Consider the following 53,626-nt stretch of genomic DNA (forward strand, 5'->3'; position numbering starts at 1 on the left):
CCCCGCCCTGGTCGACCGCTACATGGACGGCCAGCTGCTGCTCGACCCGCTGATCTCGGGCCGGCGCCCACTCGCGGAGGCGGCGGAGGCCTTCGACGACCTCGAGGCCGGCTCCGTGCTCCGCACCCTCCTCATCCCCTAGCCCCCGAACCCGAAACGACTCACTGGAGAGCCATGTCAACCACAGAAACCCGGGCGAGCAGCCCGACCGACGCCGGGCTCCGGCGCGGCGTCATGAGCGGGCCCGAGCTCGCGGCCCAGGCGATCGCCAACATCGCGCCCAGCGCCGTCATCGCCTTCACCGCGATGTCGATCTTCGTCGGCGCCGGCAACGGGACGATCTACTCGTTCATCCTCGCCACCATCGTCATCCTCTGCGTCGGCTACTGCGTCGTCGTGTTCGCCCGCAAGCACGCCTCGGCCGGCTCGCTCTACACGTACGTGGCGAAGGGCCTCGGCCCGACCGGCGCGTACCTCGCGGGCGTCACCCTCGTCATCGGCTGCTGGGGAATCGCCGCCGGCTCGCTCGGCGGTGCGGTGTCGTACTTCAACCAGTTCCTGGTGCTCCTCGGCGTGCCCGCGGGCGGTGTCGGCTGGTACATCGGTCTCGCCATCGTGCTGGGCGGCCTCGCGACGCTCTTCACCATCCGCGGCATCCGGCTGTCGGCGCGCGTCTCGCTGGTGCTGGAGCTGATCTCGGTGACGATCATCACCATCCTGCTGATCGCCGCTCTCGTCTGGGCGGGCCCCGCCGCGTGGGACCCGGCGCAGGTGTTCGCGCAGGGAGCCCCGTTCCAGGGCATCGCCGCCGGAATGGTGCTCGGCATCCTCGGGTTCGTCGGATTCTCGTCGGCGGACGCGCTCGGCCGTGAGGCGAAGAACCCGTACACCGCCATCCCGCGCGCGATCATGTGGAGCGCCGTCGTCGTCGGCGTGCTCTACGTCTTCGCCGCGTACACGCAGATCGCGGTGCTCCACGACGACCTCGCGACGAGTGCCAGCCCGCTGGAAGACATCGCGAAGCTGATCGGGATGCCGACGTGGTTCGGCCCCATCCTCACCTTCGGCGTCGGTGCCTCGTTCTTCGCCGTCGTCGTCGCGCCGCTCAACGTCGTCGGCCGGGTCATCTACGTGATGGGCAAGGAGGGCGTCGTGCCGGAGCGGTTCGGCCGCACCCACGAGCGCCACCTGACCCCGCACCGTGTGCTGCTGGTCGCCGGTCCCGCGGCCATCGTCCTCGACGTCATCCTGCTGGCCGTCGGTGCGAACCCGATGGACATCGTCGTCTGGGTCGACACCTATGGCACCTACGGCTACATGGTCGCGTACGCGCTCGTCGCCATCGCGTGCATCGCCTACACGCGCCGCGCGGGCATCCCGAACACGCTGGTGTGGGTGTGCGCCGTCGTCGCGGTCGCCGCGATGGCCTACGTGTTCTTCGCGAACGTCTGGCCGGTGCCGGCGTTCCCGCTCAACGTCATCCCGTACCTGTTCCTGCTGACGCTGGTCGCCGCGGTGGCCTGGTTCGCGTACCTGCGGAAGCGCCGGCCGCAGGTCATCCAGAACATCGGCAACACGGAGACGGACGCCCTGGAGGGCGTCGGCTGACGATTACAGACGACGCGGGAGGCGCACGGTCACGACTGCGCCTCCCGTGTCCCCATTCGCGGCCTGGACGGTGCCGTGGTGGCGGTTCACCACCTCGGCGACGAGGGCCAGGCCGAGGCCGTAGTGGCGGCCGCGGTCGTCGCCCGGCTGCGCATCCCGCGCGGTCGCGAAACGCTCGAACGCCCGCTCCTCGACGCCGGCAGAGAAACCGGGGCCGTCGTCCTCCACGGTGAGGATGACGCGGTCGCGGGACGTGGAAACGGTCACCCGGACCTCGTCGGCGGCGTGATCCAGGGCGTTGTCCACCAGGGCGACGATCATCCGCCGGAGCGAGACCGGAGCTCCGGTGACCACGGCGTCCGGGTCGCTCTGCACCGCGATGGCGAGGCCGCGCTCGTCGGCCCGCGCCTTCGCCGAACGGACGACCGTCGCGGCCAGGTCGCCGAGGTCGACGCCCTCGCTCTCCGCCGTCTGCCGCGGATCGGCCGCGGTCAAGAGGTCCTGCACGATCTCGGTGAGCGCCCGGCTGTCGTCGACGATCTCATCGAGACCCGAACGCAGCTCTTCGTCCGGTGCGCCAGTCGACTGCGTCGCGACATGGCGACGCAGCAGCTGGGCACGCGTGCTGAGCAGGGTCAGCGGCGTGCGGAGCTCGTGCCCGGCGTCCGCGACGAAACGTCTCTGCAGGGCGAGCGCGTCCGCGAGGGGCCGGATGGACCGACGAGCGAGGACGAGGCCGATGCCGCCCGCGGCGATCGTCGCGATCACACCGGAGACGACCAGCGCGATCACCAGCCTGCTCAGCTCCTCCTGCTGCTCGCCGAGGCCGTACGCGACCTGGACGACCTTTCCGTGCCGCACGTCCGTCACGGTCAGGTAGCGCTGGCCGTCGGTCTCCACCGACCCGGAGACCGGGTTGCCGGTGCGCACCACCTGCTGGATCGCATCCTCGTCCGGGAGCCCCTCCGGCATGTCGGGCGAACTCTGCGTGCCCTGAGGCGTGACCACCGTGACCAGGAGGTCGCGCGGCGCGTCGTGAACCGAGTCGACCATGGAGGCGTCCGAGAGCGCGCGTTTCGCGGCCTCGGCCTGGCCGGCGGCCACGACGCTGTAGACGACGATGCCGAGCGCGACGAAGAGGCCGACGATGATCAGCGCGAACTGGGCCGCGAGCCGGCGGGAGGCGGAGCGGAGCTCGGTGTCGCGCAGCGTGCGGTCGCTCACTGCAGCGACCCCATCCGGTAGCCGACGCCGCGCACGGTCTCGACGAGCGAGCGCCCGAACTTGCGGCGCAGATGGTGCACGTAGGTGTCGACGACCCCCGGGTCGTCGGCGGCCGCGAACACTTCATCCAGCAGAAGCGTGCGGGAGAACACCTGGCCCGGCCGTCGGGCGAGCAGCTCCAGGAGGTCGGACTCGCGCTCCGAGAGCACGGTGCGCGAGCCGTCGTCGAGGATGACGGAGCGGCTGCCGGTGTCGAGCCGGCCGCCGGGGAAGCGGACCATCGGCACTACGGCCGCGGCTCGACGCGTCAGCCCCCGGACCCGGGCGACGAGCTCGTCGATGTCGAAAGGCTTCGCCAGGTAGTCCTCGGCGCCCGCGTTCAGGCCGTCGACGCGGTCGGGGGCCGTTCCGAGTGCGGAGAGCACGAGGATGGGCGTGGTCACGCCGTCGTCGCGGAGGCGGCGGAGCACATCCAGCCCTTCGACGGCGGGGAGTCCGCGGTCGAGCACGATCACGTCGAACCCGGCGGTGAGCCCGAGATGCAGGGCCCGCTGACCGTCGCGCGCGACCTCGACCTCGAAGCCCTCGGACCCGAGGAGCGTAGCGAGCATGCTCGCGAGGCGGCTGTCGTCCTCAGCGACCAGCACACGCGGCTTTCCGCTCACACCCGCAGTATAGGAGCCGGATGCGCCCTCCACCGGCGGGGCGCCTGCCGTCACGACGCGGTCACCGGGCGCGCGAACACGAGGTCGCCCGCGGCGAGGATGCGGCCAGACGCATCCACCGCAAGGACTCCGTGAGCACCGGAGCGCAGCGCGTGATCGACGCCGTCCGGGCCCATCGCGAACACGGTGGTCGCGAGGACATCCGCGATCGTCAGGTCATCGGCCACGACAGTCGCGCTCAGGAGTGCAGCGGCGGGGGATCCGTCGCGGCCGTCCACGATGTGGGCTCCGCGCTCGTAGGCGCCCGAGGTCGCCACAGCCGCATCGGTGACCTCGAGGACGGCGAGCATGGCGGTCGATTCGTACGGTGAGCGCACGCCGACGCTCCACGGTCTCCCCTCTCCCGGGCTGCCCGACACGACCACGTCACCGCCGGCGTTGAGGCAGAAGTCGCGGAGGCCGGCCGCGCGCAGCTCTCGTGCCGCCCGTGCTGCCGCCCACCCTTTCACGACCCCGTCGAGGTCCCATGAGCCGTCGGGCCGGCGGATGCGGAAGGCGCCCCCCGAGTCGCGTGCTGCGGCCTCGCCGATGGCGACGACCTCGCGGAAGTCGTCGCTGAAACGGGCGTGGTGTTCGGGGGAGGCGTTCGCGCGGCTGACCTCGCTGTCCGGTCGGTAGGTGCTGAAGCGGCGGTCCGCCTCTCGCAACGCCCGGAACGCGCGCTCGGCCGCGGGTCGCGCATCCACGTCGTCCCGCACATCGATGGACATCGGGATGCCCATGACCGTCTCGAGGAACCTCATCGCTGGTCGATCGCCGACTGCACCGATTGGATGTAGCCCTCGGACGTGTAGGTCGCACCCGACACGGTGTCGATGTTCGCCGACTGCGATGCGAGCACTTCCTGCTGCAGGATCGGCAGGGCCCGGTCGTTGATCTCGATGTCGCGCCCGTCGCGGTCGGGCGACTGGAGGGTCTTCACGGCCGTGATCGTGTTGCCGGAGAACGTGACCTCGACCTGGACCGCGCCGTACCGGGTCTGGACGGCCGACCCGGTGATCGTGGTCGTCGCCGCCGCCGAGGACGACGAGGATGACGAGGACAACGACCCCGACGAGCCCGACGAGCCCGACGAGTCCGACGGCGTCGGCGTGGACGACGCTGCCGCCCCGCCACTCGTCGTATCGGACGATTCCGACCCCGACCCGGAGCTCGTCGTCCCCGTGCCCGACGCGGTCGAGTGGACGGACGTGGACGCCGCCGTGACCTGGTCTCCGACGCCGTACAGCTTCAGGCCGACGGTCGCGCCCATGACGACGAGGATGACAGTGAAGAGGACGGTCCCCCGCCAGGATCTGCTGTTCATGACATGCTCAGTTCTTCTCGGTGGATGAAACGCTTGGGCATCCGGAGGGCGCGGAGCGAGCGCTCGACGCGCTCGCCCATTCCTTCGGACCCGCAGATGAAGGCCTCCCAGTCGTGGAGGTCGGGGATCAGGCCGCGGAGCGGCTCGACGTCGAGCGGGTCGTAGCCGAGTTCCGCACGTCGTCCCACGAGGGGGATGACGGTGACGCCGGGCAGGGCCTGCAACTCGCCGAGGAGGGCGAGGTGCCGCGGTGAGCGGGCCCGGTAGAGGACGACGGGGCGGGCGCCGCGCCGTACCAGCTCTTCGGCCAGGGCGCGGATGGGGCCGATGCCGGCGCCGCCCGCGACCAGCAGGATGCGCGACCGGCTCGCGCGGTCCGCGGTGAAGCGGCCGAAGGGTCCCTCCGCGAAGACCAGCGAGCCGGGCTTCAGGGCGGGGAGGCGGGTCGAGTGGTCGCCGATGGCCCCGACGGTGATGCGCAGGTAGCCGTCGGCCGGGACCGCCGACACCGAGTACGGATGCGCCGTGCCCAGGTGGCCCCGGCTGAGGAAGCGGAACAGGAGGAAGTTGCCCGCGCGGACGCCCAGCTGGTCGACCCGCGGTCCGGTCAGCCAGACGCTGTTCACGCCCTGGCTCTCGGGCACGACCGCGGCGACGCGCATCCGGCCCTTCCAGGCGTCGAGCGTCGGCAGGAGGAACCGCCACGTCAGCACGGCGGCCGCCGTGCCCAGGTAGAGCGCGATCCAGAGGATCCGGTTGACCGGGTCGGAGACGAAATGGGCGCCACCGCTCAGCTGGTGGAAGAAGGTGAGGAAGATCGAGACGTAGGTCGTGACGTGCAGCCAGTACCAGACCTCGTAGGACAGCTTCGCGCGGATCAGCCGGGCGCTGCTGAGACCGACGACCAGGAAGGCGATCGTCCCGACCAGGGCCGTCAGCATGTCCGGGTAGTTCTGCAGGATGCTGACGAACTCCGTCCACGGCGGGTTCTTGTCGACCAGTTCGCCGCCGAAGATCAGGAACAGCACGTGCGCCACGATGAGGAACAGCACGGATGCGCCGAGCGAGCGGTGCCAGGAGACCAGCCGGTCGAGACCGACGGCCTTCTCGAACCACGGCACCCGGGCGATCAACAGCACCTGCGCACAGACGAGGAACCCGCCGACCATGCCGGCCAGCTCACCGATCGAGGTGAGGGCGTCGGCCGGGGTCGCGGCGAAGCCGGCCGGCACGCTGAGCCACCACATCCCGAGCACCGCGACGACGCCGAGCGCGAGGACGGCACGAACGGTTCTGGCGCCCCGGCGCGGGTCGCCGACAGCGTGGCGGCTGCGGCGCGGCGCCGGCGGTGCCGACACGGGAACGCTCAACGTCTGATCCATGTATTCCACGATGCAGACGCATTCTTTGTGGGTTCTTACGTGGGCTGGGAGCGCCCTATGCGCACTGTATGAGTTGCGGAAGCCCGCAGCAGGTCAGCCGACGGCGAACTCGACCGCCGCGGCGGCATGCAGGGCCGTGGTCGGGAAGGTCGGCACGGCTGAGTCCTCCGGCCGCACCAGCAGCTCGATCTCCGTGCAGCCCAGGATGACGCCCTCCGCGCCGCCGGCGACCAGCGCGGCGATGGCATCGCGGTAGACGGCTCGGGAGGCCTCGGTGACCACACCGAGGACGAGTTCGTCGTAGATGATCGCGTCCAGCACGGCCTGCGTCTCCTCCGGCGGGACGATCACGTCGAGGCCGTGCGACTCCAGGCGTTCCCGGTAGAACGGCTCGCGCATGGTGAAGCGCGTTCCCAGCAGCGCGACCCGGTGGACGCCGACGTCGCTGACGGCCGCCGCCGTGACGTCGGCCAGGTGCAGCAGCGGGATGCCGACAGCCGCCTGCACCCGGTCGGCGACCTTGTGCATCGTGTTCGTGCAGATCACCACGCACGAGGCGCCCGCGCGTTCGAGCCGGACGGCCTCCTCGGCGAGGATGTCTCCCGCGCGCTCCCAGTCGCCGGAGGATTGCAGACGCTCGATCTCGGCGAAGTCGACCGAGATCATCACCAGATCGGCGGAGTGGAGTCCGCCGAGCCGTTCGCGCACGCCCTCGTTGATCGCCTGGTAGTAGAGGGCAGAGCTCTCCCAGCTCATGCCCCCGAGGAGCCCGATGCGCTTCACGGCCTACTCCTTCTCTACTGCCTTGTTGAACCCGGTCACCGGCTGGCTCTCGTCGAACCCGGCGACGGGCCGACGGAAGCCGCGCGTCAGGAACACGAGGTACGCGAAGCCGATCACCGCCCAGATGATGCCGCCGATCAGCGCGTCGGCGTGAAGGTTCACCCAGAGGATGCCCGTGAGCACCGTCCCGATTCCCGGCAGCACGATGAACCGGACGATGTCCTTCGCGGTGCGGCGACGTCCCTTGCGGATCGCGAACCAGGCGATCACCGAGATGTTGACGAAGGTGAACGCGATCAGGGCTCCGAAGTTGATGAAGGCCGAGATCAGCTCCAGCGAGAACGCCATCGCCAGCAGCGAGATCACGCCGACCAGCACGATGTTGAAGATGGGCGTCTGCGTCTTCGGGCTGATGAAGCCGAAGAATCGGCGGGGGAGGACGTTGTTACGTCCCATCACCAGCAGCATCCGGCTGACGGATGCGTGCGACGCGAGCCCCGACGCCAGGGTGGCGCAGAAACCGGCGGAGACGAAGATCGCCTGGAACACCGGACCGCCGACGATGCGTCCGATCTGCGGCAGCGGGTCGTCCGTGAACTCGCCGAACGGCGCGTTGGTCGGGAAGCGGAGCTGGGTGAAGTAGGCGGCGACCAGGAAGATGGCGCCGCCGATGATGACGGTGAAGAGGATGGCGCGCGGCATGATCTTCGGCGTCTTGGCCTCCTCCGCGTACATCGTGACCGCGTCGAAGCCGATGAACGAGAAGCAGACGACCGTGGCCCCGGTCAGGATCGCGCCGAGCGTGACGCCGTCGTGCACGAACGGCTTCACCGAGGCGACCGTGCCGTCACCGGCGCCGCCGGCGAGCTGCACGACGACCATGACGACGAACACGGTCATCACGGCGATCGCGAAGACGAGCAGGATCATGTTGACGTTCGAGGTGCCGCGCATCGTCAGGGCGATGAGGGTGGTGACACCTGCGCAGTAGACGACGACCCAGATCCATCCGGGGACCGCGGGGAACAGCTGCTCCAGGTACAGCCGGATGATGAGGCAGTTCACCATCGGAAGCAGCACGTAGTCGACGAGCGAGGTCCAGCCGACCATGAACCCCAGGTTCGGGTGCATGGACTCGCGCACGTAGGTGTAGGCGGAGCCGGCGCTCGGGATGGCGCCCGCCATCTTGCCGTAGCTGATCGCCGTGAACATCATCACGACGAGCGCGACGAGGTAGGCGGCCGGGACGACGCCGTTCGTCTGCCCGGAGACGATGCCGAACGTGTCGAACACCACGGTCGGCGTCATGTAGCCCAGGCCGAGCCCGACGATGGCCCACAGCCCGAGGCTGCGCCGCAGCGACGCGCCCTTCGAGGTCGTCGTCGGCAGGGTGGTCGTCACGGGCGTCTCCTTCGGTACCGGTTCTGGCGGCGGCGACCACGGCATCGTGATGCGGGCGGGGACGCCGACTGCCCCTCGACGTTAGCCGATTCCGCCGCCCGGCTCGGAATTTCGGGCCCGGTGATGCGATGCTGGCAGGGACGAAGGGAACGAGCAGTGGACGACAACGCGTTCTTCGAGCGTGCGATCCTCGCATCGGCCGCCGGCCCCGGCGACGATGACGCCATCCGGCAGCTGGGCGAGCTGTTCGATGCGGACGAGCTGGCGGCGTGGAAGGCGTCACGCACCGCGGCGACGCGGGTCGCCGTCCCGGTGGGGCACGACGACGAGGGCGACCGCTACTGGGCGGACTGGGGCGACTTCGGCATCCGCGGTACCTCGCCGACCTCGTACGAGGAGGCCATCGCGGATCTCGCCGTGCATGTTCGCTCCTGGGCCGAGGTGCCGGATGACGGTGAGCACGCACTCGGCCGCACCGACGCCGTGCGGGCGCTCGCCGCGGAGGTGGCCGCGCTCGACGACGACGCGCTGGTCACCTACCTGCTCGTCCGGGCATCCTTCGACCGAGGCCGCCTGACGTTCGGCATCGCGGACTTCGTCGAGGAGGACGGCTCCACCACGCAGCGCGCCGTCCCGCTCGACGAGGGCCGCCCGCCGGCCGAGATCGACCTGCCGGTCGACGGGCGCATGAAGACGTACCAGAGCAGCGTCCGCGGCGACCGCGCCGCCTTCTCGCCGGTCGGATCGGGTCCGAGCATCGTGGACACGCTGCGCCAGGAGGACCCGACCGGGGACTTCGATGCCGAGTTCCCCCGACCGGACCTGCGACCGAGGGAGGCAGAACTGTGAAGCCGGATGTGGCGCTCGCCGAACTCACCACCGTCCGCACGCTCGCCGGGCCGCGCATCCGGCTGGTCCCCCTCGGACCCGAGCACTTCGACGATGTCTGGGCCGGCCTCGGCGACGAGGAGAACATGCGCCTGACCGGGACGCGCGCCGAGTTCACGGAGGAGCTCATCCTCGCGCATCTGTCGCGCATCGGCGCCGCCCCGGACCGCGCCGACTGGGCGATCCTCGACGCGGCAACGGGCGGCTTCCTGGGCGAGATCGTGCTCAACGAGCTCGACGAGGACAGCGCCTCCATGAACACGCGCATCGCTCTGGCGCCCGGGCAGCCCGGCCGCGGGTACGGCACGGAGGCGATGACCGTCGTGCTGGACCACGCCTTCGCGGAGATCGGGCTGCACCGCGTCGGACTCGACGTGTACGGGTTCAACCCGCGGGCGCAGCGGTCGTACGAGAAGGCCGGGTTCGTGGTGGAGGGCCGCCAGCGCGACACCCTGTTCTGGGACGGCGAGTGGACCGACTCCATCCTGATGAGCGTGCTTCACACCGACCCGCGACCGACGTTCCGCTGACCGGATCCTGCGTCCGGTCGGGCTCCAGCCCGTTGACAGCGGGTGCGCACGCGGGCACTATCGCGTCCAGGCCAGAAGACCGTCGGCCGGCGAGGGAGGTGCGCGTGGTGACGTGCGAGGTGGAGGCGCGAGAGCTGTCCCACGCCATCGCCGCGCACGAGCTCGAGGTGCACGTCCAGCCGCAGATCGACCTGGCGACGGGGGAGATCGTCGCCGTCGAGGGTCTCAGCCGATGGACGCATCCCACCCGCGGTCCCGTCCCTCCCGCGGAGTTCGTGGCGCTCGCCGAAGCCAGCGGATCCATCCACGAGCTGGGGCTGTTCGCGCTGCGCGAGTGCTGCCGGATCGGCCGTGACTGGCGCGAGCGCGGATACCAGCTCGCCATCGCCGTCAACGTCTCGCCCCTGCAGCTCGAGACCGACCGCTTCTTCGACGAGCTGGAGCGTCAGCTGGCCGAGTCGGGGCTCCCGCCTGCCGACCTCATCGTCGAGGTGACGGAGGCGGAGCGCATCGAGGACTACGCGGTCGTCGCCGGCAGGCTCGACATCGTTCAGCAGTGGGGCGTCACGGTGTCGATCGACGACTTCGGAGCCGGACACTCGTCGATCGAACGGGCCGTCGGCGTGCACGCCCGCGAGCTCAAGCTCGACCGGAGCCTGGTCGCCCGCGGCGACTGGGACGCCGTCGGCGACGCGGTGGCGATGGCCCAGGGCAGCGGCATGCGGGTGGTCGCCGAGGGCATCGAGACCCGCGAGCAGCTGGAGCAGATCCGCACCTCCGGCTGCGACCGTGCGCAGGGCTACTACATCGCGCGTCCGTGTCCTCCCGATGACCTCGGTGACCGGCTCGGTTCATTCGTGCGCTAAATTCAATGTGTCCTCGCCGCGAAGCGGCCCAGCCATCCGAAGGAGAGTGCGGTGCGGCCCATTGCTGCGGACGATCTGCCCTGCGCTCTTGTCGAGGTGGATACGGACGGTCGCATCCAGGACGCCAACGAGCTCTTCGTCACCTGGACCGGCCTCTCGATGACGGAGTTGCGCGGCCGGGCGTTCAGTTCGCTGCGCACACGCATCGCCGGAGTCGGAGGCCGCACCGACGGCCTCGTCCGGCTGGCGCACGTGGACGGGTCGTCGAGAGCCGTGATCGTCGGCCGTCGCGCCTCCGAGAACGGCGAACTGCTGACCCTGGTGGATGCGACCGAGCGTGCCGAGCACGAGCAGGAGATGGTGCGCTCGCGCACCCTCCAGGAACGTACCCGCAACCGACTCGAGCTCATCATCGACTCGTCGATCGCCTTCTCCGCCGCGACGAACGAGCAGTCGCTGGTCGACATCCTCGCCACGACGGTCGCCAAGGCGTACCAGGCGGAGCAGTCCGCGGTGTTCCTGATCGACGAGCTCGGGATGTTCGCGCAGGCGTCCGGCAGCAACCCGCTCCGCTCGGTGGAGCAGACGGGCTCGCTGGTGGAGCAGGCCTCGCAGCTCCGCCGGGTCGTCGCGATCAGCGGTGCGGCGGCCGCGGACGAGTTCGCACCGGTGCTCGGGCAGGCCATGCGCGACGCGGGCGTGCACGCCGTCCTGGTGGCTCCCATCCAGCACGACGACGTGCTCTTCGGGCTGTTCACCGCCTTCTTCCTCCACCCGCGTCAGTTCGACTCCGAGGCGGCTCCGCTGGCCGACGCGCTCGCCGGTCAGGCTGCGCAGGCGATCACCACCCTTCGGCTGCAGCGACAGCTGGAGCACGCCGCCATGCACGACGAGACGACCGGGCTGCCGAACCGGCGACGCCTCGAGACGCAGCTGATCGAGTACCAGCAGTCGAGCTCCACGCTCGTCGCCACCCTGTTCATCGACCTGGACGGGTTCAAGCGGGTGAACGACGCCCTCGGCCACCACACGGGCGATCTGCTGCTCCGGGAAGTGGGACTGCGGCTGCAGGCGGCTGTCCGTCAGGAGGACCTGGTCGCCCGCTACGGCGGCGACGAGTTCGTGGTGGTCTGCGAGGTGCCCGAAGTGGCGGCCGCCGAAGACGTCGCCGACCGCATCCGCCGCTCGATCGAGCAGCCCTTCCACGACATCCCGGAAGGCTTCCCGATCAGCGCGAGCATCGGCATGTCGCTCGCGCGCACGCAGGACCCCGGGTGGAACCCGGACCGGTTGATCCGCGAGGCCGACCACGCGATGTACTCGGCGAAGAACGCGGGAGGCAACCGCGTCGTTGGCGCCTCGCTCGCCTGACCGATTTCGTTAGCGGTCGTCCGAGGCGTCGGCGTCCTCCCGCACCCGACGGGCCTCGTCGATCAGCGCCTCCTCCTTGTCCGCCGACTTCTCACTGAGCCGTGTGTCGCGAGGCGGCAGCTGGATGGTCTCCTCGGCCTCCATCCCGGCCTGCAGCTCGCGCCCCCGTTCGGTCTCGGCGTCGAACTCCGCGCCGAACAGCAACGCGAGGTTCGCGATCCAGACCCACAGCAGGAAGACGATCACCCCGGCGAGCGGGCCGTACGTCTTCTCGTAGTTCGCGAACGTCGCGACGTAGAACGCGAAGAGGAACGTGGCGACGGCGAGCACGACGATCGCGATGATCGCGCCCATGCTGATCCAGCGGAACTTGGGCTGACGGGCGTTGGGCGCGGCGTAGTACAGGATCGCGATGATCAGGACCACCACGATGAGAAGCAGCGGCCACTTCGCGATCTCCCAGGCGATGCGCGGCGCGGAGCCGAGGCCCAGGGCGTCGCCGATGGCGCGGGTGACCGGTCCGGAGACCACGAGGATGAGGGCGACGATCGTCACGAGCACCACGGTGATGACCGTGACGAGCAGCTGCTGCGGCTTGAGCTTCCAGAACGGCCGGCCCTCGTCGATCTCGTAGATCCGGTTCATCGCGCGGGAGAACGCGCCGACGTATCCGGAGGCGGACCAGATCGCGAGCACGATGCCGGCGACGAGCGCGAAGCCGGAGGCGGGAGAGTTCACGGCGTTCTCGATCGGACCGCGCAGCAGCTGGGCGGTCGAGCCCGGCGCGACGCCCGTGATGATGCCGAGGATGGCATCCGTCGCCGACTTGCCCTGCCCGAGCACGCCGAGCAGCGAGACCAGCGCGATCAGCCCGGGGAAGAGCGACAGGATGCCGTAGTAGGTCAGGGAGGCGGCGATATCGGTGCACTTATCGGTGCTGAACTCGCGGAAGGTGCGCTTGAGCACCAGCTTCCACGACGATCCTTCGAGGTGGGGAGGGCTGTCCGGCTTGCGGGAGTCCTCGGGGGAGGGGGCATCGGCCAGGCGCTTGCTGGCCCCGACGTCGCTCATCGTGCTGGTCCTCTCGGTTGCGCGTCGCTGACGGGACGGCTGGTGGGAAAAGAGAAGCGCGGCGGGAGGCCCGGGGGAGGCCTTCCGCCGCGCTTCGTCGTGGGTGCTACTGGTCGGACTGCAAGCGCTGTCCGGACTGCTTGGCGTCGTCGGCGACGTCGGAGGCGCGATCGGTGGCCTCCTCCTTCACGGTGGACACCCCCTCCTGCGCGGTCTCCTTGACCGACTGCACGGCCTGCTGCGCCGGCTCCTTGAGGTCGTCGGCGACCTGCTTGCCGACCTCGGCGGCCTCGTGGAGCAGCGGCTGCGCGGCGTCCTTCGCGGCGGATGCCAGCTCCTGCTCCTTGTTGCTCGGCGGGATGAGGGAGGCGATCAGCGCACCGACGCCGAAGGCGATGAGGCCGACGGCGAGCGGGTTGCCCTGCGCCTTATCGACGACGGTTCGGCCCGCGTCGGCCACGGAGCTGCCGGCGTCGGAGACGGCGCCCCCCACGCCGCTGCGGACGTCGTCGGCGGATCCCATGATCCGTTCGCTGATGGAATGGAAGGCGCCCTTCACCTTGCGCGTCTGGCGCTGGGCGATCTTGCTGGGCGTGACCTTGTCGGCCAGGGCGTCCACGTCACCGCTCAGGTTGCGGCGCGTCGCCTCGATGTCGGCGCGGATCGCGTCGGGGTCGTCGCTCATCGGTTCTCCTCATTTCGCTTCAGTGTCTCGGGGAATTCTTTGACCGTCTCCACGGTCTGGGGGGCACCCTTGACGGTCTCGAGCTGCTTGCGACCGCGCAGGTACAGGATCAGTGCGACAACGCCCCAGATGACCGCGACGATCACCGCGGACCAGGCGTTGCCGACCAGGTAGCCGAGCGCCCACCACAGGGCGATCGACAGGAAGAAGACGGCCATGAGGCCGGCGTAACCCGCGCCGCCGAGCAGTCCAGCGCCCTTGCCGGCGCGCGTGACGGTCTGCTTGATCTCGGCTTTCGCGAGTTCCATCTCCTGGCGGATCAGGGTGGAGAGGTCGCGACTGACCTCTCCGAGCAGCTCGCCCAGCGAACTGTTCGCTGCCTGCTGCTCCGAAGGGGTGGGTTGATCGGTCATGCCCGGCCTCCGGTGTACCCGGCGCCCGGCAGCTCGGGAAGGTCGTTGCCGGAGTCGTCGTAGAGGTCACCCGTCGCGGTTCCGTAGCCGCCGGCGGTGGTGCCGGTGCCCACGCCGCCGAGGCCGGTGGTGTCGGCTCCGGTGACATCGGGGCTGGGTGCCAGGCCGGTCGTCCCGGCGGTGCCGGTCGTCGCCCCGGTGGTGCCGGTCGATGAGCCTGTGCTGCCGGAGTCGTCCCCGCCGCTGGCGAGCGCACGGGTGAGCCGGCCCGCGAGCGCCCCCGCGATGGCCGCCGCGGCGATGAAGGTGCCCGGGTTGCGCCGCGCGTACGACTTCACCTCGTTGAGCAGCGAGCCGGGGTCGCGCTCGTTCAGCCAGCCCGCGATCGCGTGGGTGCGCTGCGCGGCCTGCCGGACGAGGTCGGTCGCCAGTCCGCCCGACTCGGAGGAGGAGGCCATCTGGTCGAGTTCGTCGCCCACGGAGCGGAGGCCGCTGGCGACCCGCTCCTGCTGCTGTGCGGCCTGGGTCCGGAGCTCCTCCTGCGTCTGGCGGTAGAGGTCCTTCGCCTGCGACTTCGCCTCTCCCGCGACGTTCTTGGCCTGTTCCTTGGCGGTGGCCGCGACGTCCTTGCCTGCCTCTGCGGCGGAGCCGGCGACGCGCCCCGCTTCGTCGCGGACGCCGCCCTGGCCACCGGTCGAAGCACCGCCGCTCAGGTCACCGCCGCTCCGGGCGTCGCCGCTCAGCGAGCCGCCTGTCGGCTGCACCGTCTCGGGGAGGCCGGCCTCCGGCTCGAGCGCGTCGCGTCTGCTGTCGAAGATCGGTGTGTCCGCGGACTGGTCGTCTGACATGGTCATGACTGCCGTTTCCTTTCGGTGGATGTGTCCGGTTGGGATGTGAGGCCCACTCAAGACATGCGAGAGAAGCGGGTCCAGTGATTGACCGTCCCCCCGACGGGGGGTATCCGTGCGTGGAGGACTGCCATCAGGCCCGTGCGGCGACTACGGTGGCGCGCATGGACGTAGAGGACTGGCTGCTCGACTCCGACCCGGCCATCCGCTGGCAGGTGCTCCAGGATCTGGTGGGAGCCCCTCCGGAGCAGGTGGCCGCCGAGCGCGCCCGCGTGGCGACGGAGGGCTGGGGCGCCACCTTCCTGGCGGAGCAGGCGGAGGACGGACTCTGGGACGGCGGCACGTACCGGCCGGGGTGGATCCCGCCCGAGCGTGACGGTTTCGACGCGTGGAGCGGCACTCACTTCAGCCTGCAGCAGCTCGTGGACTTCGGTCTCGATCCGACGAGCGAGCAGGCCCGCCGGGCCGTAGCCCGCGTCCGTGAGAATGTTCGCTGGGAGCACGCCGGCGAGCCCTACTTCGAGGGCGAGACCGAGCCGTGCATCAACGGCGTCGCCCTGACGATCGCCGCCTACTTCGGCGAGGGCGGCGACCGCATCGCCGAGACGCTCGTCGGCTCCCGGCTGGACGACGGCGGCTGGAACTGCTGGGCCGAGTACGGCGCCCGGGTGTCGTCCTTCCACTCCACGATCTGCGCCGTCGAGGGGCTACGCGCGTGGATGCGCGCCGGCGGCGACGACGCGCGCGCGACCGAGGTCGTCGAAGCCGGTGAGGAGTACCTGCTGGAACGCGGCCTGTACCGACGGCGCACGGACGGCTCCATCCCGGACCCGAGGATCACGATGCTGTCGTATCCCGTGCGCTGGTACCACGACATCCTGCGCGGGCTGGAGTACTTCCGGCTGCAGGACCGCCGCGACCCGCGCCTGGCGGACGCCGTCGATCTGGTCCGCGGCAAGGCCGACGCCGACGGCCGCTGGGTGCTCGAGAACATCCACGAGGGTCCGGTGATCGTCGAGTTCGACATGGAGGGATTCCAGAGCAAGTGGGTGACGCTGCGGGCGCTCCGGGTCCTGCGGTGGTGGGACGCCGCCTGACGCCGGATCGCCGACAGGGTCACCGGCGCCGGACGGCCCCGCTCACGGCTTGACGGCGGTCAGATCGTCGACCATCAGCGTGACCGGCGCGTTCACGACCCCGCCCGAGAGGTATCCGGTCACCGCCAGTCCGCCCACACCTTGGAGTGCGGCCGTGCTGTCCGTCGCCGACCGCTGCCAGGCGGAGGGCTCGGGGGTGCCGTCGGCCCACGCCTTCGTCTCGATGAGCGTCGGGGCGGTCCCGGTGGTCCGCATCCGCACGTTCAGGCGCATACCCGCGGTGTAGGTGACGTTCGGAACGGTGGCCGACGTCTGCACGACGACCTCGTTCCCGCCGTTCTGATCGACGCGCACGATCTGGATGGTCACCTTGCCCGCCGACGAGATGATCACTTTGGATCCGTACGAGCCGGTCGTCGCGATCCGCCGTCCCTGGACCGTCACGTACACGTTGCCCGAGGAGGGCAGCTTGTCGATCGCCAGCGCGAGCCGGAGGTCGATGCCGGTCGCGCTGACCCCGGGAAGCCGGGCGGTGCCGCCTGAGCCCGCGGGGAGCTGGATGCGTCCCGTCCCGCCCGCGACCGAATACAGGCTGGAGCTGCCCGAGACCGACCAGTTCCCGCCGGTCGGGGCGGTTCCCCAGCCGTTGGTCACGGCTCGCTCGAACGGATCGGCCGCGAGGGTGTCGGCAGGCGGCGGTGGCGCTGTCACGGTCACCGTGCGCGTGGTCGACGCTGTCGCTCCGCCGTCGTCCAGCACGGTCAGCCGCGCGGTGTAGGTGCCGGCGACGGCGTAGGTGTGCGTGATCGTGCCGCCGGTGCCCGACGAGCCGTCGCCGAAGTCCCAGGCGAACGAGGTGATCGCGCCGTCCGGGTCGGTCGAGCCCGTTCCATCCAGCGAGCAGGTCAGGTCGGCGCAGGAGGAGGCGAACACGGCGTTCGGCGGCTGGTTGCCGGCGGCGGGCGGCCCGATCGAGAAGCCGTCCGTGAACGACGGACCCGCGGCCCGGACGAACGACGCCGTGAGCTGACTCGCGGTCGCGCTGACGTCGAGCGAGCCGTAGAGCGGTGTCGCGGCGCTGCCGTACGAGGCGGCGAAGTAGCCGGCCTCGCTGTCGGCCGGGTGGACCTCGTAGTTGCCGTTGCCGCCGGTCCCGACCGTCGCGAAGACGGTTCCCGCGCCCTTCACCAGCGTCCCGTCCGCGTCCGCCACGCATGCCGCGGTGTATGTTCCGGGCGTGATCGCCGGGCAGGCCGCTCCCGTCGCCAGCTGCTTCGTGCGCTGGTAGAGGTGCTCGTGTCCGGTGAGCACCAGATCCACGCGCTTCGACACCAGCAGGTTGAGGATGTCGGCCCCGGCCTCGCAGGGGTAGTCGCCCAGCGAGAGACAGGGTTTGTGCATTCCGACGACGACCCACGGCGTGCCGGCCGCGCGGGCCCCGTCGATGGCGGCCTGCGTCCACGCGTAGTGCGAGGTGCCCGAGGCGTACGTCCAGGTGCCGTCCAAGAAGGGGAGGCCGGGGGAGATCATGATGAAGCGCACCAGCGGGGCGCCTTGCGGAACGTCGACGTAGTACTCGCGGCCGTACGTTCCGACCGCTCCGGGGAGCTGGTTCGGGAGGCAGGCCGAGAAGTCGTTGATGTTGCCGTTCTGCCCGCTGCTCTCGTGGTTGCCGGAGACGAGTTCGAAGGGGAAGCCGGCGCCGGTCCGGCTGGTGACGAGGTCGCACCAGGCCTGCTCCTGGCCGGTGGCACCGTAGGAGAGGTCGCCGAGGGCGAGGTGCAGGTCCGGGCTGAGGTTCTTGATGCCCGCGAGCACCGCCTGCGCCGCGGTGCCCGGACCGTAGTCGCCGGATGCCGTGAAGTGGACGCTGCCCGCTCCCGCCGCGACCCCCTGGACGCTCTGCGGCACGCTGACGCTGAGGATGACGGCAGCGGCGGCCAGTCCCGCCACGGTCAGGAATCGATGCTTGCCCATCGCCGACGCTCCCCGGCCCGTTCCGTCGCGGGCCTGTCGCGGCACAGGCTAGCGCGACCTGACGCCCGCGGGGAGTAGAAGACGAGGTTTGCTCATGAATTCTCGACGGCGTAGTGGAGTCCGATCGTCCCTCCGGCGAAGACCCGCTCCTCGAGGAGTGACAGCGAGAGAGACCGTCCGTGGGGGAGGGCCGGGGTGCCCCCGCCGACCGCGACCGGGACGAGGATGAGCCAGACCTCGTCCACCAGCCCGGCTGCGAAGGCTGCGGCGGCCAGGGTCGGGCCGCCGATGGAGACATCGCGGTCGGCGTCCGCGACGATGCGGCGGACCTCGTCCGCATCGAACCGCGTCAGCAACCGCGTCTTCGGCGTCGTCACCTCGTTCAGCGTGGACGAGAACACCACCTTCTCGGCGCTCTGCCACACTCCGGCGTAGTCGGCGATCACCGGCTCGTCGCTGTCGCCCATGTCCTGCCAGGCCCGCATGGTCTCGTACATCCTCCGGCCGTACAGATAGGTGCCGATGCCGCGTTCGAGGTCGTTGACGAACGCGTGCACCTCTGCATCGGGATGCGCCCAGTCGAACGATCCGGAGCTGTCGACGGTGTAGCCGTCGATCGAGGCGATGGCCGAGAAGAGGAGACGTCCCATGCAGGGACTCTAGGGGCGGGCGAACGCCGGGGCCAGAGCCCGGATCACCCGGCCGTCAGCCGATCTGCGGAAGAAGCGCCTTCAGAGCCCGCAGCTCGTCGTCGAAGATCCACGGCACCGCCACGTCGAGCACCAGTCCGATCCCGATCATCAGGAGGGTCGCCCCCGCAGCGATCAGCACGAGGGTGACCAGCAGCTGCAGGTAGGGGTTGCCGGTGACGGCGGCGAGCAGCCCCCGCGCTCGCCGCCGCACCGGCACCGATGCCGTACCGAGCGTCGGTGCGGTTCGCAGTCCGTGTCCCAGTGTCGTCATCGGTCTCCCCCTTCACGTCGACGCTCGAGACGGGAGCTCGAGCGGACATGTCCGAGTCAACCGGGTGCGCGCTCGGCGGGCATCGACCGCAGGTAGGGATGAGGTCATCCCTGGGGATGATCCCGGTGCCGGTCAGGAGGGGTCTATGGTGCACCCGCAGCCGTCGGCCGGCTCGGGGATGCGGTGCTCGGCCCCGGCGAGACGGCGGGCGAGGAGGTTCCTGCGGCGCTCCAGGGCGGCGATCGCCGCATCCAGCTCGGCCAGTCCGTCGCGGTAGGCGTCGCGCGAGGCGGGGCATTCGTCGCTGTGCGCGTGGCCAGAGCCGAGGCAGTCGATGAACGGGCGCGCCTTGCCCGGAGGGATGCCGGTCGCGGCCAGCTCGCGGATCTCGAGCACGGCACGCAGATGCTCGTCGCCGTACTCGCGGTAGCCGTTGCCGAGGCGGTCGGGAGAGACGAGCCCGAGCCTCTCGTAGTACCGCACGGCCTTGACCGTGACACCCGCCCGCTCGGCCAGTTCGCTGATGCGCATGTCGTCCTCCGCTGTCAGCGTAGACCTTGCCCTGCGGGTCAGGGTCCAGATGGCGTACACTTTTTGTTAGTGCACTAATGAATCGAGGGATCATGGCCGGACGCTTCGCCAGCTGGTATTCGAGGTGGAACGAGAAGCTCATCCGCATCGCCGGTCCGGCGCAGCTCGGCGCGGGCCACCCGGAGGCGCCGGAGCAGCGTTCCGCCGCAGCGCCGTGCCCGATGTGCGGCCGCCCGATGACCGAGCACGAGGTGCTGCGGCCCGGCGGCCAGCGCGACGCGACGCGGCTGGTGTGCCCCGCGCCCGTTCAGGCGGCCTGAGCCCGCATCATCCGGTGCGGACGGCCGCGCCGATGATCGTCTGCAGGCTCTCGCGGAGGTTCTCGAGCTCCGACACCGGCAGGCCGAGCCGTTCCACGATGCGCGGCGGGATCTTCTCCGCCTCCGCGCGGAGCGCCCGCCCGGCCTCCGTCAGGCGCACCTCGAGCGCGCGCTCGTCGGCCGCGCTGCGCCGCCGTTCGACATAGCCCGTCGCCTCGAGTCGCTTCAGCAGAGGGGAGAGGGTGGCCGGCTCCAGGGCGAGGGTGTCGCTGAGGTCTTTCACCGACCGCGGCTCGCGCTCCCACAGCGCCAGCATCACGAGGTACTGCGGATGCGTCAGCGACAGCGGTTCCAGCACCGGCCGGTAGAGCGCGATGACACTCCGCGCCGCCACAGCGAGGCCGAAGCACACCTGGTTCTCGAGCGCGAGGAGGTCGTCGGACATCCGGCCATTGTATGGCTGGGTGCCGGCCTCAATACTCATCGGTGCGCCGCTCGACCCGCTGGCCGGTGACGGGGTCGATGCCGTCCTGTCGGATCGACGTGCGGGGTCTGCGCCGCAGCGCGAACGCCAGCGAGATGATGAAGACGACCAGGCCGGCTCCCATGAGGATGTACCCTGTGATCTTCAGGTCGATCCAGCTCACCTGCACCTGCAGGGCGAAGGCCAGGATGAGCCCGACGACGAAGATGAAGATGCCGCTTCCGATGCCCATGCGCACGCTCCTTCACGTCCGGGCCTCAAGCTACTCCCCGACGCGCCGGAGCGCATCACACCGGTCGGTCGATGCGACCGGAATCACTCGGCGCGCGAGAACTCGGACGCCCGGGCCACCTGCTCCGGCGTGAGCTGCACGCCCGTGTAGCGCTCGAACTGGCGAGCCGCCTGGAGGGCGATGACCTCGGCGCCCGTGATGACCGCTGTCTCCCTCGCCCGCGCTGCACGGATCAGCGGCGTCTCGGACGGGAACGCGACGACGTCGAACACGGTCGTCGCGCGCTCGATGAACGCCTCGTCGAACGCCATCACGTCCTCCGCGTCTCCGCGCATCCCGAGCGGCGTCACGTTGACGATGACGTCGAACCCGGGCTCCGGGTCCTCCGCCACCCACTCGTAGCCGTACCGCTCCGCGAGAGCGGGGCCGGCCTCCGCATTGCGCGCGAGAACCGTCAGCTCGTCGAATCCCGCGCCGCGGAACGCCGCGACGACGGCCTTCGCCATGCCGCCCGAGCCGCGCACCAGCACCCGCTGGGCGGTGTCGACCTCGTGCTCGGCGAGCAACTGGGCCACGGCCTCGTAGTCGGTGTTGGAGGCGGTCAGCAGGCCGTCTTCGTTCACGACGGTGTTCACGGACTCGATCGCCACGGCCGACGCCTCGAGGTTGTCGACCAGCGGGATGATCGCCTCCTTGAACGGCATGGAGACCGAGCATCCGCGGATCCCGAGCGCGCGGATGCCCCGCACGGCACCCTCCAGGTCGTCCGTCGTGAACGCCTTGTAGACGAAGTTCAGGCCGAGCTCGTCGTACAGGAAGTTGTGGAAACGCGTCCCGATGTTGCTGGGGCGACCGGCGAGTGAGATGCAGACCTGCATGTCCTTGTTCAGGATGGGCATGCGTCCATCATCGCAGCAGCTGTCAGCATTCTCAGGTCCGTCACCCGATCTGGGGCCGACTCTTGCGTTCACAGCTTGACTCCAACACCCCGATCGTTCACGCTTATCGCTATGACCGCCACTCAGGGGCTGATCCCCCGTGGCGCACGCAATCCCGGGTCGCAGGGCGCACTGAGGCACTTGAACCAGGAACGACTCGTCGAGTTCCTCCTGGCCAATGGACCGTCCACCCAGGCTGAGCTGGCGCGCGGGACCGGCCTGTCCACCGCCACCGTGTCGAACATCGTTCGCGACATGGCGGCCAAGGGCGTGGTCGCGACCTCCCCGGTGACGTCGAGCGGGCGACGCGCGCTGCTCGTGCAGCTCACCGACACCGGCGACATCGCCGTCGGCGTCGACTTCGGCCGCCGCCACGTGCGGATCGTGCTCACCACCCTCGGCTACGACGTCATCGCCGAGGAGCAGGTGGCGCTCGAACCCGGCTACGACGTGCTCGGCGCCGTGCGCGAGGCGGCGCGGCTGCTCGACCGGATGCTGGCGGAGGGCGGCCACGACCGCGAATCGGTGCTCGCCGTCGGCGTCGGCATCCCCGGCCCCATCGACCGCCGCACCGGAACGGTCCTGCAGGGTGCCATCCTCCCCGAATGGGTCGGAATCACCCGGCGGGAGCTGGAGGATGTGTTCGGCTTTCCGGTCGTCGTCGACAACGACGCCAACCTGGGCGCTCTGGCCGAGGTCACCTGGGGCGCGAACCGCGGAGAGCGCAACCTGATCTTCGTCAAGATCGGCACCGGGATCGGCGCCGGTCTCATCCTGAACGGCCAGCCGTACTACGGGTTCCTCGGCATCACGGGCGAACTCGGTCACACGCCGGTCGCCGAGCATGGCGTCATCTGCCGCTGCGGCAACCGCGGCTGCCTGGAGACGATCGCGTCGACCAGCGTGATGCTCGAGTCGCTCGGGCGGGGCGACGGCGCTCGCACGGCCGCGGACATCCTGCGCCGCGGGCTCGACAAGGACCCGGCCGTCCTGCGGGTCGTCAGCGACGCGGGCACGGCAATCGGGCAGGCGATCGGCAACATCGCGAACGTGATCAACCCCGAGCTCGTGCTCATCGGCGGACCGCTGGTCGGCCTGGGCGACGCGCTGCTCGACCCGATCCGGCACGGGATACGGCAGAACGCCATCCCGATCATCGCCGGCACGACCACCGTCCGGATCTCGTCGCTGGGCGACCGCGCCGAATCGCTCGGAGCGGCCGCGATCGTCATCAAGGGCGCCCTCGCCGGGCAAGAGGGCTGACACCTCCCGGCCGGTCTCAGGCCGTTATCGCATCGTTGTCTTCACTATTTGACGACAAGTGAGAAGATAGCGTTTACTACTTAGGCACATCCATTCCCGAGCCCGCAAGGAGCGACGATGCCGTCGAACGCAGTCATCCTCGAGATGCGCGCGATCACCAAGGAGTTCCCGGGGGTCAAAGCGCTGGAGGATGTCTCCCTCACCGTCCACGCCGACGAGATCCACGCGATCTGCGGCGAGAACGGCGCGGGGAAGTCCACCCTCATGAAGGTCCTCTCCGGCGTGTACCCCTATGGGACGTACAGCGGAGACATCGTCTATCAGGGCGACGTGATGCGGTTCAAGGACATCAAGTCCAGCGAGCAGCAGGGGATCGTGATCATCCACCAGGAGCTCGCGCTCATCCCCGAGCTCTCGATCACCGAGAACATCTTCCTCGGCAACGAGCCCGGCCGCGGCGGCGTCATCAACTGGGGCGAGGCCAAGCGTCGTGCCGTCGAACTGCTCGCGCGCGTCGGCCTCTCCGACGACCCGGACACCCAGATCAAGAACATCGGCGTCGGCAAGCAGCAGCTCGTCGAGATCGCGAAGGCGCTCAACAAGAACGTCAAGCTCCTCATCCTCGACGAGCCCACCGCGGCGCTGAACGAGGCCGAGTCGCAGCACCTCCTCGACCTGATCCTCGGACTGAAGGGTCGCGGGATCAGCTCCATCATCATCAGCCACAAGCTCAACGAGATCGAGCGCGTGGCCGACCAGATCACCATCATCCGCGACGGTCGTGCGATCGAGACGCTCGACGTCAAGGCCGACGGCGTCGACGAGGACCGCATCATCCGCGGAATGGTCGGCCGCACGCTCGAGAGCCGCTTCCCCGAGCGCACGCCCGACATCGGCGAGAAGTTCTTCGAGGTGCGCAACTGGGTCGTCCAGCACCCGCAGGTCCCCGACCGCCTCGTGGTCAAGAACTCGAGCTTCTACGTCCGTCGCGGTGAGATCGTCGGCTTCGCCGGCCTCATGGGCGCCGGTCGCACGGAACTCGCCATGAGCGTCTTCGGCCACTCCTACGGCACCTGGGTCTCGGGCGAGATCTACAAGGACGGCAAGGAGATCCGCGTCCGCAACGTTTCCGAGGCCATCGACAACGGCATGGCCTACGTGAGCGAGGACCGCAAGGTGCTCGGCCTCAACCTCCTCGACGACATCAAGCAGTCCGTCGTCGCGGCGAAGCTCAAGAAGATCGCCAAGCGCGGCGTCGTCGACGACCTGCAGGAGTACGCGGTCGCCGACGAGTACCGCAAGCTCCTGCGCATCCGCACGCCCGACGTCGACCGCGGTGTCTCCACGCTCTCCGGCGGCAACCAGCAGAAGGTCGTCCTGGCCAAGTGGATGTTCACCGACCCGGACATCCTGATCCTGGACGAGCCGACGCGAGGCATCGACGTCGGCGCCAAGTTCGAGATCTACGGGATCATCCAGCAGCTGGCCGCGCAGGGCAAGGGCGTCATCGTGATCTCGTCGGAGCTGCCGGAGCTGCTGGGCATCTCCGACCGCATCTACACGATCTTCGAGGGTCAGATCACCAACGAGTTCCCCATCGCCGAGGCGACCCCCGAGACGCTCCTGAAGAGCATGACCTCAGCCAAGAAGTCCCCATTCACGGAAAGTGCGGCCCGATAGCCATGACCACTCAGATCCCTGACACGAAGAAGTCCGGAGGACTGCGCGACCTCGGCAAGATGTTCGGAGGCGGCCAGTCCACCGGCCGTCAGTTCGGCATCCTGGGCGCCCTCGTCGTCATCATCATCCTGTTCGAGATCCTCACCGGCGGAACGACGCTCGAGCCGGTGAACCTCATCAACCTGGTGAACCAGAACGCCTACGTGCTCATCCTCGCGATCGGCATGGTTATGGTGATCATCGCGGGCCACATCGACCTGTCGGTCGGTTCCGTGGCGGCGCTGGTCGGCATCATCGTCGCCAAGGCGATGACGGACTGGAACCTCCCCTGGCCGTTCGCGATCGTCCTCGGCCTGCTCGTCGGTGTGGCCATCGGCGCCTGGCAGGGCTGGTGGGTCGCGTACGTCGGCGTCCCCGCGTTCATCGTGACCCTGGCCGGCATGCTCATCTTCCGCGGCCTCAACCAGCTGATCGGAAACGCGAACACCATCCCGGTGCCGGACGGCTTCACCTTCATCGGCGGCGGCTACCTGCCGGAGTGGGGCCCGAACACCGGCTTCAACAACTCCACGCTGCTGCTCGGTCTGATCATCGCGGTCGTCATCGCGCTGCTCGAGGTCCGCACCCGCCGCAACCAGACCAAGATGGGCTCCGAGAAGGCGCCGCTCTGGGTCAGCGTGTTCAAGGTGGTCGTGCTCGACGCCGTCGTCCTCTACGCGACCTTCCTGTTCGCGAGCGGCCGCGTCGGCACCTCGTTCCCGGTGTCGGGCATCATCCTCGGCATCCTGATCATCGTCTACTCGTTCGTCACCCGCAGCACCATCTTCGGTCGCCACATCTACGCGGTCGGCGGCAACTGGCACGCGGCGGAGCTCTCCGGCGTGAAGATCAAGCGCGTCAACTTCTTCGTGATGATGAACATGTCCGTGCTCGCCGCGCTGGCCGGCATGGTCGCGGTCGCCCGCTCGGTCTCCTCCGGCCCGCAGGACGGCCTCGGCTGGGAGCTCGACGCGATCGCCGCCGTGTTCATCGGTGGTGCCGCGGTCTCCGGCGGTATCGGAACCGTCGCCGGCTCCATCGTCGGTGGTCTCGTCATCGCGGTCCTCAACAACGGCCTGCAGCTGCTCGGCGTCACGAGCGACAAGGTCCAGATCATCAAGGGCCTCGTCCTGCTGATCGCGGTCGGCATCGACGTCTACTCGAAGCGCCGTGGCGGCCCCTCGTTGATCGGAAGGATGTTCGGCGGCGGCAAGACGCAGGAGGCGAACGCCGCCGGCGCAGAGCAGCCCGCCGTCCTCCCGACCGCGGACGAGGCCGAGGACAGCTCCCGCTCCCTCACCTCCTGATTCTTTTCCCTTCCCCCTGCACCATCCAACACAGAGAAAGAGAAACGCAATGCGCAAAATCGCACTCGCGACAGTGGCTGTCGCAGCTGCCGCCGCGCTGGCACTGTCCGGCTGCTCCAGCCGCGGCTCCGACAGCGGTTCGTCGGCTTCCGGCTTCGCCAAGGACTCGACCATCGGTGTCGCCCTCCCGACTAAGACGTCGGAGAACTGGGTGCTCGCCGGTGGCCTGTTCGAGGACGGCCTGAAGGAGGCCGGCTTCAAGGGCGACGTGCAGTACGCCGGTGGTTCGGGCGTCTCCGACCAGCAGTCGCAGATCCAGTCGATGATCACCAACGGCGCCAAGGTCGTCATCATCGGCGCCGTCGACGGTGGCCAGCTCGCCGCGCAGGCCAAGGCCGCGCACGACGCCGGCGCGACCGTCATCGCGTACGACCGCCTCATCCTCAACACGAACGACGTGGACTACTACGTCGCGTACGACAACGAGAAGGTCGGCGAGCTGCAGGGTCAGGCCCTGCTCGACGGCATGAAGGCCAAGTTCCCGGACAAGAAGTCCTACAACATCGAGCTGTTCTCCGGTTCGCCGGACGACGCCAACTCGGCGGTCTTCTTCAACGGTGCGATGAAGGTCCTCAAGCCGAAGATCGAGGACGGCACGCTGAAGGTCGTCTCGGGTCAGACCGAGATCAAGCAGACCGCGACCCAGGGCTGGCTGCCGCAGAACGCGCAGACTCGCATGGACACGCTGCTCGCGAAGAACTACGCGTCGACCGAGCTCGACGGCGTCCTGTCGCCGAACGACACCCTGGCCCGCGCCATCATCACCTCGGTGAAGGGTGCAGGCAAGCCGGTCCCGATCGTCACCGGTCAGGACTCCGAGGCCGAGTCGGTCAAGTCCATCATGGCGGGCGAGCAGTACTCGACCATCAACAAGGACACCCGCAACCTGGTCAAGCAGGCCATCACCATGGTGAAGGACCTGCAGCAGGGCAAGAAGCCCGAGATCAACGACGACAAGTCGTACGACAACGGCAAGAAGGTCGTCCCGGCGTTCCTGCTGAAGCCGGTCATCGTCACCAAGGAGAACGCGGCGGAGGCGTACGCCAACGACCCGACCCTGGAGCCGCTGACCAAGTAACGGTTCTCACACCCCGCGTGTGAAACGAAAGGGGCCGGAGTGCGATGCACTCCGGCCCCTTTCCCGATCCGTCCCCCGACAGGATCGGTCCCCCTGGCCGAGCTTGATCACAGGCTAGGGCGCGGCATGCGGGGCCGGCATCGGTGGCAGCACGGATATGCGCTTCCGTGCGTACCCGACGTGGCTGGTATGTTAGGACAGGTATGAGCCGTTTCTGACGTTGAGGAGCCAGGGTGGAGCAGGATGCGCGTGCGCGATACGACGGCAGGCGGCTGCTCCGCAACGACGTCTACGAGCTCGTGCTGGAGCGCATCCTGTCGGGGGAGCTTCCGCCGGGCCAGCGGCTGCGCGATGCCGATCTGACCTCGTGGCTGGGCGTCTCGCGTACGCCCGTCCGTGAGGCGGTCAGCCGTCTGACCGCCGTCGGGCTCATGTCCACCTCCCCGAATCGGTACACCGAGGTCGCCGCGCTCGACGAAACGGAGATCGCGGACGCCGTGGCGGTGCTCCGGCTGCTGTGGCCGGCAGCACTGGCCGGCGACCCGGGCGATTCCGCGCTCGAGCGCGAGGTCGAACTGACCCTGCTCGCGCGGCGGGTCGAGCGCGGCGACCTCGATCCGGCCCACGGACTCCATCAGGCCCTGTCGGTCGTCGTCGACACCCTTTCGAATCGTGTCCTGGCCGAGGCCGTGCGGGCGGCTGACCTCCGCGTGGTCCGCTACCTGCTGCTCGAGCCGGAGGCTCGCGCCGTGCTTCAGCGCGACAGGGCCGTGGCGCTCATCCGCGCCCTGGGCGCCGAGACGCCGCCGCCTGAAGGGGCGGGTCGGGCCGACGAGCTCGGCGCGGATCTCCTGGCCGAGCTGGAGGGCGTGCTCGCTTCCCGTCGCAGCGCCGCCCGGTAGAACCGGACCAGTTCGGCCGCCGTCGGCCGCTGTGCCGCCATGGTCGCAGCGTCGGTCCGGCGGGCGGCCATGTGGTGCCGCCACGACTCGGCGGCGCAGCGATGGTCCCACGCGGCAGCGGCCGCCGCTTCGAGCGTGCGGCACCAGCCGATCAACTCGCGGCCGTCCGAGGTCGGTGCCCAGGTGACGACCCGGAACCACACCTCCGGACGGTTGGGATCGCCGAACGCGAAGCGACGGATCACGCCGTACGGCGTGCCGAGCGCTCCCTGGCGGAGCAGCCACTCGGTGGGCTGCGCATTCGCCACCGGGTGCCAGGATGCGCTCACGGCGTCACGGTATGCGAGGCCGCCGACACCAGCACGCTCGCCGGCGAGCCGTTTATACACCGCGTCGGGAAGGGGAGCCGTGGATGGACGTCATGTACATCGGCAGCGCCCGCTGCGCCGCCCTAGCATCCCTGCATGACCCCCAGCGCCGCAGTCGACCAGGAACGCACCGACGACGACGTCGTCATCCTCGGCTACGACTGAGCGCGCCAGAGCGGTCAGGTGAACAGCCGGATGAGCGCCGCGACCACCGCGGCCGCGGGCACGACGACGATGAACGGCACCCGGAGCGCGTAGAGTCCGGCGGCGATCGCGACGGCGGGGAGCCGCGCGTCGAGCTGCAGCGACTGGCCGGCCCCGAGGGTCTGCACGCAGATGAGGGCGGCGAGCAGCGCGGCGGTGAGGAGGTCGCTCACCCGTGCGACGGTCGGGTGGTCGAGGGCTTTCGGCGGCACCAACCAGCCGACGGCTTTCAGCCCGAGCACGCAGATCGAGGCGAGCAGGATGACGTGCCAGGTGGTCACGGTTCCACCTCCCGTTCCATGGGCACCGCCTCGGGATGCGGCGGGTCGTTCCTCCGGCCGAACAGGTTGAGGACGCCGACGACGATGGCGACGACCGCCGCAGCCAGCACAGGCAGGCCGGGGGTGAGGAACGGGGTGAGCAGGGTCGCGACGAATCCGCCCGCGACGGCGACCGCCTGCGTCTGGCGCGCCTTCAGCCGCGGCCAGAGCAGGCCGAGGAACGCGGCGGCCGCGGCCGCATCCAGCCCGTAGGCCTTCACGTCGCCGATCAGGTCGCCCAGGAGCGCGCCGGCGAGCGTCATCAGGTTCCAGCCGATGTACACGACGAGGCCGGTGATCCAGAACCCGATGCGCTGCGCCCTCGGCTCGCTCTGGGCGGTCGCGACGGCGGTGGACTCGTCGATGGTCAGCTGGGTCGCGGCGGCTCGCTTCCAGAATCCCGGCCCGATGATGCGCGACAGCCGCAGGGCGTAAAAGGAATTGCGCACGCCCAGCAGCGCGGCGCTGATGATCGCGGTGCCGCCGGCCGCGGCCCCGCCGGAGGCGAGCACGCCGATGAGGGCGAACTGCGAGCCGCCGCTGAACATGACCAGGCTGAGCACGCAGGTCTGCCAGACGTCGAGCCCGGAAGCCGTCGCCAGGGCGCCGAAGGAGATGCCGTAGACGGCCGTCGCGATCCCGACGGCCCAGCCGGAGCGGGCCGCGGCGCGTTCCTCGCTGGTCCGTTCCTGGCGCATCGCCTCCCGACACTACCGGGTGGCGGAGGGGTTACCGGAACAGTCGCTCGACCAGGTGTTCGGCGGTGGTGTCCTCGAGCGTCCAGGGCACGAAGATGACGCGGTAGATGATCGGCGCGACCACGACATCCAGAACGTCGTCGTCAGTGACGGGGGAGTCCGGATAGCGCTGCAGGATGAGGCCCGCTTCGGTGCGCCGGTTGCGGAGGCAGTTCGACTGCCGCTCGCCGGCCGCCGAGGCGCCGCCGCGGAGGAGCGCCGCGTTGACCGGATTGCGGTAGTGCTCCACCAGCTCGGAGGCCCAGGCGGTGAGGTCGCGCTGCAGGTCGCCGTTCTCGGGCAGGGGCCGCTCGGGGTTGAGCTGGTAGGTCGCGATGTCGTTGATCAGGGTCGGGAGGTCGCCCCAGCGGCGGTAGATGCTTGTCGGGTTGACGCCGGCACGCTCGGCGATCATCGGAACGGTGACGCGGTCCTGGCCCTTTTCCTCGACGAGTTCTTCGACGGCGGTGCGCACGTTGTGGATGACCGCGGCGCTGCGTCCGCCCGTCCGCTTCGACGGAGTGGTCGTAGTTTCCATGGGAATAGCTTAAAGCAAATCTCGTTGCTTTATCTCACATCCTCTCGTATAGTCGCTAAAGCAAACAGTTTTGCTTTAAGGAGCTCGACATGACCACAGCCGAAGAGACCCTCCCCACGGGCGGGATGCTTGCCGTCCGGCCCGCGCGGTCGGCGGGCGGCGACCGCCCCCGGCGGCTCCGTCCCGCGGCGGCGTTCGCGGGCACCGCGCTGGCCTTCGTCGCCGTCGCCCTGGCGGTCGGCGCTCCGAGCCCGCTGTTCGTGCTGTACGAGCAGCAGTGGGGCTTCCAGCCGTGGCTTCTCACGGTCGCGTTCGCGATCTACGCGGTGACGCTCCTCATCACGCTCCTCATCGCCGGGTCGCTCTCCGACCACATCGGTCGGCGCCCCGTGCTGATCGGCGCGCTCGCGCTGCAGGTGGTGGCGATGCTGATCTTCCTGTTCGCTCCCGACATCGGCTGGATCATCGGGGCGCGCTCCGTGCAGGGCGTCGCAACGGGTGCCGCGATGAGCACCTTCACCGCCGCCCTGGTCGAGCTCGCTCCCGAGCGCCAGAAGAAGCTGGGTGCGACCATCGGCAGCACGGCGCCCGTCGGCGGCATCGCCATCGGAGCCTTCCTGACCGGACTCGCGGTGCAGTTCGTCCCGCAGCCCACGATCGTCGTGTTCGTCGCGCTGGCTCTGCTGTTCGCAGCCGGCATCGTCGTGATCGCCGTGTCGCCCGAGACGGTGGAGCGTCGGCCGGGAGCGGTGCGTTCGCTGATCCCTCGGCTGTTCGTGCCGCGTGCGGCCCGCGCGGAGTTCGCCCGCGCCATCCCGCTCTTCCTGGCGACCTGGATGCTGGCGGGCCTCTTCATCGGACTCTCGCCGTCGATCCTGCACGGCGTCTTCCACCTTGACAGCGGACTCCTCAACGGCGCGATCGTCGCGGTGCCCCCGGCGGTGGGAGCGGTCGCCGCCCTGCTGCTGACCCGTGCACCCGCCCGGATCACAGCCGTGTGGGCGATGGCGGCGATCCTCGTCGGCGTCGCGCTCGCCGCCGTCGGGATCGGCGCGGGCATCCTCGCGCTCCTCTTCGTGGGGGCGACCATCGCGGGCGGCGGCTTCGGCGCGGGGTTCGCGGCGGTCCTCCGCATCCTGGCCCCGCTCGCGCCGAACGATCAGCGCGCCGAGCTCTTCGCCGGGGTGTTCCTCGTCAGTTACCTCGCCTACGGCGTCCCTGCGCTGGTCGCCGGCGAGCTGATCACCACGATCGGGCTGCTGCCGACGGTGCTCGGCTACGCCGCGGCGATCGCCGTCGCGTCGGTGGTCGCGCTCGTCGTCCAGGCCATCAAGCCACGTCGATGAGCACCTTGCCCACGATGCCGTCCTCGACGGCGTCGTGGGCCGCGGCCGTCTGATCGAGCGGGAAGCGCGTGATCGGGAGGCCGTGCTCCTCGCCCACACGGAGGGCTCCGTCGGCGGCGGCAGCGGCGACCGCCCGCACCGCGGCCTCCTTGTTCTCCGGAGCGACCGTGTAGGTGAGCACGAACTGCCAGCGGAGGTTCTTCGACATGCTCGGGCGGACGGGGATGGTCACGTCCTCTGCTCCGGGGGCGTCCGCGTAGCTGGCGATCGTGGCGTTGCGGCCGGTGACCTTGACGTCGAGCGCCGCGTTGGCGATCACGTTCACCTCCACCACGATGTCCACGCCGCGCGGCGCCAGCGCGCCGATGGCTTCGGCTGTGTCCGGGTCGGTGTAGTTGACGACGTGGTGCGCGCCGGCGGCTCGTGCGAGCTCCGCCTTCTCATGGCTGCTGACGGTCGCGATGACCGTTGCGCCCGCCCAGACGGCGAGCTGGATGGCGGCGTGGCCGACCGCGCCCGCCCCTCCGGCGACGAGCACGGTGCGGCCCTCCAGCGAGCCGGGGGAGAGCTCCGCGGGCGCGTGTTCGTACGCGGTCAGCGCGCGATGGGCGGTGAGCGCCGGGATGCCGAACGACGCACCCTCGTCGAAGCTCACGTCGTCGGGCAGGCCGACCACCAGCTTCTCGGGAAGCACCACCACCTCCTGCGCCGTGCCGTCGGGACGCTGGTAGGCGGCATCCCACACCCACACGCGGTCGCCCGCGCGGAAGGCCGTGACGCCCTCGCCGACCTCGTCGACGACGCCGGCGCCGTCCTGGTTCGGCACCTGCGGCCGGGGAAGCTCGGCCGGGCCGCTGCCCCGCCGCGCCTTCCAGTCGGTGGGGTTCACACCGGACACGTGGATGCGGACGCGTACCTCGCCTGGTCCGGGGTGCGGCTCCTCCCGCTCGCCGAGGGTCAGGACGTCGGAATCGCCGGTGGAGGAGTAGCTCACAGCCTTCATGCCACCAGCCAACCACGGCGAACGGCGCGACGGGAGAGCGGCTCAGGCGCGTGTCAGCCCGCCGAGCAGGCTCCGGAGCTGATCGGTGCGGAACCGACCGACGACAGCACCGGCCGGAGTTCGGCGAGGGTCAGCGCGTAGCCGGTTTCCGGGTTCGTCGCGCTCCGGGCGAACACGACCCCGGCGACCCGGCCCTCGGAGTCGAGCAGCGGACCGCCCGAGTTCCCGGGGCGGACGACGCCGCGCAGTGAGTAGATGTCGCGGTCGACGGAGCCGCTCTGGTAGATGTCGGTGCCCCGCGCGACGACCCGGTCGCGGACGCGCTGCGGTGCGACGGTGAACGGCCCGTTGCCCGGGTACCCGGCCGCGAACGACGCGGCACCAGCGGTCAGATCCGGTCCGATGTCGAGCGCGGGGGCGTTCAGGTCGGTCACGTCGAGCACCGCGAGGTCGCGCGACGGGTCGAAGGCGACGAGGGTCGCGCGCTCGACGTCGGAGCTCCCGGACGTCCGGACGACGATCGAGGAGGAGCCGGCGACCACGTGCGCGTTGGTCACGACGCGGCCGCGCTGCACGACCCATCCACTGCCCTCGGAGTCGACGCCGCAGGCGGGCTTGGAGGCGAGCACCGTCACCACCGACTGCTCCGAGGCCGAGACGGCGGCGGGCACCGAGCCGTCCGGTGCCGGGACCGCCTTGATGGTCTCGCCGCCCTCGAACACCTTCGGGAGCCCGGCCCCGGCGAGGGCGTCGTCCACCGCTCCGAGCACGGTCGACGACGGAAGCGGGGCCATGCTGTTGAGGGTCGAGACGACCCGCGAGGAGTTCGCCGCCTGGACGACGGTCGCCAGGTTGGTCGCCAGCGCGAACCCGGCGAGCAGCCAGACCACGACGGCCCAGGTGGCCAGGCCCAGCACGGCGCCGACGAGGGAGTCGAGCCAGCGGATGGGGCCGTGTCGCAGGAGCTTGCCGATGATGCTCGCCAGGGCGCCCGCGATGGCGTACACGACGCCCGCGCACACGATGATGACGACGGCCGCGACGACGGACCGCTGCGTGACCCCGCCGAAACCGGAGTCCGCGAACCATCCGACGACGATGGGGGCGATGGTCAGCCCCAGCCAGAGACCGAGCCCGAGACCCACGAGGGTGCCGGCCGAACGGATGGCGCCCTTGCTCCAGCCGGCCGCGATCGCGAGGATGCCGAGCACCACGAGCACGACGTCGACAACGATCTCCACGGGGCATACCCTGCCCCAGAAGACTGGACGCCCGCTCAACCGCGGCTCTGCGGCGGCTGGCGATGCCCTGTCGGTGCGGGCGGCGCAGGGCTACCGTTCGAAGCTCCACCGCATCCCGAGACGAAGGAGCGCCCCATGCCCGGAAGCCGATCAGACGAGCCGATCGCGAACGGAGACGACGAGCGCGAAGACCTCGACGCAGGCGAGCGTCAGTACACCAGCGCCGACCTGACGGCGCACGACCAGGAGCACGGGCAGCTGGAGGAGCCGGGCGAGGGGGAGGTGCCCTAGCTGCTCAGAGGTGCTGACGGCTCAGAGGTGCTGACGGCTCAGAGTCGGCCGTCCTCCTCGTCGCCGTCGTCGACGGAGTCGGGTTCAGGCTGGGTGACCGGCACGATGTCCGGATCCATCTGCTCCTCCGGGACGACGTCCGGGAAGTCCTCGGTCTGCTGATCGGTGGTCTGTCTGGCCATGCGCGAACGCTACGCCAGCATCCCTGGACCCGAAAGCCCCATCCGCCTCAGAGATCGTCCTGAGAGCTCTCGAAGCGCGCATCGGCGTCCGCCTCCGTGGCGGATGGGCGTCGGCGCCGGGAGGTGAGAAGCACGATCACGACGCCGATGACCGCCAGGACGACGATGGCGACGCCGATGCCGATCACCAGGCCCAGGTCGGTGCCGGAGGCCTGCGTCGTCGGCTGGGGAGTGGACGCGGCGGCCGTCGCGGTCGGTCCGGTGCCCGCCTGCGGGGTCGGCGCCGTCGGGTCCGTCGTCGCCGGTGCTGTCGACCCTCCCGCGCCGCAGCCGGGCGTCTCCGAGCCCGCGGCCGCCGCGGTGCCGGACGGGGGCTGGTAGGTGAACGCATAGGACGACGAGACGGTATGCCCGTCGGCCGAGACGATCTGGTAGGTCACGGTGTACCGCCCGGCGCCGCCGAGGGAGACCGGTGCGCTGAGCGCGGTGTCGGCGACGGCGGCGCATCCCGTCTCGAAATGACGGGTCCCCGCGTCGGGGCCGGTCACCGTGAGCAGGTTCGTCGAGCCCGTGCCGGAGAGGTCGAGCACGCGGTCGTTGAAGGTCACGGTCACCGTGTCGAGTGCCGTCGTCACCGTGGAGTCGGCGGAAGGATCGCTGCCGACCACGTAGTCGTGCGCCGATGCGGCGGACACGGGGGCGAGCGCGAGAGCAACAGCCGCGGCGATGCCGGCGGCCGCGGCGAGCAGCCGGGACGTCATGCCGAGAACCCTACGCCGCCGGGATGTGGGCGCGCCGTGCGCGGGGCGAACGGGACCACAACGGGGGTCGCCGGACCAGCGGGAACGCCCGGCGTGTCGGGTTAGTCTGGCCCGGTGGCGGAGTCGGTTCGGGCGGGAGAGAGCGCGTGGCTCCGCCGCGCGCTGGTCGTGGAGGATCACGCCCTCATGCGCTCGCTGGTCTCCGACGCCTTCCGCTCGCGGGGGTTCGAGGTCGCGTCCGCCGAGTCCGCGCCGGAGGCCCTCGCCCTGGCCGACGCCTTCGACCCGGACCTGCTGGTGACCGACATCGACCTCCGACAGCGGCCGAACGGCGTCGAGCTGGCGACCATCCTGCGCTCGCGTGCGCCGCACGTCGCCATCCTCTTCCTGAGCAACCTGTCGCGCGATGCCGCCTCGGCACAGGCGCAGAGCACCGTCGCGGGCGCCTCGTTCGTCAACAAGGCCGCCATCGAATCGGTCGACGAACTGGTGGATGCGGCCGAGGCCGTGCTCGCCGATCGGCCGGTCTCCCGCGACCGTGCCGCCTCGGATCCCCAGGCGCGGCTGCTCCGCCTGACCGCCGCCCAGCTGGAGACCACACGGCTGCTCGCCGCGGGACTGTCGAACGCCGAGATCGCCCGACGGCGGGGCGTGTCGGTGCGTGCCGTCGAGAAGAGCGTCGAGCGGGTGTTCGCCGCGCTCGGGCTCGGCGGTGAGCGCACGACACCGCGCGTCGCCGCCGCGACGCTCTACACGACGACGTTCGGCGATCCCGCCTCGGGGCTCTGAGCCGTGCTCCTCACGAACTTCCGCCGCTCCTTCGCACGCGTCTACGGACCGTCGGCGATCACCGTCTGGTCGTGGCTCATCACGCTGCCCTTCGCGGTGACCGTCATGTCGGGGCTGCAGTACGTCGACGGCGGTCCGGTCGAGGTGCTCGCCGTCTCGGGTCTCGCCCACGCCATCCTGGGCGGCGTGCTGCTCGCCGGCGCCGCACTGCTCCACCTCGTGCGCGGACGGGCGCGACCCGTCGTGGTCTTCGCGCTCTTCGCCGTCGCAGGCGGGCTCCGGCCGATCCTCTTCCTGGAGGCGGGCGGCCTCCTCTCCATCCCGGTGGCTCCGGGCGACCTGGTCGGGCGGATCAGCATCAATGTCGTCGCGCTCGTCGTCGCTTTCTCGCTGATCGCCATCGGCGTCGATCTCGTCCGCGAGCACCGGGGAGTGTTCCGGCGGCTCCGGGCCGCGCAACGGGCGTCGCAGCTCGATGTCGAGTGCGCCTCCGAGCGCCTGCGGCAGCTGCGCGCCGACACGGTGGACGACGTCGCGGCCGCACTGGAGGAGGCCGCCGCGGCGGCCGCATCCCGGCCGATGGAGCCGTCCGCGGCCGCTCGGGTGCTGCGAACGCTCGCCGAGGACGTCGTGCGGCCGGCCAGCCACCGCGTCTACGCGGCAGCGGCGCCGGACGAGCTTGCGGAGGGCGCGGGCGCCGGGGCCAGGGAGTGGTCGGCGAGCGTCCTGGGCGGGATGCGCGCTGCCCCGCCGACCGCGAGCGCCGCACTCTTCTCCGCACTCGTCGTGCCGTTCGGGGTCCTGCTGTTCGGAGCGGTCAGCGCCCTCCCCGTCGCCGTCGGCTTCGCGGTGCTGCTGGCGGCCAACAGCGCCGTATCGCGGCTGCGCCTCCCGCGTCGGCCCCTTCCCCGGCTGACCCTCCTTCTCGGAAGCTACGGCCTGGTCGGCGTGCTGCTCGCGCTCAGCGGTGCGACGACCCTCCGTCTCGCGGGGGTGCGTCCCGAGTCCGTCTGGTTCGAGGCGCTGACGTATCCGCTGATCGCCATGGCGGTGGCCTTCGTCGGCTCCCTCGCCGTCCGCACGCGTCTCGACCAGGAAGAGCTCGAGAGCGCGCTGCAGGCCAACGTCGCAACGGCCGCCCGGATCCGGAGCGAGTACGAGCGGGAACGCGGCTCGCTCGCCCGTCTGCTGCACGCGGGGGTCCAGTCGGAGTTGATCGCCGGTGCCCTTTCCCTGACAGCCAGCGCCGGTCCGAACGATGCCGGCGCGCGGATGGCCGAGATCGTCGGCCGGGCGCGCGACGCCCTCCGCGGGGCGCAAGACGAGCCGGACGCGGCAGAGCAGGTGCGGATGCTGCTCGACAGCTGGTCCTCCGCCATCCGCCTGACGGCCACGATCGGCGACGGCGTCTGGGAGCGGCTGGAGGACGGGTCGCGCACCGCGGCCGTCGTCGACGCGGTCTCCGAGGGGCTCGCGAACGCGGTCCGGCACGGCGACGGCTCGCCCGTCGCACTGGAACTGCGTCCGGCCGCCCACAGCGGCGTGGAGGTGGTGGTCCGGTCCGGCGGAGCGCTCGCCGCATCCGAGGCCGGGATCGGTCTGAAGCAGCTCTCGGAGCGCGGCACGGTCGCCCTCCGCGAGCTGTCCGGGCGTGTCGAACTGGCCGTCGCGATCCCCTGACCGGATGCTGAACGGCCGGTCGTGCCAGCCGTATCCCTTCGGGTCGCGATCCGTTGCGCCGCCTAGGTTTCCAGAGGACGGACGACGCTGCCGGCCCCGGTTCCGGGTGGGGGCCCCTGCGTGACCCGAACGCGCGGGAAAGGCCCCCGACCGGAATCCATTCATCTGCATTGATGGAACATCCAGGCGGAATCGGGTAGAAAGGATCGGTACGCTTTCGCGCCCATCCCCCCGGCGCGATCCTCCGACCGTCTCGCCAAGGAAGTACCAGCAGCTTGCCCCAGTCCACTCCCTCAGTGCGGCCTCGCCGCAGTCTCAGGGCACCCGTCGTGGTGGATGTGGACCAGCAGCACGAACTGTCGGACGACCCGGTCAGCGCGTTCACGACGGCCGAGGAACTGACCGCGACGCAGACCTTCCCGAGCCGCCGCGCCGCCCTCGAGGCCGAGCGAAGCCGGCCGGCGAAGCGCGAGCGCGTCGTCGTACGGCCGACCCGCGACCGGCGCGACGCCAAGGCCGCCGCTCGTGCGGAGCGCGCCAACCGGCCGCCGCGCCGCACGCGGACTCCGCGACCCGCCCGCCCGGCTCGTACCGAGGGCCGGCGCTGGGGTGTCCACGCCGTCGTCATGCTGGCGCTCGCCGCCTTCTTCGGCACCGCAGCGCTCCCGGCCTACGCCACGACGGGCGAGGGCTCGACGGTCGGTGCCGCACGGACCGCCCTCGCGGTGCAGACGTTGACCGGCGGCGGCGTGACCCAGGTGGTCGCCCGCGACGGGCTCGACATCCAGGAGAGCCCGCAGGCGCTCGACTCGACCACCAACACGACGGTGTCTCCGACGGTCCAGGCCCTCGCCGTCCAGCTCATGGGCGCGGTCGCGGCCGGCCGGCTGGTCGGCTCGACGCCGAACCACATCCCCGAGATCGCCGACCTCGCCGAGGGCCGCGCGGTTCCCGGCTGCGGCATCGACTACCGCGTGCTGCAGGCCATCTCTGTCGCCCTCGACAACTTCAACCAGGTCGGCGTCAGTGACATCAACCGCCGCTGCACCGGCCAGATCGAGGGAGCGGGCACCGAGTCCGCCCACTACGCCGACGGCGGCGGTCACGCCCTCGACTTCTACCTGCTCAACGGTTCGCCCCTCACCGGCGGCGACGCGAAGTCGGTCCAGCTCATCAAGATCCTCGACCCGATCGTGCCGGATGGCACGGGCCTCGGTCAGATCGGCTGCCGGTCCTCCATGGACCTCACGAACTTCAAGCCGTTCGACGACACGTGCAACCACCTGCACATCGACTTCCTCAAGTCGGACGGTCCCGCGCTCCGCTACGGCTGACCCGCCCATCCCGACCGAGAGCGGCCGGAGTCAGCCGATGAGGTTGAGCGCCGCCCACTGCAGCAGGATGACCGTCTTGCCGTCGGCGATCCTGCCGTCCGCGATCAGGTCGAGGGCTTCGTCGTAGCCGACGACGACCGGTTCGATCTCCTCGCCCTCCTCTTCGACGCCACCGCCGCCGACGACGTCGGCAGGCACGTAGGGTGCGGCGTAGAAGTGCACCCGTTCTGTTACCGACCCCGGGCTCATGTAGAGGTCGAACAGGTGCGTCAGCGCGCCGATGCTCACCCCGAGCTCCTCCGCCGCCTCCCGGCGGATCGCCTCCTCCGGCGAATCGCCGTCGAGGAGACCGGCCGCCGATTCGATCAGCATGCCGTCCGGGTGTCCGTTGACGTAAACGGGGAAGCGGAACTGCCGGGTGAGCAGGAACGTGCGACCGGCCGGGTCGTAGAGGAGCACGGTGGCCCCGTTGCCGCGGTCGTACGTCTCGCGCGTCTGCGTCGTCCACCGCCCGTCCCGTCCGCGGTAGTCGAAGGTGGTGCGCCGCAGCACGTGCCAGCCGTCGGAGGTGACCTCGACCCCGCGCACGCGGACGTCCGGGTTCCCGTCGAGGTCGAGCCCGGTCCGGTGGAGCCCGGACCGCCCGCGGGCATCGGGGAGGTCGTGGCCGGGTCGCTGATCGCTCATGCTTCGAGACTAGCTTCGCGTTGGGGGAGCTCCCGCGCGGCTCCCGGCGTCAGCGGTAGCGACGGCGGAGCTCCCGCGCGGCGAGGATGTCGCCGGCGTGCGCCTCGCGGGCTTTGATCAGCGCCTTGTCCGACTTGAGCGGGAGCCGCAGCACGTCGTCCGCTTCGATGCCCGCGACGAGCTCCCGTGCGCGCTCGACCTCCGAGTCGAGCTCGGCGCCGAACAGGAGAGCGTTGTTGGCGATCCAGATCCACAGCAGGAACACGATGATGCCGGCCAGTGCGCCGTACGTGCGGTCGTAGTTGCCGAAGTTGCCGACGTAGAAGGCGAACAGCGCAGACGCGATGCCGAGCACGATGATCGCGGCGAGGGAACCGGGCGTCAGCCAGCGGAACCGCGGGTGCTTGATGTTCGGCGTCGACGCGTACAGCACGGCGAGCAGCAGCACGAGGACGATGATGACGACGGGCCAGCGGAGGATCGACCACGCCGCCTGGAACGCTTCGTCGAGTCCGATCAGTCCGCCGAGGAACGACAGCACGGGGCCGGACACCACGAGCATCAGGGCGAGCAGCGAGATCAGCACCAGGGTGAGCAGCGTCACGCCGAGCTGGACCGGCCGCAGGACCAGGGCCGTGCGCCCTTCAGGGACGCCGTACACGCGGTTGAGCGCCCGGCCGAAGCCGCCGACGTATCCCGACGCCGACCACACGGCGCCGACGATTCCGATGACCAGCGCCCACCCGGTGGCGGGGGAGGACGCAATGCTCTCGATCGGCCCCTTCAGGACGTCGGTCATGCCCGGCGCCAGCTCGTTGACCATCCCGAACAGCGCATCGATGCCCGCCTGGCTCTGCCCGACGATCCCGAGGATGCTGACGAGCGCCAGCAGTGCGGGGAAGAGCGACAGCACAGCGAAGTAGGTCAGTCCGGCGGCGAGGTCGGTGCACTGGTCGGTGGTGAAGCTGCGCATCGTCCGCTTGAGGATGAACCCCCACGGCAGGCGGTACCACGGCAGGCTGCGACGATCCTCGATCCGCCGGACCGCCTTGGCGCGGTCGCTGCCGACGCCGCCCTGGTCAGCCGGCACGCCCGCGTCTCCGCAGCAGGAGCGCGGCGATCCCGGCCGCGGTCCCGGTCAGGGCGAGGAAGAGCCCGACGAAGAAGGTGGGATGCGACCGGATCTGCACCCGGACGTTGAAAGTCGCGAAGAGGTCGTCGAGGGTGCTGGCGAGCTCCTCCCGCGTCACCTCGAGGTCGAGCTTCAAGGAGTTGATGCCGGCCCCCTTGGGGAGCGGCGGGCGTCCGGCAGGGCGCTGCCCCTGGCGGCTCACCGACGGTGTGGTGTCCGTAGTCACGGCTGCTCCCCCTTCAGGGCCTTCGCGTCGGCGCTCAGCTCGCTGCCCAGATCGTCGGGCACCGGCGGAACGCCCTTCTTGAGACTGCGCCAGCCGATCAGGCCGAGGACGACGGCGATCACGATGAGGATGACGGCGACGATGATCGCCGAGAGCCAGGCGGGGAGGATGAGCGCGAAGCCCAGGACGGCGGCCGTCACCAGCACGCCGAATGCGAAGAAGAGGAACAGCAGGGCGCCGACGAGGAGCCCCGCGCCGATCCCGGCCGCCTTCGCCTTGGCGGACATCTCCGCCTTGAAGAGGGCGATCTCCGACGCGACGAGGCGACGCAGCTGAGCGACGAGGTCCTTCGTCAACTCAGGGAGCGGACGGAGTCCGCGGGTGGTGCGGCGGCGCTCGCGCGGCAGCGGAGGCGTATGGGCCATCGGTTCGGGCTCCCTTCAGACGCTGTATCGCCGAACGTACCCCACCCCTCGGTACGAGTGAACCCGCGATGGTGCACACTAGGGGCATGAACGGCAATGCGCTCTCCGGCCGGGGCGGCATCCTGGTGGCGGTCGTTCCCGGTCAGCCGATCGCGGTGCTGGAGGAGGCCGCCCGTCTCGCCGACGATCTGGACGTGCCGCTCGTCTGCGCCAACGTCGACCCGGACCGGTACCTCGTCTCGAGCTACGTCGACGGAACGGTGGTGGCACTGCCGTACGACCCGGACCTGCCCGAGACGGAGGAGGCGCGGTTCGACCCTGACCTGGAGGCGCACATCCGCCGCTTCCTCGACGGCCGCGGCATCCCCTATTTCCTGCAGCAGCTGGCCGGTGATCCTGCCTGGTCGCTGTCGCGTCTGGCGGACGACATGGAGGCGCGCTACATCGTGGTGGGCACGCGTGAGGCCGGTCTTCGCGGCAGCCTGCGAGAGTTCTTCAACGGTTCCGTCGGCGTGCACCTGGCGCACCGGCAGCACCGCCCCGTCGTCGTGGTGCCCCTGAACCCCGTTCCGGGTGCCCAGAAGCTCCCCTGGGAAGAGCCGCCGCTCTCGTGACGACCCGCGCGCCCGCGCCCGTGCATCTGCACTGGCGCTCGATCCTGCTCGTTTTCGTGGGGGGCGCGCTGGGGGCGGCCGCGCGGTACCTCCTGACGCTGTCCGTGCCGCCGGTCGCGGGCGTGCCTCTCATCACGTTCCTCATCAATGTGACGGGCGCCTTCGTGCTCGGGTGGCTTCTGCAGTCACTCGCCCTGCGCGGACCGGATGAGGGCCGCCGGCGCGATCTCCGGCTGTTCGTCGGCACCGGCATCCTCGGCGGCTACACGACGTACAGCTCCCTGGCGGTGGACACCGACGGCCTGATCGCGGCCCAGAGCATCGGCCTCAGCATCCTCTACGCCGTCGCGACCGTCGCCGTCGGCGCCATCGCGTCTGTCGCGGGCATCGCCCTGGCATCCGGCATCGCGCGTCGGCGGGCCGAGCGGAGCGGCCGGTGACCGCGCTGCTCGTCGTCGCCGTCGCCGCGGCCGGCGGGCTGGGCGCGGTCGCCCGGCTGGTGCTCGACGGTGTGCTCAAGGCACGGGTGCGGGTCTCGTTCCCGTTCGGTACCACGGTGATCAACGTGAGCGGGTCGTTCCTGCTCGGGCTGGTCACCGGGCTCGCACTCGCCCACGGCCTTCCGCCCGAGTGGCGCGCCGTGCTGGGGACGGGCTTCCTGGGCGGCTACACCACGTTCAGCACCGCAAGCTACGAGACGGTGCGCCTGGCGCAGCAGCGACGCTATCGGGCGGCACTGTTCAACGGCGTCGGGATGCTGGTGCTGGCGCTCGCCGCGGCAGGGCTCGGCCTGTGGCTCGGTCAGCTCGCGTGACGACCGCCGGCGATACGGTGAACCCGGGACCGGGTCAGTCCTGGTCGGGCTCCTGCTCCATCCACCACTCGGTGAACTCCTCGGCGCGGCCGTCCTCCGCCAGCCGGATTATCCACAGGTTGCTGTAGATCGGTCCGTCGCGGTAGTCGGTCACGCCCTCGACGAAGTACACCGGGCCGTCCTGCCCGAGGAGCCGCCACTCGAAGGTGGCAGCGCCCGGGTCGTCCTGGGCGTCGAGCCAGCCTTCGACGATCTCGATGTGGCCGTCCCAGGGCTCGGCGAACGGCTCGGTCCGGTAGCTGGCGTCCTCGGTGAACAGCGCGCGGATGTCGTCGGGCTCGTTGCTCTCCCACGCGCGTCGGTAACGGTCGATCCAGGTGCTGAGCGCGTCGGCCATGTCCCCGTTATACGCCCTGGCCGCCGGGCACCGCTACGCTGACGCCATGCTGGAGCCCTTCGCCTCGTGGTCGGAGTTCAATGTCGCGGTCGCTGGGGCCGGCGCCGCGCTCGGTGGTCTGCTCATCGTCGCCCTGTCGGTCAACATCAAGACCATCGCCGAGTCACGGGGACTCGCGGCCCGCGCGGGAGCGTCCATCGCCGGCCTCATCCTGGGTGTCGCGCTGTCGTGCGCCGCGCTCATCCCGGGTCAGGGCACGATCGGGTACGGCGTCCAGGTGCTCATCGGCACCGCGCTGTGCGCCGTCGTGGTGGTGCGCTCCGCGGAGGCGGTGCAGCGGGATGCGGTGCAGACCGGGTTCCGCCGCTACACGGCCGAGCGGGTCGCGCTGTTCGCCTTCCCACCCGCGCTGTACGCGGTGGCCGGCCTCGTGCTCGTGCTGGCGCCGGCGCTGCCGCTCGGGCTGATCCTGGTGGCCGTCGGCACCATCCTGGCCATCGTCACGACCGTGCTGTTCTCGTGGGTCGCCCTGGTCGAGGTGCTGCGCTGACTCGGTTCAGGCAGGCTGCACGCTGAGCTGGGGGAGAGCGTCCACCAGCGGGGCGAGCTCCGGCACCTGACGAGCGCCGTCGAGCGCGCGTGAGAGCGCGGCGTCGTGGACCGGGCGGGCGGTGTCGAGCAGCTCGTGCCCGTCGCCGGTCAGCTCGGTGTAGATGCCGCGGCGGTCGTCGTCGCAGAGGATGCGGGTGAGCAGCCCGCGGTCTTCGAGGCGGTTCACGAGACGGGTGGTCGCGCTCGGGCTGAGGGCGCTCGCGCGGGCGAGCTGCTGCATGCGCATGTGCCAGCCGTCCTGCCGGGCGAGCGCGTCGAGCACCGTGTACTCGACGACCGACAGCTGCACCTCCTTGCTCAGCTCGCGCTCCAGCTCCGCCTCGATGTACCCGTGCAGCGCGGCGAGCGTGCGCCAGCCGTGCGCGCGCACCTCCACGGCGTCGTCGGCGATGCCCATGGGCGCCCCTTCCCGGTCGTCTCGGCAGACGGGTTGCGCGAAGTAGTTGCACGTGCAAGTATTTATAGCGCGTCTGCAACTAACAGAGTAGCGCACCACCCCCGCATCCCGAAGGAGACATCCATGCCCGCTGGCCTGATCGCCCTCGCACTCGGAGGGTTCGGCATCGGACTCACCGAGTTCGTGATCGCCGGGCTCCTGCCCGAGGTCGCCGCCGACTTCCACGTCGACGAGGCGACCGCGGGGTGGCTGATCTCGGGGTACGCGCTCGCGGTGGTCGTCGGAGCGCTCGGTCTCACCGCCGCGGCCACGCGCATCCCGCGCAAAGCGGCGCTGCTCGGGCTGATGGTGCTCTTCGTCGTGGGCAACCTGCTCTCGGCGATCGCGCCGGACTACGGCGTCATGCTCGGCGGGCGCATCCTCGCCGCACTCTGCCACGGCGCGTTCTTCGGCATCGGCTCGGTGGTCGCCGCCGGTCTCGTCGCGCCGGAGAAGCAGGCGCGCGCCATCGCCGTCATGTTCACCGGTCTGACCGCGGCGAACGTGCTCGGCGTGCCGTTCGGCACCCTCCTCGGACAGGCGTTCGGCTGGCGGTCGACGTTCTGGGCGATCACGGTGATCGGAGTGGCAGCGATGATCGGCGTGGCCCTGCTCGTGCCGCGCGACGCCGGCGACCGGCCGGGCGCGGGGCTGCGCGGCGAGCTGTCGGCGTTCCGCTCCGGGCAGGTGTGGCTGTCGCTCGCAGCCACCGTTCTGGGCTTCGGCGGGATGTTCGGCGCCTTCACGTACATCGCCTACACGCTGACCGGCGTGTCCGGGTTCCCCTCCTCCGCGGTGCCGTGGCTCCTCATCCTGTTCGGGCTCGGTCTGTTCGCGGGCAACTGGGTCGGCGGCCGCCTGGCCGACCGGTCGATCGACGGCACGCTGCTCTGGCTGCTCGGCGCGCTGGCGGTCGTTCTCGTCGGCTTCGCCCTGGTGGCCGGGATGCCGGTCGGCGCGGTGATCGCGCTCGTTCTCATGGGGGCGTTCGGGTTCGCGACGGTTCCCGCGCTCCAGCTGCGGGTGCTCTCGTACGCCTCGCACGCGCCGACCCTCGCCTCGGGCGGCAACATCGCCGCCTTCAACCTCGGGAACGCGCTCGGCGCCTGGCTGGGCGGCCTCACCATCGCGGCCGGGCTGGGCTACACATCGCCCCTGTGGGTGGGCGCAGCGATGACGGTGGGGGCACTCGTCGTCGTCGCGATCGCGGCCTCCGCCTCCCGCCGACGCTCTTCGCATAACGAACGCGAAGAAATCGAGACCTCGGGCGCCGCTCTTCCGTTCTAGTAGACGGCGGAGTACAGTCCCTCCTGTCTCGAACGGTCAGGGGGTGATCGTATGCCGGAAGCTGCTGAGCAGCTGCACCCGCGTCAGGTCACCCCTGCGCGCGTGCTGATCGGCTCTCTGATCGCCGGCGCCGGCCTGACCGTCCTCGGCTTCTTCCTCGGGGGCGCTTCCGCGTCCGCGGCCGAACCGGCTCCGCCGCCCTCGCCCGTCTCGGCGGTCGTGTCGAACGCGACCGGAGCGGTAGGCCAGGTGCTCGGCTCGGTCACTTCGGCGGTCGCTCCGGCCGTTCCAGAGCCCGTGCAGCAGGTCGTCTCCGCGGTGGTGACCCCGGTCACCGATACGGTCGACCAGGTCGTCGAACAGTCGCCGGTCTCGAGCTCGGTCGACCCGGTCGTCGACGTGGTGGACCAGGTCGTCGCGCAGGTGCCGATCGTCAGTGACGTGCTCCCGCCGGCCCCTGTCTCGTCGGTCACTCAGCCGGTCACCGGCGGGGTCGACCAGGCGGTGTCGGATGTGGTGGGCGCGGTCGACACGGCCGTAGCGCCGCTGACTCCGCCCGTGACGGCGCTTCCCGTGCCGGACCCGGGTGCGACGGTGTCCGACGGTGCGGGCCTCCTCGGATCCCTCCTCTCGCCTGGTGTGGCGGCCGGTCCGGCAGCAGCCTCGGTGCCGGCGGGCAGCCCTCTCGGGCTGCTCACCGCTACAGGTGCGGCCTCCTTCGGCGCCGGGGCGCTCCTCGCCGACCCGTCCGGAGCCGGCGCCGGTGGTGCGCCCGCAGACGCGCCCGGCGGCCTGCCGGGTGGACTGCCCGGCCGTGGACTGCCCGAAGGCGGCACCGCCGGTACGACCGGTGGATCCGGTGGCCCGGGCGGAGCTGCGCCCGGTGCGGCCGCGACGGCCGACGGCTTCCTCCTGCCCGGCTCCGCCTGGAGCGGGCGCATCGGCGCTGCCGCGGATGACCGCATCCCCGCGGCTCCCGTCGCCGACCACGACATCAGCCCCGACTGAGTGGGTCGCCGCTGCCCTCTGAGGCAGTACGCGACCATTCGCCCCGGCATCCTCATGCCCGGGCGCAGACACTCATTCGAAAGGCTTGATCATGAACAAGTTCGTATCCAGAGGGATGTGGTTCACCCTCTGCGTCGGCGGCCTGTGGCTCGCCGGAACGGCCGCGGCCAATGCGGCCGAGGCTCCCAGCGGCGACGGGATCGCGAGCGGCGACCAGGCGGTCGTCGGCATCTCGGTTCCGGTGTCCCTGTCGGGCAACGGCATCTCGGTCCTCGGCGACTCGACCAGCAGCGGGTCTACGGCGGCTGCTCCGGCCGCGCCGGCGGCTCCCTCCGTGTCCATCTCGCCCGACTCCGTCGGGGGCGTGCTCAGCGGCGACCAGGCGGTGGCTTCGGTCAGCGTCCCGGTGACGGTGGCCGGGAATGCGGTGAGCGTCCTCGGCGATTCCACCAGGTCCGGCTCCGACTCGGCTGCCGCTCCTGCGGCCGCCGACTCGGGAGCGAGCGCCACCTCGGGCGGCGCGGACGGCGTCGCGTCGGGCATCCAGGCGCCGGTCGCGGTGGATGTCCCGGTGACCGCGGGCGGCAACGCCATCTCGGTCATCGGCGACTCGACCTCGACCGATTCGTCGGCCACGGCGCCCGCGTCTGGCTCCGGCTCGTCCGCGACGGCGTCGGGCTCCGGCTCGGACGGCGGGCTGCTCTCCGACATCCAGGCCCCGATCGACGCCGCAGTGCCGGTGACGGTCGGCGGCAACGCGATCTCGGTCCTGGGCGACTCGCAGTCCTCGGGCTCGCAGACGACGGCTCCGGCAGCCGGTAGCGGGAGCACGGCGACCTCGGGTTCGGGTTCGGATGGCGGCATCCTGTCGGGCATCCAGGCTCCGATCGACGCTGCGGTGCCGGTGACGGCAGGCGGTAATGCTGTTTCGGTGATCGGTGACTCGCAGACGTCGAACTCGAGCACGACGGCTCCGGCCGCCGGTAGCGGGAGCACGGCGACCTCGGGTTCGGGTTCGGATGGTGGCATTCTGTCGGGCATCCAGGCTCCGATCGATGCTGCGGTGCCGGTGACGGCAGGCGGTAACGCTGTTTCCCTGATCGGCGACTCGACGACCTCGGGTTCGGACACGACGGCTCCGGCCGCCGGTACCGGGACCACCACGTCGGGCACGGGTTCGGACGGCGGGCTGCTGTCCGGCATCCAGGCTCCGATCGACGCTGCGGTGCCCGTCACGGCGGGTGGTAACGCGATCTCGGTGGTCGGTGACTCGACCTCCGCCGGATCCTCCACCACCGCTCCGGCGACCGGTGGTTCGACGACCGGGGGCACCACTGGCGGAAGCGATGACGGCGTCCTCGGCGGCATCGACCTGCCGATCGGTGTGGATGTTCCGGTGACCGTCGGCGGCAACGCGATCAGCGTCGTCGGTGACAGCACCACCACCGGCTCCACCACGACGCCGACCGACCCGACCGACCCGACCGACCCGACCGACCCGACGACTCCGACCACGCCCACGACCCCGACCACCCCGACGACTCCGACCACCCCGACCACGGGTGGCACCGGTGCCGGCATGGTGACGGCGTCCGCGGGTGGGTCCATGTCGCTGGCCGCGGGCAGCGCGTCGGGGGCCGCGGCCCTCGCCTCCACCGGTTCCGACGAGCTGGGCCTGGGTGCCCTCGGTGCCCTGCTCGCTCTCCTCGGAGTGATGCTGGCGTTCGTGTCCGCCAACCGGACGCGCCGCCACCACACCCGGTGACCGACACCCGGTGACCGACACCCGCTGACGCGGGAGGACGCTTCCCGGCACGTCGACGCTCCCCAGCCGTCGACGTGCCGGGAGTTCGTCGTGTCCGGAGCGTGTCCGGAGCGTTTCCCGAGCGCCGGGTCAGAAGCCGATCGGTCGCCCGGGCGTCAGCGGTTCGTCGTTGCCCACGAAGACCTTGCCCTCGTTGTAGGCCTTCTCGCGACGCTGGACCTCGGCCAGGAGAGCCTTGTTCAGCATCTCGGACCAACTGCCGTCGCGTTCGTCGAAGGACGTCTGGCGGTAGGCGGCGCGTGCACGATTTCGCATGGCGTCGGTCAGGTAGAAGGTCACCGTCGTGCGCTTTTTGACCGCCTTCTGCTCGGGGGCGGTCGCGTCGTCCACGGGGCCGGGTGCGGATGCGTTCATGTCTCACCTTTCGGCATATCCGATGTCGATGCTCGATTCCAGATACTAATCGGTCTACCCGTGCGGAGACCACATTCCACAGGTGCTAAGCATGCTTTAAAAGCCCGAGTATGCAGGCATTCAGGCTCGACGGCCTCAGTGCGAGAGGCGCTCCACGATCGACCCGAACAGCTCCGGGCGGCGGGCGGCGGTCGGTACGATCCGCGGCCGGAAGCGCGAGCGCGCCGCCACGACCAGGGCCGAGGTGAGGACGCGGAAGTCGCGTGTGGTCGCCCGCCACGCGCGTTCGTACTGCTCGGTGCTTCCCATCTTCACCGCGGCGACCGCCGCCCGCGCCTGGGCGAAGCCCACGCGCATCCCCTCGCCGGTCAGGGCATCGACGTAGCCGGAGGCGTCACCCGCCAGCAGCACCCGGCCCGAGGCCCGTGAGCGAGCGCGCTGGAGCAGCGGGCCGGCCCCGCGCGGGTCGGTCGCCACCGCGGCGCCCTGCAGGCGTTCGGCGAGCTCGGGGATGCCCGCCACCACCTCATCCACATCGAGGGGCCGGGAGCCGAGCACGGCGACGCCGACAAGGCGCTCGTCCACCGGAGTCACGTACGCCTCCGCCCCGGCCGACCAGTGCACCTCCACCAGCGACGTCCATGGCTCGACGGCGAAGTGCTTCCGCAGGCCGAACCGTCTCCGGGTCCCCGGCTGAGCACGTCCGTCGAGCTGCAGCATGCGGCGCACCGGCGAGTGGAGGCCGTCCGCGGCGATCACCCACGGGGCACGCAGGGTCGTGCCGTCGCTCAGGGTCAGGTCGACGCCGTCCCCGTCCTGGCTGAGACCGGTGACCTTCGCGTGGATACGGTGAGCGCCCAGCTCGGACGCCCGCTCCGCAAGCGCCTGGTGCAGCACGGTCCGTCGCACGCCTCGACCCGGGCGCTCGGCGAAGCGGTGCTCCACCCGCGAGTCCGCGTCGATGTAGGCCACGCCGTCGAGACGCCTCCCGGCCGGGTCCACGCCGATCCGGTGAAGGGCGGCCAGCGCCCCGGGCATCAGGCCCTCTCCGCACGCCTTGTCGATCGGCCCGACCCGCGGTTCGACGATGACGACCTCCAAGCCGTCCACGCGTGCCTCGATGGCGCAGGCGAGGCCGATCGGGCCGCCCCCGACCACGACGACCTGTGCGTTCATGCGCGTGCCGGTGCGGCGAGAACGGTGGCGAGGGCACGGTTCTCGCAGCGGATGCGCACGACGAGCAGCCACGCGTTCAGCACCGTGAACACGAGCGCGGTGATCCACGCGGTGTGGACGAGGGGCAGGGCGAAGCCCTCGACGACCACGGCGACGTAGTTGGGGTGCTTCAACCAGCGGTACGGTCCGCCCGTCACGAGCGGCAGATCGCGGACGACGATCACGCGGGTGTTCCAGCGCGGACCGAGCGTGGCGATGCACCACCAGCGCAGAGCCTGGCTGGCGAAGACCAGCACGAGCATCGGCCAGCCGAGCCAGGGCAGGAACGGCCGGTCGGCGAACCAGACCTCGGCGAGGCACGCCAGCAGGAGCCCGGTGTGGAGCGCGACCATCGGCGGGAAGTGCCCCTTGCCGAACTCGACGCCGCCGCGGGCGAACGACCACTTCGCGTTGCGGGTCGAGACGATCAGCTCGGCGATGCGTTCTGCGCCCGTCGCGAGGACGAGCACGGTGTACCAGATCACGGGACCGGGTCGATCATCGCGGCCGCGGGAAGCGCGGCGGGGGCGGAGGGCGCGGCAGCCTCGACGCCGGCGGCCGCGGGGCGCTCGGCGCCATCCGCCCAGCGCAGCAGGACGAGTTCGCTGGTCACCCCCGGGCCGAGCGCGAACAGCAGCCCGATGGTGCCGGCCGCGTGCGCATCCAGCTGCTCCGCCAGCACGTGCAGAACCGCCGCCGAGGACAGGTTTCCGACGTTCGCGAGTGAGCGCCAGCTGGAGTCGAGAGCGCCGTCCGGCAGGTCGAGCGCCTGCGAGAACGCCTCCAGCACCTTCGGGCCGCCGGGGTGCGCCGCCCAGGCGCCGACGTCCGCGACCTCCAGACCGTGGGCGGCGAGGATGCCCCGGGCGTCGCCGGCGAAGTTGCGTTCGATGACCTCGGGCACGCCGGCGCTGAGGACGATGCGGAAGCCGGTGCCGCCGATGTCCCAGCCGATCACATCGGCGGTGTCGGGGTAGATGTGGCTGCGCGAGTCGACGACGTCCGGGCCGGCGAGACCCAGCTTCTCGGCGCGCCGATCGCCGACCATGACCACGGCTGCGGCGCCGTCGCCGAAGAGGCCGCTCGCTACGATGTTCGCCATCGAGTCGTCGCTCGCCTGCACGGTGAGGGAGCACAGCTCCACCGAGAGCAGGATGGCCACCTCATCCGGGTGTCCGGCCAGGTAATCGTTGACGCGGGCTATCCCCGCGGCTCCGGCGACGCATCCCAGCCCGAAGCTCGGGAGGCGCTTGACGTCGGTGCGGAGGCCCAGCCGCGACACCAGCTGGGCGTCGATCGAAGGCGCGGCGATGCCGGTCACCGAGGTGAAGAGCAGGAAGTCGACGTCCGTGGGTGCCAGGCCGGCGGAGTCGAGCGCAGCGGTCACGGCTCGCTCGGCCAGCGTCGTCCCCTCGGCGATGAAGAAGTCGTTCGACTCCTGGAACGAGCCCAGCGAGCTGTAGCGCTCGAGCGGCATCACAAGACTGCGGCTCTGCACGCCGGAGGAGGCGTGGATGCGGCGCATCACCTTCTGCCTGGCGGGGTCCGATGTGATCATCGCGAGCAGCGCGGCGGTGATCTCCCCTTGGCTGTAGCTCCGGGCGGGGAGCACCGGGGCCACCGACACGATTCGGCTCACATGCGAAACGTACCACCAGGCCCGCGCGCTGTGATCTGCGGTCGGCGGATACCCAGGGGCGGCCGGGCGGCATGGGGGAAGCCGCCCGGCCGCAGCTCTCAGAGCGCCGCGTCCAGCCGCTCGCGCTGGGCCGACGCGACGGTCTCCACAAGGGGATCGTGGAGCGGCTCTCCGGGCTCGACGCCCATGACCTCTTCCACGATCGCGGCGGGCTCCGCCTCGTCGAGCAGCTTGAGCAGCTCGACGCTCTGGGTGTCCTCGGGCACGTCGAACCGCAGGGCGGCGCCGACGGCCGCGATCAGGGCGGCGGGGATGCCTCCGACGTGCTCCGCGTAGTCTGACGCGGGCCCGATGAAGCGGTCGTTCCTGCCGAGCTTGCGGATCGGCTCCCGCCCGACGCGGGTCACCTCGTCGACGAGGTACGGATTCGCGAACCGGCCGAGGATCTTGACGCGGTATGCCGCGAGCTCCTCCTCCGGCAGCCCGTGTTTGGCGGTGAGGGCGGCGGAGGTCTCGCGCAGGGCGGCCTCCGCGGCCTCCCGGACGGCGGGGATCGCGATCGCCTCGCTGATCGTGGTCGCCCCCTCCAGGAAGCCCGTGTACGCCACGGTCGCGTGGCCGGTGTTGACCGTGAACAGCTTGCGCTCGATGTACGGGCCGAGCGAGTCGACGAAGTGCGCGCCCGGGATCTCGGGTGCGTGCCCGCCGAACGGCGAGCGGTCGACGACCCACTCGTAGAACGTCTCGACCGTGACGTCGATCCCGGCGTCCGCCGCCTGCGCCGGCACGATGCGGTCGACCGCGGTGTTGGCGAACACCGCCCGCGCGGCGAGCCGCTCGCGGGCGTCGTCGTCCGGGAGCCCGTCCATGAGCTCCGCCGCCAGCAGATCGGAGGCGCCGATCGCGTTCTCGCAGGCCATCACGGCCAGGCGGGGCGCGTCGTCCGCCCGAGCGGCGAGGCCGCGGGCGATCACCGGGGCGACGAAGCGGAGGATGCGCGGGCCGACCGCCGTCGTCACCACGTCCGCGGAGGCGATCTCGGCGACCAGCGCGTCCTCTTCGGTCGCGCTGTTGATCGCGCGGAACCCGGTGACGGTCTTGGTCTCCGAGTCCTCGCCGACCAGATGGACCCGGTACGAGTCCGCCGCGGCCAGAGCGTCGATGAGCTCGGCGTTGACGTCGGCGAACACGACCTCGTACCCGGCTTCGTGGAGCAGGAGCCCCACGAAGCCGCGTCCGATGTTGCCCGCTCCGAAGTGGACGGCCTTCACTCGTTCACATCTCCCAGCAACGCGTAGAGCGCTTCGGCGTCCGGCGCGTCGAGCAGCTTCTGCACGTCGTCCTCCTCCGAGAAGAGGATGGCGATCTTCGACAGGATCTCGAGGTGCTCGTTGTTCTGACCGGCGATGCCGACCACGAACCGCACCTCCTCGCCGCCCCAGTCGAGCGGCGAGGAGTAGCGGATGAAGGAGAGCGCGGACCGCTTGATCTCGTCCTTGGACTCGTTGGTGCCGTGCGGGATGGCGAGGCCGTTCCCCATGAAGGTGGAGACGGTGTTCTCGCGCTCCTGCATCGAGTCGACGTAACCCGGCTCGACGGCGCCCGCCTGCACGAGCAGCTCACCCGCCTCCCGGATCGCGTCCTCCCGTGTGGTCGCGGTGCCCGCGGCCACGACGTTCGCCCGGTCGAGAATCGTGTCGGTCATTTGTTGGCGTCCTCCGTGGTTCGCTGGTTCTTGACGAGGTCGACGACCTCGTCGTACTTGGGGCTGTTCATGAAGTTGTCGACCGAGACGTGGATCGAGTCGGGCGACTGACCCTTGGCGCGGTCCGTCAGCTGCTGCTGCGTGATGACCAGGTCGGCCGTGCCGTCGAGGTTGCTGATCGCCTGGTTCGTGACCGTGACCCCCTCCACTCCGGCCTTCTTCATCTTGTTGCGGAGCACCGACGCGCCCATCGCGCTCGAACCCATGCCAGCGTCGCACGCGAACACGATGTTGCGCACCAGTCGATCCGTGGCGTCGCCCTGGGCGTCACCGGTGTCGTGCTCGGCCTCGTCGACGAGGCCGCCGAGCACCGAGGAGGACTTGCCCTTGTTCGCCTCGGTCTGGGCGACGGCGGCCGACAGGTCGCCGGCGTTCCCGGCCAGCAGGTCGCGCTTGCGGCTGGATCGCAGGACGATCGCGGTGA

At 70.5% G+C, this 53,626-nt stretch carries 64 protein-coding genes (2 of these 64 only partly in view); 26 read left to right on the forward strand and 38 right to left on the reverse strand.

Features of this window, described 5'->3' with window-relative positions; genetic code table 11:
- Both J2Y42_RS04900 and J2Y42_RS04905 read left to right on the forward strand, forming a co-directional pair.
- Window positions 1–142 carry the 3' end of a Zn-dependent alcohol dehydrogenase gene (locus tag J2Y42_RS04900; protein ID WP_309855541.1) on the forward strand. It extends 956 nt beyond the left edge of the window, so only the last 142 of its 1,098 coding nucleotides appear in the window; its start codon lies off the left edge, out of view; the stop codon is at window positions 140–142.
- A 32-nt stretch (window positions 143–174) separates the two neighbouring features.
- Window positions 175–1,608 carry an APC family permease gene (locus J2Y42_RS04905; RefSeq protein WP_309855542.1) on the forward strand — a complete coding sequence of 478 codons (1,434 nt, stop codon included), beginning with the start codon at window positions 175–177 and terminating at the stop codon, window positions 1,606–1,608.
- Between the two features lie 3 nt (window positions 1,609–1,611).
- Here J2Y42_RS04905 and J2Y42_RS04910 read toward each other — a convergent pair whose 3' ends face one another.
- From J2Y42_RS04910 to J2Y42_RS04925, 4 genes are read right to left on the reverse strand one after another with little or no spacing between them, the layout of a single operon-like run.
- Complete coding sequence (locus tag J2Y42_RS04910) at window positions 1,612–2,832, reverse strand: HAMP domain-containing sensor histidine kinase (protein WP_309855544.1); 1,221 nt, start codon at window positions 2,830–2,832, stop codon at window positions 1,612–1,614.
- A complete protein-coding gene (locus tag J2Y42_RS04915) occupies window positions 2,829–3,497 on the reverse strand; it encodes a response regulator transcription factor (RefSeq protein WP_309855546.1) in 669 nt (222 codons plus the stop codon). Before J2Y42_RS04915 ends, J2Y42_RS04910 begins: the two co-directional genes overlap by 4 nt.
- A gap of 50 nt (window positions 3,498–3,547) precedes the next feature.
- A complete protein-coding gene (locus J2Y42_RS04920; protein WP_309855548.1) occupies window positions 3,548–4,300 on the reverse strand; it encodes an FAD:protein FMN transferase in 753 nt (250 codons plus the stop codon).
- Window positions 4,297–4,479: an FMN-binding protein gene (locus J2Y42_RS04925; protein WP_309855549.1), complete on the reverse strand. Its 183-nt coding sequence runs from the start codon at window positions 4,477–4,479 to the stop codon at window positions 4,297–4,299. The genes J2Y42_RS04920 and J2Y42_RS04925 overlap by 4 nt, the downstream gene beginning before the upstream one ends.
- Before the next feature lie 4 nt (window positions 4,480–4,483).
- Here J2Y42_RS04925 and J2Y42_RS04930 point away from each other — a divergent pair, with 4 nt between their 5' ends.
- Window positions 4,484–4,891, forward strand: a complete 408-nt coding sequence (locus tag J2Y42_RS04930; RefSeq protein WP_309855551.1) for a hypothetical protein — start codon at window positions 4,484–4,486, stop codon at window positions 4,889–4,891.
- Here J2Y42_RS04930 and J2Y42_RS04935 read toward each other — a convergent pair.
- The 3 genes from J2Y42_RS04935 to J2Y42_RS04945 form a co-directional block, all read right to left on the reverse strand.
- Window positions 4,860–6,245, reverse strand: a complete 1,386-nt coding sequence (locus J2Y42_RS04935; RefSeq protein WP_309855553.1) for a ferredoxin reductase family protein — start codon at window positions 6,243–6,245, stop codon at window positions 4,860–4,862. The genes J2Y42_RS04930 and J2Y42_RS04935 overlap by 32 nt on opposite strands.
- A 93-nt stretch (window positions 6,246–6,338) precedes the next feature.
- Window positions 6,339–7,028: an aspartate/glutamate racemase family protein gene (locus J2Y42_RS04940; RefSeq protein ID WP_309855555.1), complete on the reverse strand. Its 690-nt coding sequence runs from the start codon at window positions 7,026–7,028 to the stop codon at window positions 6,339–6,341.
- Between the two features lie 3 nt (window positions 7,029–7,031).
- Window positions 7,032–8,429: an APC family permease gene (locus J2Y42_RS04945; protein ID WP_309855556.1), complete on the reverse strand. Its 1,398-nt coding sequence runs from the start codon at window positions 8,427–8,429 to the stop codon at window positions 7,032–7,034.
- A 156-nt stretch (window positions 8,430–8,585) separates the two neighbouring features.
- Here J2Y42_RS04945 and J2Y42_RS04950 point away from each other — a divergent pair, with 156 nt between their 5' ends.
- The 4 genes from J2Y42_RS04950 (at window position 8,586) to J2Y42_RS04965 (ending at window position 12,084) form a co-directional block, all read left to right on the forward strand.
- Entirely contained in the window at window positions 8,586–9,278 is a 693-nt protein-coding gene (locus tag J2Y42_RS04950; protein ID WP_309855558.1) for a hypothetical protein, read from the forward strand.
- Window positions 9,275–9,847, forward strand: coding sequence for a GNAT family protein (locus J2Y42_RS04955; RefSeq protein ID WP_309855560.1), 573 nt, complete (start codon window positions 9,275–9,277; stop codon window positions 9,845–9,847). Before J2Y42_RS04950 ends, J2Y42_RS04955 begins: the two co-directional genes overlap by 4 nt.
- Before the next feature lie 104 nt (window positions 9,848–9,951).
- On the forward strand, window positions 9,952–10,713 hold the full coding sequence (locus J2Y42_RS04960) for an EAL domain-containing protein (RefSeq protein ID WP_309855561.1): 762 nt from the start codon (window positions 9,952–9,954) through the stop codon (window positions 10,711–10,713).
- A gap of 51 nt (window positions 10,714–10,764) precedes the next feature.
- Window positions 10,765–12,084: a diguanylate cyclase domain-containing protein gene (locus tag J2Y42_RS04965; protein ID WP_309855563.1), complete on the forward strand. Its 1,320-nt coding sequence runs from the start codon at window positions 10,765–10,767 to the stop codon at window positions 12,082–12,084.
- Between the two features lie 9 nt (window positions 12,085–12,093).
- Here the strand turns inward: J2Y42_RS04965 and J2Y42_RS04970 are convergent, their stop codons facing one another.
- The 4 genes from J2Y42_RS04970 to J2Y42_RS04985 form a co-directional block, all read right to left on the reverse strand.
- Complete coding sequence (locus tag J2Y42_RS04970) at window positions 12,094–13,155, reverse strand: YihY/virulence factor BrkB family protein (protein ID WP_309855565.1); 1,062 nt, start codon at window positions 13,153–13,155, stop codon at window positions 12,094–12,096.
- A gap of 106 nt (window positions 13,156–13,261) precedes the next feature.
- Window positions 13,262–13,840: a DUF3618 domain-containing protein gene (locus J2Y42_RS04975; protein WP_309855566.1), complete on the reverse strand. Its 579-nt coding sequence runs from the start codon at window positions 13,838–13,840 to the stop codon at window positions 13,262–13,264.
- Window positions 13,837–14,253, reverse strand: coding sequence for a phage holin family protein (locus J2Y42_RS04980; RefSeq protein ID WP_018189081.1), 417 nt, complete (start codon window positions 14,251–14,253; stop codon window positions 13,837–13,839). The genes J2Y42_RS04975 and J2Y42_RS04980 overlap by 4 nt, the downstream gene beginning before the upstream one ends.
- Entirely contained in the window at window positions 14,250–15,107 is an 858-nt protein-coding gene (locus tag J2Y42_RS04985) for a hypothetical protein (RefSeq protein ID WP_309855567.1), read from the reverse strand. The genes J2Y42_RS04980 and J2Y42_RS04985 overlap by 4 nt, the downstream gene beginning before the upstream one ends.
- 158 nt (window positions 15,108–15,265) lie before the next feature.
- Here J2Y42_RS04985 and J2Y42_RS04990 point away from each other — a divergent pair, with 158 nt between their 5' ends.
- A complete protein-coding gene (locus J2Y42_RS04990; protein ID WP_309855569.1) occupies window positions 15,266–16,198 on the forward strand; it encodes a hypothetical protein in 933 nt (310 codons plus the stop codon).
- Window positions 16,199–16,240: 42 nt separating this feature from the next.
- On the opposite strand, the gene J2Y42_RS04995 is transcribed toward J2Y42_RS04990, so the two are convergent.
- From J2Y42_RS04995 to J2Y42_RS05010, 4 genes are all read right to left on the reverse strand, one after another.
- Window positions 16,241–18,175 carry a PKD domain-containing protein gene (locus J2Y42_RS04995; protein WP_309855571.1) on the reverse strand — a complete coding sequence of 645 codons (1,935 nt, stop codon included), beginning with the start codon at window positions 18,173–18,175 and terminating at the stop codon, window positions 16,241–16,243.
- A 92-nt stretch (window positions 18,176–18,267) separates the two neighbouring features.
- Entirely contained in the window at window positions 18,268–18,825 is a 558-nt protein-coding gene (locus J2Y42_RS05000) for a dihydrofolate reductase family protein (protein ID WP_309855573.1), read from the reverse strand.
- Between the two features lie 55 nt (window positions 18,826–18,880).
- The gene (locus tag J2Y42_RS05005; protein ID WP_309855574.1) at window positions 18,881–19,138 is read right to left on the reverse strand and encodes a hypothetical protein; all 258 of its coding nucleotides are present in this window, start codon (window positions 19,136–19,138) and stop codon (window positions 18,881–18,883) included.
- Between the two features lie 132 nt (window positions 19,139–19,270).
- Window positions 19,271–19,669: a MerR family transcriptional regulator gene (locus tag J2Y42_RS05010; protein ID WP_309855576.1), complete on the reverse strand. Its 399-nt coding sequence runs from the start codon at window positions 19,667–19,669 to the stop codon at window positions 19,271–19,273.
- 92 nt (window positions 19,670–19,761) lie between these two features.
- Between J2Y42_RS05010 and J2Y42_RS05015 the strand changes: the two genes are divergently transcribed.
- The gene (locus J2Y42_RS05015) at window positions 19,762–19,989 is read left to right on the forward strand and encodes a hypothetical protein (RefSeq protein WP_309855578.1); all 228 of its coding nucleotides are present in this window, start codon (window positions 19,762–19,764) and stop codon (window positions 19,987–19,989) included.
- 7 nt (window positions 19,990–19,996) lie between these two features.
- Here the strand turns inward: J2Y42_RS05015 and J2Y42_RS05020 are convergent, their stop codons facing one another.
- From J2Y42_RS05020 to J2Y42_RS05030, 3 genes are all read right to left on the reverse strand, one after another.
- A complete protein-coding gene (locus J2Y42_RS05020; protein ID WP_309855579.1) occupies window positions 19,997–20,434 on the reverse strand; it encodes a MarR family transcriptional regulator in 438 nt (145 codons plus the stop codon).
- Between the two features lie 28 nt (window positions 20,435–20,462).
- Entirely contained in the window at window positions 20,463–20,705 is a 243-nt protein-coding gene (locus tag J2Y42_RS05025; RefSeq protein WP_018189090.1) for a DUF6458 family protein, read from the reverse strand.
- Window positions 20,706–20,788: 83 nt separating this feature from the next.
- Window positions 20,789–21,604, reverse strand: a complete 816-nt coding sequence (locus J2Y42_RS05030) for a shikimate 5-dehydrogenase (RefSeq protein WP_309855580.1) — start codon at window positions 21,602–21,604, stop codon at window positions 20,789–20,791.
- A 111-nt stretch (window positions 21,605–21,715) separates the two neighbouring features.
- Between J2Y42_RS05030 and J2Y42_RS05035 the strand changes: the two genes are divergently transcribed.
- The 5 genes from J2Y42_RS05035 (at window position 21,716) to J2Y42_RS05055 (ending at window position 27,972) form a co-directional block, all read left to right on the forward strand.
- Window positions 21,716–22,906: an ROK family transcriptional regulator gene (locus J2Y42_RS05035; protein ID WP_309855581.1), complete on the forward strand. Its 1,191-nt coding sequence runs from the start codon at window positions 21,716–21,718 to the stop codon at window positions 22,904–22,906.
- Window positions 22,907–23,023: 117 nt separating this feature from the next.
- Window positions 23,024–24,586, forward strand: coding sequence for a multiple monosaccharide ABC transporter ATP-binding protein (gene mmsA, locus J2Y42_RS05040; protein ID WP_309855582.1), 1,563 nt, complete (start codon window positions 23,024–23,026; stop codon window positions 24,584–24,586).
- A gap of 2 nt (window positions 24,587–24,588) precedes the next feature.
- Window positions 24,589–25,932, forward strand: a complete 1,344-nt coding sequence (gene mmsB / locus J2Y42_RS05045; protein WP_309855584.1) for a multiple monosaccharide ABC transporter permease — start codon at window positions 24,589–24,591, stop codon at window positions 25,930–25,932.
- A 49-nt stretch (window positions 25,933–25,981) separates the two neighbouring features.
- Entirely contained in the window at window positions 25,982–27,070 is a 1,089-nt protein-coding gene (locus J2Y42_RS05050) for a substrate-binding domain-containing protein (protein WP_309855585.1), read from the forward strand.
- Between the two features lie 233 nt (window positions 27,071–27,303).
- On the forward strand, window positions 27,304–27,972 hold the full coding sequence (locus J2Y42_RS05055; RefSeq protein ID WP_309855586.1) for a GntR family transcriptional regulator: 669 nt from the start codon (window positions 27,304–27,306) through the stop codon (window positions 27,970–27,972).
- Window positions 27,973–28,519: 547 nt separating this feature from the next.
- Here J2Y42_RS05055 and J2Y42_RS05060 read toward each other — a convergent pair.
- The 3 genes from J2Y42_RS05060 to J2Y42_RS05070 are packed head-to-tail and all read right to left on the reverse strand — an operon-like array spanning window position 28,520 to window position 30,139.
- Window positions 28,520–28,825, reverse strand: coding sequence for an AzlD domain-containing protein (locus J2Y42_RS05060; protein ID WP_309855587.1), 306 nt, complete (start codon window positions 28,823–28,825; stop codon window positions 28,520–28,522).
- Entirely contained in the window at window positions 28,822–29,562 is a 741-nt protein-coding gene (locus J2Y42_RS05065) for an AzlC family ABC transporter permease (protein ID WP_018189100.1), read from the reverse strand. Before J2Y42_RS05065 ends, J2Y42_RS05060 begins: the two co-directional genes overlap by 4 nt.
- A 31-nt stretch (window positions 29,563–29,593) precedes the next feature.
- Entirely contained in the window at window positions 29,594–30,139 is a 546-nt protein-coding gene (locus tag J2Y42_RS05070) for a TetR/AcrR family transcriptional regulator (protein ID WP_309855590.1), read from the reverse strand.
- Between the two features lie 89 nt (window positions 30,140–30,228).
- Here J2Y42_RS05070 and J2Y42_RS05075 point away from each other — a divergent pair, with 89 nt between their 5' ends.
- On the forward strand, window positions 30,229–31,485 hold the full coding sequence (locus J2Y42_RS05075; RefSeq protein WP_309855591.1) for an MFS transporter: 1,257 nt from the start codon (window positions 30,229–30,231) through the stop codon (window positions 31,483–31,485).
- Here the strand turns inward: J2Y42_RS05075 and J2Y42_RS05080 are convergent.
- Window positions 31,469–32,488: an NADPH:quinone reductase gene (locus tag J2Y42_RS05080; protein ID WP_309855593.1), complete on the reverse strand. Its 1,020-nt coding sequence runs from the start codon at window positions 32,486–32,488 to the stop codon at window positions 31,469–31,471. The two genes, J2Y42_RS05075 and J2Y42_RS05080, sit on opposite strands and share 17 nt — an antisense overlap.
- A 53-nt stretch (window positions 32,489–32,541) precedes the next feature.
- Window positions 32,542–33,729: a MarP family serine protease gene (locus J2Y42_RS05085; RefSeq protein ID WP_309855595.1), complete on the reverse strand. Its 1,188-nt coding sequence runs from the start codon at window positions 33,727–33,729 to the stop codon at window positions 32,542–32,544.
- Window positions 33,730–33,864: 135 nt separating this feature from the next.
- On the opposite strand from J2Y42_RS05085, the gene J2Y42_RS05090 reads away from it, so the two are divergent.
- A complete protein-coding gene (locus tag J2Y42_RS05090) occupies window positions 33,865–34,020 on the forward strand; it encodes a hypothetical protein (RefSeq protein ID WP_309855597.1) in 156 nt (51 codons plus the stop codon).
- A gap of 38 nt (window positions 34,021–34,058) precedes the next feature.
- Here J2Y42_RS05090 and J2Y42_RS05095 read toward each other — a convergent pair whose 3' ends face one another.
- A complete protein-coding gene (locus tag J2Y42_RS05095; protein ID WP_309855599.1) occupies window positions 34,059–34,202 on the reverse strand; it encodes a hypothetical protein in 144 nt (47 codons plus the stop codon).
- A gap of 47 nt (window positions 34,203–34,249) precedes the next feature.
- Complete coding sequence (locus J2Y42_RS05100) at window positions 34,250–34,963, reverse strand: copper resistance protein CopC (protein WP_309855601.1); 714 nt, start codon at window positions 34,961–34,963, stop codon at window positions 34,250–34,252.
- 114 nt (window positions 34,964–35,077) lie between these two features.
- On the opposite strand from J2Y42_RS05100, the gene J2Y42_RS05105 reads away from it, so the two are divergent.
- The 3 genes from J2Y42_RS05105 to J2Y42_RS05115 all read left to right on the forward strand — a co-directional run bounded on the left by J2Y42_RS05105 (window position 35,078) and on the right by J2Y42_RS05115 (window position 38,766).
- On the forward strand, window positions 35,078–35,752 hold the full coding sequence (locus tag J2Y42_RS05105) for a response regulator transcription factor (RefSeq protein ID WP_309855603.1): 675 nt from the start codon (window positions 35,078–35,080) through the stop codon (window positions 35,750–35,752).
- Between the two features lie 3 nt (window positions 35,753–35,755).
- Complete coding sequence (locus J2Y42_RS05110) at window positions 35,756–37,432, forward strand: hypothetical protein (protein WP_309855605.1); 1,677 nt, start codon at window positions 35,756–35,758, stop codon at window positions 37,430–37,432.
- 329 nt (window positions 37,433–37,761) lie between these two features.
- Entirely contained in the window at window positions 37,762–38,766 is a 1,005-nt protein-coding gene (locus J2Y42_RS05115) for a hypothetical protein (protein WP_309855607.1), read from the forward strand.
- A gap of 30 nt (window positions 38,767–38,796) precedes the next feature.
- On the opposite strand, the gene J2Y42_RS05120 is transcribed toward J2Y42_RS05115, so the two are convergent.
- From J2Y42_RS05120 to J2Y42_RS05135, 4 genes are read right to left on the reverse strand one after another with little or no spacing between them, the layout of a single operon-like run.
- Window positions 38,797–39,453 (reverse strand): NUDIX domain-containing protein, encoded by a 657-nt coding sequence (locus tag J2Y42_RS05120; protein WP_309855609.1) that lies wholly within the window; start codon window positions 39,451–39,453, stop codon window positions 38,797–38,799.
- Window positions 39,454–39,502: 49 nt separating this feature from the next.
- A complete protein-coding gene (locus J2Y42_RS05125; RefSeq protein WP_309855611.1) occupies window positions 39,503–40,543 on the reverse strand; it encodes a YihY/virulence factor BrkB family protein in 1,041 nt (346 codons plus the stop codon).
- Complete coding sequence (locus J2Y42_RS05130; protein WP_309855613.1) at window positions 40,533–40,811, reverse strand: hypothetical protein; 279 nt, start codon at window positions 40,809–40,811, stop codon at window positions 40,533–40,535. Before J2Y42_RS05130 ends, J2Y42_RS05125 begins: the two co-directional genes overlap by 11 nt.
- Window positions 40,808–41,236: a phage holin family protein gene (locus tag J2Y42_RS05135; protein ID WP_309855615.1), complete on the reverse strand. Its 429-nt coding sequence runs from the start codon at window positions 41,234–41,236 to the stop codon at window positions 40,808–40,810. The genes J2Y42_RS05130 and J2Y42_RS05135 overlap by 4 nt, the downstream gene beginning before the upstream one ends.
- A gap of 86 nt (window positions 41,237–41,322) precedes the next feature.
- Between J2Y42_RS05135 and J2Y42_RS05140 the strand changes: the two genes are divergently transcribed.
- The 3 genes from J2Y42_RS05140 to crcB are packed head-to-tail and all read left to right on the forward strand — an operon-like array spanning window position 41,323 to window position 42,664.
- On the forward strand, window positions 41,323–41,850 hold the full coding sequence (locus J2Y42_RS05140) for a universal stress protein (RefSeq protein WP_309855616.1): 528 nt from the start codon (window positions 41,323–41,325) through the stop codon (window positions 41,848–41,850).
- A complete protein-coding gene (locus J2Y42_RS05145; protein WP_309855617.1) occupies window positions 41,847–42,290 on the forward strand; it encodes a CrcB family protein in 444 nt (147 codons plus the stop codon). The genes J2Y42_RS05140 and J2Y42_RS05145 overlap by 4 nt, the downstream gene beginning before the upstream one ends.
- The gene (crcB, locus tag J2Y42_RS05150) at window positions 42,287–42,664 is read left to right on the forward strand and encodes a fluoride efflux transporter CrcB (RefSeq protein ID WP_309855618.1); all 378 of its coding nucleotides are present in this window, start codon (window positions 42,287–42,289) and stop codon (window positions 42,662–42,664) included. Before J2Y42_RS05145 ends, crcB begins: the two co-directional genes overlap by 4 nt.
- Window positions 42,665–42,698: 34 nt before the next feature.
- Here the strand turns inward: crcB and J2Y42_RS05155 are convergent, their stop codons facing one another.
- On the reverse strand, window positions 42,699–43,061 hold the full coding sequence (locus J2Y42_RS05155) for a nuclear transport factor 2 family protein (RefSeq protein ID WP_309855619.1): 363 nt from the start codon (window positions 43,059–43,061) through the stop codon (window positions 42,699–42,701).
- Between J2Y42_RS05155 and J2Y42_RS05160 the strand changes: the two genes are divergently transcribed.
- Entirely contained in the window at window positions 43,060–43,611 is a 552-nt protein-coding gene (locus tag J2Y42_RS05160; RefSeq protein WP_309855620.1) for a hypothetical protein, read from the forward strand. The genes J2Y42_RS05155 and J2Y42_RS05160 overlap by 2 nt on opposite strands.
- Before the next feature lie 6 nt (window positions 43,612–43,617).
- On the opposite strand, the gene J2Y42_RS05165 is transcribed toward J2Y42_RS05160, so the two are convergent.
- Window positions 43,618–44,070, reverse strand: coding sequence for a MarR family transcriptional regulator (locus J2Y42_RS05165; RefSeq protein WP_309855622.1), 453 nt, complete (start codon window positions 44,068–44,070; stop codon window positions 43,618–43,620).
- Between the two features lie 123 nt (window positions 44,071–44,193).
- Between J2Y42_RS05165 and J2Y42_RS05170 the strand changes: the two genes are divergently transcribed.
- The 3 genes from J2Y42_RS05170 (at window position 44,194) to J2Y42_RS05180 (ending at window position 48,169) form a co-directional block, all read left to right on the forward strand.
- Window positions 44,194–45,396, forward strand: coding sequence for an MFS transporter (locus J2Y42_RS05170; protein WP_309855624.1), 1,203 nt, complete (start codon window positions 44,194–44,196; stop codon window positions 45,394–45,396).
- Window positions 45,397–45,447: 51 nt separating this feature from the next.
- On the forward strand, window positions 45,448–46,404 hold the full coding sequence (locus tag J2Y42_RS05175; protein WP_309855626.1) for a hypothetical protein: 957 nt from the start codon (window positions 45,448–45,450) through the stop codon (window positions 46,402–46,404).
- Window positions 46,405–46,495: 91 nt separating this feature from the next.
- Entirely contained in the window at window positions 46,496–48,169 is a 1,674-nt protein-coding gene (locus tag J2Y42_RS05180) for a chaplin family protein (protein ID WP_309855627.1), read from the forward strand.
- A gap of 129 nt (window positions 48,170–48,298) precedes the next feature.
- Here J2Y42_RS05180 and J2Y42_RS05185 read toward each other — a convergent pair whose 3' ends face one another.
- The 7 genes from J2Y42_RS05185 to J2Y42_RS05215 all read right to left on the reverse strand — a co-directional run.
- Window positions 48,299–48,583 (reverse strand): ParB family protein, encoded by a 285-nt coding sequence (locus J2Y42_RS05185; RefSeq protein ID WP_309855629.1) that lies wholly within the window; start codon window positions 48,581–48,583, stop codon window positions 48,299–48,301.
- 135 nt (window positions 48,584–48,718) lie between these two features.
- A complete protein-coding gene (locus tag J2Y42_RS05190) occupies window positions 48,719–49,759 on the reverse strand; it encodes an NAD(P)/FAD-dependent oxidoreductase (RefSeq protein ID WP_309855631.1) in 1,041 nt (346 codons plus the stop codon).
- Entirely contained in the window at window positions 49,756–50,283 is a 528-nt protein-coding gene (locus J2Y42_RS05195; protein WP_309855633.1) for an isoprenylcysteine carboxyl methyltransferase family protein, read from the reverse strand. The genes J2Y42_RS05190 and J2Y42_RS05195 overlap by 4 nt, the downstream gene beginning before the upstream one ends.
- Window positions 50,280–51,437, reverse strand: a complete 1,158-nt coding sequence (locus tag J2Y42_RS05200) for a 3-oxoacyl-[acyl-carrier-protein] synthase III C-terminal domain-containing protein (protein ID WP_309855634.1) — start codon at window positions 51,435–51,437, stop codon at window positions 50,280–50,282. The genes J2Y42_RS05195 and J2Y42_RS05200 overlap by 4 nt, the downstream gene beginning before the upstream one ends.
- Window positions 51,438–51,535: 98 nt before the next feature.
- Window positions 51,536–52,708, reverse strand: coding sequence for a mannitol-1-phosphate 5-dehydrogenase (locus tag J2Y42_RS05205; RefSeq protein ID WP_309855635.1), 1,173 nt, complete (start codon window positions 52,706–52,708; stop codon window positions 51,536–51,538).
- A complete protein-coding gene (locus J2Y42_RS05210; RefSeq protein WP_309855636.1) occupies window positions 52,705–53,142 on the reverse strand; it encodes a PTS sugar transporter subunit IIA in 438 nt (145 codons plus the stop codon). Before J2Y42_RS05210 ends, J2Y42_RS05205 begins: the two co-directional genes overlap by 4 nt.
- A protein-coding gene (locus J2Y42_RS05215) for a PTS mannitol transporter subunit IICB (protein ID WP_309855637.1) crosses the window boundary here: on the reverse strand, window positions 53,139–53,626 show its 3' end. The gene runs 1,030 nt beyond the window's last position; 488 of the gene's 1,518 nt are visible here — the last part of the coding sequence; its start codon lies off the right edge, out of view; the stop codon is at window positions 53,139–53,141. Before J2Y42_RS05215 ends, J2Y42_RS05210 begins: the two co-directional genes overlap by 4 nt.

Origin of the sequence: Leifsonia sp. 1010 (genome assembly GCF_031455295.1) — a bacterium.
In the GTDB taxonomy this organism is placed as follows: domain Bacteria; phylum Actinomycetota; class Actinomycetes; order Actinomycetales; family Microbacteriaceae; genus Leifsonia.

What these genes read in the sequence shown, in the direction of transcription:
- J2Y42_RS04905 (WP_309855542.1), top strand. Translation starts at nt 175, where the DNA reads ATGTCAACCACAGAAACCCGGGCGAGCAGCCCGACCGACGCCGGGCTC.
- J2Y42_RS04920 (WP_309855548.1), bottom strand. Translation starts at nt 4,300, where the DNA reads ATGAGGTTCCTCGAGACGGTCATGGGCATCCCGATGTCCATCGATGTG.
- J2Y42_RS04935 (WP_309855553.1), bottom strand. Translation starts at nt 6,245, where the DNA reads ATGGATCAGACGTTGAGCGTTCCCGTGTCGGCACCGCCGGCGCCGCGC.
- J2Y42_RS04970 (WP_309855565.1), bottom strand. Translation starts at nt 13,155, where the DNA reads ATGAGCGACGTCGGGGCCAGCAAGCGCCTGGCCGATGCCCCCTCCCCC.
- J2Y42_RS04975 (WP_309855566.1), bottom strand. Translation starts at nt 13,840, where the DNA reads ATGAGCGACGACCCCGACGCGATCCGCGCCGACATCGAGGCGACGCGC.
- J2Y42_RS04980 (WP_018189081.1), bottom strand. Translation starts at nt 14,253, where the DNA reads ATGACCGATCAACCCACCCCTTCGGAGCAGCAGGCAGCGAACAGTTCG.
- J2Y42_RS04985 (WP_309855567.1), bottom strand. Translation starts at nt 15,107, where the DNA reads ATGACCATGTCAGACGACCAGTCCGCGGACACACCGATCTTCGACAGC.
- J2Y42_RS04990 (WP_309855569.1), top strand. Translation starts at nt 15,266, where the DNA reads ATGGACGTAGAGGACTGGCTGCTCGACTCCGACCCGGCCATCCGCTGG.
- J2Y42_RS04995 (WP_309855571.1), bottom strand. Translation starts at nt 18,175, where the DNA reads ATGGGCAAGCATCGATTCCTGACCGTGGCGGGACTGGCCGCCGCTGCC.
- J2Y42_RS05000 (WP_309855573.1), bottom strand. Translation starts at nt 18,825, where the DNA reads ATGGGACGTCTCCTCTTCTCGGCCATCGCCTCGATCGACGGCTACACC.
- J2Y42_RS05005 (WP_309855574.1), bottom strand. Translation starts at nt 19,138, where the DNA reads ATGACGACACTGGGACACGGACTGCGAACCGCACCGACGCTCGGTACG.
- J2Y42_RS05010 (WP_309855576.1), bottom strand. Translation starts at nt 19,669, where the DNA reads ATGCGCATCAGCGAACTGGCCGAGCGGGCGGGTGTCACGGTCAAGGCC.
- J2Y42_RS05015 (WP_309855578.1), top strand. Translation starts at nt 19,762, where the DNA reads ATGGCCGGACGCTTCGCCAGCTGGTATTCGAGGTGGAACGAGAAGCTC.
- J2Y42_RS05020 (WP_309855579.1), bottom strand. Translation starts at nt 20,434, where the DNA reads ATGTCCGACGACCTCCTCGCGCTCGAGAACCAGGTGTGCTTCGGCCTC.
- J2Y42_RS05025 (WP_018189090.1), bottom strand. Translation starts at nt 20,705, where the DNA reads ATGGGCATCGGAAGCGGCATCTTCATCTTCGTCGTCGGGCTCATCCTG.
- J2Y42_RS05030 (WP_309855580.1), bottom strand. Translation starts at nt 21,604, where the DNA reads ATGCCCATCCTGAACAAGGACATGCAGGTCTGCATCTCACTCGCCGGT.
- J2Y42_RS05035 (WP_309855581.1), top strand. Translation starts at nt 21,716, where the DNA reads ATGACCGCCACTCAGGGGCTGATCCCCCGTGGCGCACGCAATCCCGGG.
- mmsA (WP_309855582.1), top strand. Translation starts at nt 23,024, where the DNA reads ATGCCGTCGAACGCAGTCATCCTCGAGATGCGCGCGATCACCAAGGAG.
- mmsB (WP_309855584.1), top strand. Translation starts at nt 24,589, where the DNA reads ATGACCACTCAGATCCCTGACACGAAGAAGTCCGGAGGACTGCGCGAC.
- J2Y42_RS05050 (WP_309855585.1), top strand. Translation starts at nt 25,982, where the DNA reads ATGCGCAAAATCGCACTCGCGACAGTGGCTGTCGCAGCTGCCGCCGCG.
- J2Y42_RS05065 (WP_018189100.1), bottom strand. Translation starts at nt 29,562, where the DNA reads ATGCGCCAGGAACGGACCAGCGAGGAACGCGCCGCGGCCCGCTCCGGC.
- J2Y42_RS05070 (WP_309855590.1), bottom strand. Translation starts at nt 30,139, where the DNA reads ATGGAAACTACGACCACTCCGTCGAAGCGGACGGGCGGACGCAGCGCC.
- J2Y42_RS05075 (WP_309855591.1), top strand. Translation starts at nt 30,229, where the DNA reads ATGACCACAGCCGAAGAGACCCTCCCCACGGGCGGGATGCTTGCCGTC.
- J2Y42_RS05080 (WP_309855593.1), bottom strand. Translation starts at nt 32,488, where the DNA reads ATGAAGGCTGTGAGCTACTCCTCCACCGGCGATTCCGACGTCCTGACC.
- J2Y42_RS05090 (WP_309855597.1), top strand. Translation starts at nt 33,865, where the DNA reads ATGCCCGGAAGCCGATCAGACGAGCCGATCGCGAACGGAGACGACGAG.
- J2Y42_RS05095 (WP_309855599.1), bottom strand. Translation starts at nt 34,202, where the DNA reads ATGGCCAGACAGACCACCGATCAGCAGACCGAGGACTTCCCGGACGTC.
- J2Y42_RS05100 (WP_309855601.1), bottom strand. Translation starts at nt 34,963, where the DNA reads ATGACGTCCCGGCTGCTCGCCGCGGCCGCCGGCATCGCCGCGGCTGTT.
- J2Y42_RS05120 (WP_309855609.1), bottom strand. Translation starts at nt 39,453, where the DNA reads ATGAGCGATCAGCGACCCGGCCACGACCTCCCCGATGCCCGCGGGCGG.
- J2Y42_RS05135 (WP_309855615.1), bottom strand. Translation starts at nt 41,236, where the DNA reads ATGGCCCATACGCCTCCGCTGCCGCGCGAGCGCCGCCGCACCACCCGC.
- J2Y42_RS05140 (WP_309855616.1), top strand. Translation starts at nt 41,323, where the DNA reads ATGAACGGCAATGCGCTCTCCGGCCGGGGCGGCATCCTGGTGGCGGTC.
- J2Y42_RS05160 (WP_309855620.1), top strand. Translation starts at nt 43,060, where the DNA reads ATGTCCCCGTTATACGCCCTGGCCGCCGGGCACCGCTACGCTGACGCC.
- J2Y42_RS05155 (WP_309855619.1), bottom strand. Translation starts at nt 43,061, where the DNA reads ATGGCCGACGCGCTCAGCACCTGGATCGACCGTTACCGACGCGCGTGG.
- J2Y42_RS05165 (WP_309855622.1), bottom strand. Translation starts at nt 44,070, where the DNA reads ATGGGCATCGCCGACGACGCCGTGGAGGTGCGCGCGCACGGCTGGCGC.
- J2Y42_RS05170 (WP_309855624.1), top strand. Translation starts at nt 44,194, where the DNA reads ATGCCCGCTGGCCTGATCGCCCTCGCACTCGGAGGGTTCGGCATCGGA.
- J2Y42_RS05175 (WP_309855626.1), top strand. Translation starts at nt 45,448, where the DNA reads ATGCCGGAAGCTGCTGAGCAGCTGCACCCGCGTCAGGTCACCCCTGCG.
- J2Y42_RS05180 (WP_309855627.1), top strand. Translation starts at nt 46,496, where the DNA reads ATGAACAAGTTCGTATCCAGAGGGATGTGGTTCACCCTCTGCGTCGGC.
- J2Y42_RS05185 (WP_309855629.1), bottom strand. Translation starts at nt 48,583, where the DNA reads ATGAACGCATCCGCACCCGGCCCCGTGGACGACGCGACCGCCCCCGAG.
- J2Y42_RS05190 (WP_309855631.1), bottom strand. Translation starts at nt 49,759, where the DNA reads ATGAACGCACAGGTCGTCGTGGTCGGGGGCGGCCCGATCGGCCTCGCC.
- J2Y42_RS05210 (WP_309855636.1), bottom strand. Translation starts at nt 53,142, where the DNA reads ATGACCGACACGATTCTCGACCGGGCGAACGTCGTGGCCGCGGGCACC.